This is a genomic window from Marinobacter sp. H13 (assembly GCF_059072335.1).
Window position 1 is genome coordinate 1 of sequence record NZ_JCACRU010000009.1, and the last position, 56718, is coordinate 56718.

The following is a 56718-nucleotide window of genomic DNA, read 5'->3' on the forward strand; positions in this document are numbered from 1 at the left end:
GGGCAACGTGGATCGTGAGGAAGACCTTAACGAGGAGCGCCGAATCCTGTTTGTCGCCATGACCCGGGCCAAGGACTACTTGCACCTGTCATCGGCTCGGCGCCGGCGCCAGGGCAGTCAGATCATCAATACAGATCCGTGCCGGTTCCTGTTTGATGTGAATCTTGTGACGTCCACATCCCGTCTGGACAGCGGTTTGACGGAAAACCCGGCATTCTCCAGGCTGCCGCCTATCAAGATCCAGAATCCGGATGCGGCACCCAAGCAGCGCCCCGGAAAAGGCAAGATTGACCCGGATGCCCTCGAGGCGATGCAGCGAGACCCGAACTTCAACAAGATGGTTCGCAAGTTCAATGCGACGGTTATGATGTGCATGCCAAATAAAGGCGGCCAACCACCAACGCGACGAGGCATTCAGTCATGACTCTGAGAGCAATGGTGGCCGCGCTTGCGGTTCTTTTCGCAGGGACCCAGCAATCACTCGCCAACGAGGATATTCAATCAGCGGCGAATGCTTTGAAATCCGGCAACTATAGCCAGGCCCTTACCTTGGCCCGGCCGTTGGCTGATAACGGCAATGCTGACGCGCAGCTCTTGATGGGGGTCATGTATATTCGGGGCCTTGGTGTCAGCAAAGACGCATCCAAAGCTTACGACATGTACCTCAAAGCAGCTGAGCAAGGCCAGGCGGCTGCCATGCATAATCTCGCCAGCATGCACTACCGAGGCGAAGGAATCCCGATCAATTTCAACGAAGCCCGTGAGTGGAACAGGAAAGCAGCTGAGACCGGACTGACGATTGCCCAGCACGATTACGCCGCAATGCTTGAATCGGGCGTCGGCGGTAGTCGTGATATCAATGGCGCCCTTCGGTTTTATCAGATGGCCGCCCGGGGTGGGTACACGAACGCCTCGTTCAAGCTGGGGCGCATGCTGGCGGACCAGAACCCTCAGGCATCCATGCGATTCCTGTGTCAGGCCGCCTCGAAAAATCACAATGGAGCCAAACAAATGCTTGGCCCCAGAATCCGAAATTGCCGGCGTTAAGCCGTACCCGAGAGGTAAATATGACCAGTTCAGCGAACTTACCCACCAACAGCCCTGAGCAAGCCTGGTTCACCGGCTTATTCTCGGTCGACATGTCCGGAACCCCGGTAGCGATGCGACTTTATTTGTATCCGGGTGCTGGTGGTTCTCAATTCCCCGCGGATATGCGGATGACTTCAGGAGATGGGGATATGGCCGAAACCGTTTTCGAGGGCTTGTGCACCATCGAAAACGACGAGCTTCGTTTTTATGAGAAGTCCAATGTGGATATGCCGGGCAACCCGCCTTCTATCTGCACTCTGGCTGCACGTAGAGCGACTGAGGATCAGTTCATTGGTGGCCCGGAAACACATTCAGGCCTGTTTGAGCCCGGGCTTGCTCTGAAAATTGCCCAGCTTCGGAAAACCGTCAACTCTGGGAACGGCTCTAAAGCTGCGGCATTACAGCTCAACTCCTTAGTACAGCGAGGAACCCCGGTCACCATTCAAATTGAGCAGAATGACTCGAAAGAATCCATGCTTCACTAACGTTCGGCTATTGTTTTGCAAGGAGATTGAAGTGCTTCAGAAACTAAACCGGTACCAAAGAGCCGGTGTTATGAGCATTATCGCGACCCTTCTAGGGCTGTTCACTTTGGCAGCACTTCCTGGCGAATCTGGTGAAGTGATCGGCTCTCTGTTTCTAATCATTGCCACTAGTTGCGCGTGGTTTTTCTGTAAGGGCCGATTCGGTTCAGCGGAAGGTAAAGAATGGGTTGAGCAAAATTTCTAAGGCGAAATGACACTCGGACACTGAATGATTAATCGGAGCCTCTATTGGCGAAAGTGAATCTACATATCACACTCAACGGTGAGCCCTCACTTCAGCAAGCGAGATGTGAGCGCATTCTGAAGCGCTTTAAAAATGATTCACCTGAGAGATTCGTGACTGAACATCACATACTGATACGGTGCGTCGGAATAGATGGGAACAGAGCTGAAAAGCTGTTAAACCTTGTGACGATAGCTAGCGATCTTTCGGAAGAGGATGCGGTCAATCTTTATAATTGCTGACATTGGATGGTTGTGGGCAGCCGAAACACCGGGCTCAAATGGGCTGCTCGCGGAACAACTGCCTCCCCAGTTCTGTTGATACCCAGGAACCGGTACCGTCAACACACGTAAAACCTTTCTTCTCCAGGGCCTTGAGCGTCCTGAGATTACAGGTCACCCCCTGACGATGCGCACCACCGTTAATAGTGGGGTCGCCGCAGAATTCGGAAAAAATCGTACGCTAAGGTTTTCCGCTGCTGCGTAGCGGCCGAAACTGGCCGTCCTCAACCTTCCGGTTTTGCCGCCAGACGTAATCACCAGTCAGATTGATGTGCTCCCAGCCCAATGGCGACAGATATTGCAGCAGTCCGTCATTGATTGGTTTGCCGGTCTCGCGCAGCGCCTGCGTTGCACGGTCGAGATAGACGGTGTTCCATAAAACGATAGCGGCTGTCACCAGATTGAGTCCGCTGGCGCGATAGCGCTGCTGTTCAAAACTGCGGTCGCGAATTTCGCCCAAGCGGTTGAAGAACACGGCCCTGGCCAGCGCGTTCCGCGCTTCGCCCTTGTTCAACCCGGCATGGACACGGCGGCGCAACTCGACATTTTGCAGCCAGTCCAGGATAAACAGCGTGCGCTCGATCCGCCCCAGTTCGCGCAGCGCAACCGCCAAGCCATTCTGGCGCGGGTAGCTGCCAAGTTTTCGCAGCATCAATGAGGCGGTCACCGTGCCCTGCTTGATTGACGCCGCCAGCCGTAAAATCTCATCCCAATGGGCGCGAACATGCTTGATATTCAGCGTGCCGCCGATCATCGTGTTCAGTGCTGGGTAGTCCTGTTCGTTCTTTGGCACATACAGCTTGGTGTCTTTCAGGTCGCGAATGCGCGGCGCAAAACGGAACCCCAGCAGGTGCATCAAGGCGAACACGTGATCGGTGAAGCCGGCCGTGTCGGTGTAGTGCTCCTCGATCCGCAAGTCAGATTCGTGGTACAGCAGGCCATCGAGCACGTAGGTGGAATCACGGACACCAACGTTGACCACCTTGGTGCTGAACGGTGCGTACTGGTCCGAAATATGGGTGTAGAACAGTCTACCCGGCTCGTGGCCGTACTTCGGATTGACGTGGCCGGTGCTCTCGCCTTTACCGCCCGCCCGGAAGCGCTGTCCATCCGAGGATGACGTGGTGCCATCGCCCCAGTTCGCGGCAAAAGTGTGGCGGAACTGGGTATTCACCAGATCGGCCAGCCCGGCTGAGTAGGTTTCGTCACGGACGTGCCAGGCTTGCAGCCAGGCCAGCTTGGCGTAAGTTGCACCGGGGCAGGACTCGGCCATTTTAGTCAGCCCCAAGTTGATGGCATCAGCCAGGATGGCCGATAGCAATAGCGTCCGATCCTTGACCGGTTTTCCATCCTTCAGATGAACGAAATGGCGGGTAAAGCCTGTCCAGTCGTCTACGTCCATCAGCAACTCGGTGATCTTGATGCGCGGCAAGTGCATGCCGGTCTGGTCGATCAGCGTTTGCGCCGCTTCGGGAACAACGGCATCAAGCGGCGTGATCTTCAGGCCGGAGTCGGTGATGATGGCGTCCGGCAGTTCGTTGGCCAGCGCCAAACGATTGACCGTAGCCAGTTGTTCTTCCAGCAGGTGCAAGCGCTCATGCAGGTATTGGTCGCAGTCCGGGTTCACTGCAATCGGCAACGTTTTCGCTTGCTTGAGTGTGACGAACTTCTCGACTGGCAGCAGGTATTCGTCAAAGTCGCGGAACTGGCGGGAGCCTTGCACCCATATATCTCCAGAGCGAAGCGAGTTCTTCAGTTCCGATAGGGCGCAGATTTCATAAAAACGACGGTCGATTTCACCATCGGTGAAGACCAGTGATTTCCAGCGAGGTTTGATGAAGGCAGTCGGCGCGTCCGCCGGCACCTTTCGTGCGCTGTCGGAATTCATGCCGCGCACCACTTCAATGGCGTCCAGCACGGCCCGCGCCGCTGGTGCTGCGCGCAGCTTGAGCACATCCAGGAATTCCGGCGTGTAGCGGCGCAGCGTATTGAATTGTTCACTGACCAGGTGCAGGTGATCGAACGACTCGGCTTGGGCAAGCTGATCGGCATCGGTAATGCTTTGCGTGAAATCATTCCAAGGGATGATCGTCTCGATGGCAGCGTACGGATCGGTGCCGGACTGTTTGGCCTCCAGCAAGGCATGGCCGATCTTGGAGTACAGCCGTACCTTGTCGTTGATCGCCTTGCCCTGTTTTTGGAACTGCTGTTGATGTTTGTTCTTGGCGGTACTGAAGAGCTTGACCAGAATCCTGTCATGTAGATCGACCACCTCATCCGTCACCGTGGCTGTGCCCTCCAAGGCCAGTGCGACCAGGGTGGCATAACGCCGCTCACTCTCGAACTTGGCAAGGTCTTGCGGCGTCATCTGCCCGCCTTCCCGTGCCATTTTCAGAAGGCGATTCTGGTGGATGTGGCGGCCGATACCCTCTGGCAGAGACAGTTCCTGGAATGCCTTCAGACGTTCAATGTGCTCCAGCATGTGTCGGGAGTTCGGCTTGACAGGGGATTGGCGTAGCCAAACCAACTTGGTGATATTGCTCTCCGGTTTTATCTTCAGCAGATCGTCGAGCCGGCGCCGATGCCGTGCCGTCAGCGGTTCGGTTAATGTCCGATAGATGCGCCGGTTGGCACGCGTCACGGCTTCTGCGCTGGCCCGCTCGACAACGGTCAGTGCCGGCAGAATGATTTGCCGCTGCCGTAGTGTTTCCAGCGCTTGAGCGGCGAGCACCAAGCCCTTGTCGGTCTGCATGGCCAGATCGGTTAGACCACGTACCAGAAAGCGGAAGTCAGACAGGCCAAACGGTGATACCCCGAGATAGGCGCGCAGCTCCTGGAGATGTTCGCGCCGTGTTTCATCGCGCTCGCCGTATTTAGCCCACGCGCTGGTCTCAACTCGAACTTGGCGGGCAACCCATTGGATGACAGGTTCCGCTACCACCAAGTCGCTGGCCAGCGCATATCCTGGATAACGCAATAGGCAGAGCTGCACCGCAAAACCGAGCCGGTTCGCATCGCCCCGGCGTTGCCGAATCAGCGCCACATCGGTTTCGTTAAAAGTGTAGTAGCGGATCAAGTCATCTTGGCTTTCAGGTAGAGCCAACAAGCCCGTCCGTTCAGTCGCGGAAAGTATTGAGCGACGCGGCATGGTCAGTCGTCCGTTCTCAGGTATTGATACAAGGTCTCCCGGCTGATGCCAAAGATGTGCGTCTGAATCGCTTTCGACTTCAGCAGGTTAGTGTTTCGAATGTCAGGAATCGTCTGCACGGCCACCACCTCCCAGCTTTTCCCGGATACGCATAATGGACTGGCGGGTTGTGCCATAGTCGCGAGCCAATTGTGCAACCGATACACCCATCGCAAGGCGTTGCATGACTTCGGCTTGCCGCTCCTTGGTCAATGCCGGCGGGCGGCCCATTACTTTGCCTTCGGCGCGTGCACGAGCCATTCCGGCATGCGTTCGCTCAATCAACAAATCTCGTTCGAATTCCGCCACCGCAGTTAATACGCCCATTGTCATTTTTCCGGCAGGGCTCGTCAGATCAACACCGCCGAGCGCCAAGCAATGAACGCGGACACCATCAACAGCGAGCCGCTCGACCGTTGAGCGCACATCCATGGCGTTACGACCCAGCCTATCGAGTTTTGTCACGATGAGTACATCGTCAGGCTCCAATCGATCAATCAAACGGGAGAACTGTGGCCGCTCGCTGGCAGCTACGCTTCCGCTAATACTTTCGGTGACGATACGCCGCTCGTTGACCGAGAAGCCGGCCGCTTCAATTTCATGAATCTGGTTGTCGGCATGTTGCTCACTCGTACTGACTCGAGCATAGATGAATGTGCGAGACATATTCGGTAGCCACCAATGTGTACGGAATGGAAGTACTTATTGTAGATCATGTCCGAAACAATCAATGACTAATTTACGGACCCCCTCTGTGAGATGGGTACTAAACCGATCGTTTCCGTACATAAATGCACATCTATCAGGCAGAAATCGGCCACAACCGGCCGGCCAGCTTCTCTCAACAACGGACATTCGAGCGGCGGCTCCGCTCCGAAATCGGCCAGATACTTACTTCAGGACGTCGGTCATTCCAGTCGTTCGGGTGGCCGAATTTGGCGGGCTGCTATGTATCGCAACCCGCCATTTATCAATCAGCCCAAGGCCAGCCTGACCAGCTCGGCCAGCGAAGTGGTGGGACGGTCGATCAAGGCGCTTAATTGCCGACTGTCGTCGAACAACCCCCCCTTTGATGCACCGACGTCAGATTCGGCCAGTAGCGTCGCCAGGAAATCCGGCAGGCCGGCACCGAGCAAGGCGGTCTTGAATTCGCTTTCCGGCAAATCCTGATAAGCGACGATTTTTCCAGATTGGCCAGCTATTTCGGCAGCCAGTTCGTCCAGCGTGTAAGACTCGTCACCGGCCAGTTCGTAAATACGCCCAGCCTGGTTTTCCTGCGTCAGCACGGTGGCGGCCGCTTCGGCGAAATCGGCCCGTGCCGCCGAAGCAATCCTCCCCTGCTTGGCGCTACCGAGCACCACACCGTATTGCAGCGCGGTGGGAATCCCGGCCGTGTAGTTCTCGGTATACCAGCCGTTGCGCAGAATGACCGCTGGCAGACCTGAAGCGCGGATCAGGCTTTCCGTTTCTTTATGCTCGGCCGCCAGCGGCAAGGGCGAAGTGTCGGCATGCAGGAGGCTGGTGTAGGCCAGCAGACCGACCCCGGCCGCCTTGGCCGCATCGATCACGGCACGATGTTGCGGCACGCGGCGGCCAACCTCGCTGGCCGAAATCAGCAGCAGCTTGTCAGCTCCTTTGAAGGCCGCAATCAGACTGGCCGGCTGATCGTAATCGGCCTGACGGACCTGGACGCCACGTGCGGCCAGATCGGTGACTTTCTCGGGATTCCGCACGGCAGCAACGATTTCACCGGCCGGCAATTTTTTCAGCAGGGCTTCGACAACCAGTCGACCGAGTTGGCCAGATGTTCCAGTAACGACGATCATGATTGAATTTCCTTTATTTCGTTGAGGGGAAGCTGCAGAATAGCAGCAACACTAACGTTTAGTAAGTACGCACTTAAAGGTAAGTACAAAATGCATAACTCCGATGAAACCCCCACACCTACACTCTCCGACCGCATGAGGCACGGCGAACTGTTTTCGGAAAAATGTCCGTCACGCGAGGTCTTGAAACACGTCGCCAGCCGCTGGGGCGTGCTGTTGCTCGTTGCCCTGCTCGGCGGAACCCAGCGCTTCAGCGACCTGCGGCGCAAGGTGAACGGGATCAGCGAAAAAATGCTGGCCCAGACCCTGCAACTGCTGGAAGGCGACGGCTTCGTCGAGCGCATTTCCTATCCGGTGGTACCTCCCCATGTTGAATACCGGCTGACAGCTCTGGGCGGGGAGATCGGTCTGAAGGTGGCGGCATTGGCAGACTGGATCGAGGTGAAACTACCGGAGATTTTAGCGGCGCAGCGGCTAAATGGCAGCGAAAATCAGGGCAATTTGAATTGAGGTGCCATTACTTCTGACAGGTTCTGCTATCTGACCCAGGATGTTTTCGTGGTCGAAAGTAACGAAACTACTCGCTGGCAGCTGACGTCGGTTCTGAATGGCTGCTTCCCTATCCAGCGAATGCGAACTCTCGGCCAGTTGCCGACCTTCTATCTCTCCACATAGCCGCCATTTGGACGACCGCTGCGCTTCTGAATCTGCCGGAAGGCCAATGCAAACTAATCGGCATTGCCGCTGTTCAGTAGTATGTTCGTGGCAGTCAGCAATGCGCCGGATACCTCACGGTCAGTACCAAAACTCGGCGAACGGCAGCTGCGAATGAGCACTCAGTGCCCAATGTTTGCAGCGGTCACTGAAAATGGCTTGCGGGCGCTTTTCGTCGATCAGGCGGGCGGCCAGCCGAGCTAGTTTTGTCCTGAAGGAGGACTCCACCAAGGAGCGAGTTGCGCTTGCAGCCTTGATGCCGGATCAGGGCATCTGGTTTCACGACCACGCAGAAGAGTCACTTCGGCTGATTGCATCGACCCAGTTAAGCAACGCTGCTGCAATGGTTGCCGGGTGTCAGCTACCCGGAGCTGGAGCTGATCGCCAGTCTCAGGCGCTGCCCGTTGAGCTGCGCGATACCTTGGTGCCGGCTTCATTTCGAAGATTTCACCAGCAACCCTGGCACGCAGATCAAGCAGATTGCTCAGATTCACCAACTCCCTGCCGACCGTCGCGGAAGGCTCGCCTGTACGAAGATGGCGACGTGTGCACCTGGTTCGAAAAATATTGGCGTAGCGATAGCGCTGTGCCAAAGCCTACTTCTGCCGCAACCCGCTCAATCGGCATATCCGTTGTCTCCAATAACTGCTGCGCTCTCGCGATACGCTCGAAAGCCAGCCACTTGACCACGGTCGTGCCAGTGGCCTCACGAAATCGCCGGGTAAAGGTTCGCCGACTCATCCGCGCTATATCGGCCAGCACATCCAAAGACAGTGGCTCTGAAAGATGCTCTCGCGCCCACTGAAGCACACCCGGCAGGCGGCTCTCGCTGGGCAGAATCGGCACCGGCTGTTCGATGTACTGCACCTGTCCACCTTGGCGATGCGGCGGCGTCACCAGCAGCCGCGCCACACGATTTGCAACATCGGCCCCGTGGCGCTGGCGCACGAGGTTTAGACAGCAGTCAATCGCGGCCACCGTCCCGGCAGAGGTGATGACATCGCCGTCATCGATATAAAGCACGTCGGGATGGAAGTCGGCCTTGGGAAAGCGCTGGGCGAAAAGCTCCCGGCAAGCCCAATGGGTGGTCGCACGCCGTCCATCGAGCAGGCCCGCATCCCCCAACACGAAAGCGCCCAGACAGAGGCCAACAACCTGAGCACCGCTGGCATTGGCTTGTTGCAATGCATCCGTCAACGCAATGGGGGCGACGTGTTCCGGGTGATTCCAGGCGGGGACGATGACGATATCGGCCTTGGCCATTACCCCCAGGCCATCGGGCACCTCGATCTCTATACCCTGATCGCTGCGTATGCGGCCAGGCGTGGGTGCGCAGTACCGCACTTCGTAAGGCGGCAGGCCGCTGGGCGCAGGTTTGATGCCGAACACCATACCGGGCACCGAGAGATGGAACAGGCTGACGCCTTCGAAGGCGAGGACAGCGACACGGATGGGCTGCATGAAACCTCCAAATACAGAAAAAGCATTTTGGCCCGATTGTATCGAAAATAGTTATTCGGGCCAATGGTGCGTTATTCCTCCTTTCGCGAAAATTCAACCAGCGCATCACCGAAACCATCTCGGCTCACCTTCACCCCCACAAAAATCATCAACTGAAATAAAGAGGCAATCCATGAACAAACGTGCAATCGTCGTCGTAGACCTTCAAAACGAGTACCTTCCCACTGGCAAGCTGCCACTGGTCGGGATCGAACCTGCCCTGTCAAACGCTGCCCGCATCATTTCCTCGGCGCGAGCCAAGAGCGAATTGCTCATCCATGTCCGGCATGAGTTCGCAACACCCGATGCGCCTGTTTTCGTGCCGGGAAGCGATGGCGTGCAGATCATCCCCGCCGTCGCCCCGATCGCCGGTGAACCGGTCGTCCTCAAGAACTACCCCAACTCGTTCCGCAACACGGGTCTGAAGCAGATGTTGGACGAACAGGGCGTCACAGAACTGGTAGTGATTGGTGCGATGAGCCACATGTGCGTGGAAGCCACCACCCGCGCCGCCGCCGACTTCGGCTACCCCGTTACGGTGGTGCACGATGCCTGCGCAACGATGGATCTCCAATTTGGCGCAACGGTAGTGCCTGCAGCCCAGGTGCATGCCACCGCGATGGCGGCGCTGGCATTCGCGTACGGCACGATCACCAGCACAGCCGAGTACCTGGCGCAGATCTGAGTGCGAACCGTTAAACCAAGCAATTTTCTCCGGAGCACAAAAATGAAATCACCCCTATCTTTAAGCACCACATGCAGCCTGATGTGTGCACTGCTGCTCGGCGTCGGCATTGCCGGTACGGTTCAAGCGCATGAAGCCGGTCACACCCACCCTGTCAAAGCGAAAGCTGCTTCCCACAAGGTGGATTTTCAATTGATCCGCAATGCCACGATGAAACTCACCTATGCAGGCACCACCTTCCTGATCGACCCCATGCTGGCTGTCAAAGGTGCCTACAAAGGCTTTGATGGCACGCCGCGAAGCGAATTGCGCAATCCGCTGGTTGATCTACCGGTGCCGATTACCGACGTACTCAAAGCCGACGCGATCATCCTGAGTCATATTCACGAAGACCACTGGGACCCGGCCGCGCGCTATCTGGTGCCGCGTACGATGACCATTTTCACCCAGGATGAAAAGGATGCAGCCAAGGTGCGCGAGGACGGTTTCACCGATGTACGCGTACTTACCGAAGAGGGTCTGGATTTCAAGGGTACCCGCCTGATCAAAACTCTCGGCAAACACGGCAGCAACCACTTCTTTGCCGTACCTCAGTTGGCCGAGCTTCTCGGCGACGTGATGGGCATCGTGTTCCTGCGCCCGAACCATCCCACCGCCTATGTGGCTGGCGACACCATATGGAACAAGAACGTCGAAGATGCTCTCGCCCGCTATCAACCCGATGTTGTGTTCCTCAACACCGGATACGCCCAGGTCAATGGTTTCGATGGATCCATCATCATGGGCAAGGACGATGTGGCGCGCGCCTACCGGTTCTCGCCCAAGGCCAGTATCGTCGGCATTCACATGGAATCAGTTAATCACGCCATGCTCACGCGCCAGGAATTGCGCACCTTTATCGACGCGCAGAAACTGGATAAGCGGCGAGTCTTGGTACCCAACGATGGGCAGAGCTATCGATTCTGAACAGCGCACTGGCGCAATTGTCTTCACCCAATGCTTTAACCAAGGAGTGCACCGTGAGCAATATTGACATCGCAAAAACCTACATCAAGGCCGTACAGACCGGCGACCAAGCCACACTGGGGAGCATCATTTCGCCCGATGTAATTTGGCACCAGCCGGGCAACAACCAGTTTTCCGGTGTGCACCGTGGCATGGCTGTGGTCGGGCCGATGCTGGGCAAGATGATGGAAACGTCGAATGGAACGTTCGCGATCACTCGTGCCGACCACTACATGGCCAATGGTGACTGGGTGGCTATCACCCTGGAGTTCGGTGGCGAGGCAAATGGCATCAAGCTCAAGCAACCCGGTGTGGACCTGATCCGCATCGAAGGGGGCAAAATCGTTGAGGTTCGCCTATTCTCCAGTGACCAAGCTCAAGAAGACGCGTTCTGGGGGCGTTGATCCGTGGCGCATTGCACTGCCCGTGCCGAAGCAATTGGCACGGGCGGGTGTTTAGCGAATCTTCATTGCGCAATGTTCCTTTTAACAACGAGATTGGCCACAAAAATCTGAACGACCTCGCTGAGGTTTTTGAAGGTGCTTATACGAGCCTTGACCATGCCTTGTTCCGGCCTGGATTTAGACGGGCGCACCTCAAGAATCTCGATTTCCAGATAGAGCTCATCATCGGCTCGAACCGGTTGGTACCACTTCAGTTCATCCAAGCCAGCACCGATGATTCCGCCTGCGGGCTTGAATTCACTTTCGAAAAACAGTCGCATGGTTGCGGCGGCGGTATGCCAACCGCTGGCTGCCAGACCTTGAAATAGAGTCGCCTTCGCAGCTTCTTCATCCAAGTGAAAAGGCTGTGGATCAAATTCGGCAGCGAAGCGCTTGATAGCGGTTGCATCCATCAAAAAACGGCCTGAGCCAAAACGTTGCCCTGCCTTAAGGTCATCAAGATAGTGAATTGTGTTCATGTTAGTTACTACCTACGGCAAAGGATTTGAATCCGTTGTTCTCCTCATCGCCCTTCAAAGCAGTTTGCTGCCCGTCATCAATGAGGAGAACGATCATTAGCGAACTTTTGCGCTGTCAGTCCAGACCAGCGAAATTTGGCTTCCGCTTTTCCAGGAATGCCGCGAAAGCCTCCCGGGCGGCAGAACTCTTTGTCCGCATCACAAAAGCTTCAGCTTCCAGTTTGATGCGCTCTAGCACCTCATCGGGATTCTTGAGCAAGGCTTTGGTCCGCAGGATGGCACCTTGTGGCAGTTGTGTCAGACGGATCGCCTGCGCCAACGCGAAATCCAGCACGGGCTGATCTGAAATTACGCGATTGACGAGACCTGTCGCCTGCGCCTCATGGGCGGACAGCGAGTCGCCCAAAAGTAGGATCTCGGATGCCCGTTGGTGACCGACGAGCCGCGCCAAGAGCAGCGTGGATGCCCCTTCGGGGACCAGTCCCAGGGCAACGAATGGAAATGAAAACCGTGCGCTGTCTTGCGCAAAAACCAGGTCGCAGTGAAACAACATCGTGGCACCAATCCCGACCGCAAGTCCATTGACAGCCGCGACCACCGGCTTTTTCACCTGGACGAGTGCATTCAGGAAGCGAAATGGCGGTGCATCCGCATTCTCCGGGGGGAAGTTCAGGAAGTCCTCAAGGTCGTTCCCTGCCGAAAAGGCGTTTCCTGCCCCCGTGAGCAGGATCACACTGACCGACTGATCCGCATCGGCCGCGACCAATGCCTCGCGCAATTGGTGATACATCGCCCCGGTAAAGGCATTTTTCTTATCCGGTCGGCTCAGCTCAATAATCTGAACACCACGCTCATGTGAAATCTTAATCATCTTTTTCTCCTTGTTCGATCAAACAACATTTGAATCCGCAGTGATCAGACGAAGCCCGTCGTCGTAGTTCGCAAGACTTGGAAACGGGAGGGGGATAGCCTCGTCGACCGACCGAATACGACTTCTCCATACATCCAGAACCTGGTGACGCGCCTCGTCGGAGATGTAGGGGACGTGCCAGCCAGTGAATGGAGGTAGCACCTGTAGTCCCGCATAGGCCAGCGTGCCCTGCAAGAGATGTTTCAGCATGTCGTCGATTGGACCGTGGATTCCCTGCGTACCGAACATGTGCTCCTGGCCGCCCAGCGTGAGGCCGACCAGAGCGCGGCGCCCCACCAGTCCGCCACGGTCATAGAAGCGCTTGCCTCCGTAGACCTGGCCCGATACGAACACACGGTCAATCCAGCCCTTGAGGATGGCCGGCGTCGAGTACCAGAAGACCGGAAAGACCAGCACGAGCAGGTCGCACCAAAGGAGTTTGTCGAGCTCGGCGCGGATGTCGGCACTGAGCGTGCCGGTGTTGAGCCCGTGCCGCTGCTCAAGTGCGTATGTGCAGTAATCGGCATCGGCGCGATCGCCAAAGTCGGCCACCGAGGCCACTGGCTGAAAGCCCATGGCATACAGATCCGACACCTGGACCTCGTGGCCCTGCCGTTCGAACTCCTCGACCGCAGCCGACTTCATCGCCGTACAGAACGACTTCGGCTCGGGATGCGCGTGGACAATGAAGACTCGCAAGATTTGATTCCTTTGTTTGATCAATCACGCCCTCGCCGAAGACAGCGCGGGTGATGAACTTCTGATGGCAAGTGCATCGCTCTACCCAAAAGCGAAACGAATACGACGAAGGGCAGTTTAATGACGCCACTTGATGGTGTAGAGTGGCGAAACTGACTATTTCTATGCGATTTCCGCCACACCATGCCTCGCGCTGCAATCCTTACATTCGATGGGTGCTATGTCTCCAGCGCCGGCGGCTTTGCCGATATCCTGCAGATCGCAAACTCGCACCTGCGGCGTCAGCAAGGCGCGGCCGCTGCACAGTTCGAATGGCACTTCGTTTCCTCATCGGGGAATCCCATCGTGGCAAGCAATGGTCTGCAATTGCAGACGCAAAAACTGGAGCCGCGCGAGCGCTACGATCTCGTCTTCATCCCCAGCCTGCACTACGGGGGCCAGCGCCAGTTCGATCAGATCCTCGACCGGTTAGCCGATACCTCCGACTGGCTGGTTGCCCAGTGGTGCGCCGGGGCGTGGATCGCCGCGAACTGCACCGGTACGTTCATCCTGGCGCAGACCGGGCTGCTCGACGGCAGAACGGTGACGACGACCTGGTGGCTGGAACGCCAGTTCCGCGCCAGGTACCCGAAGGTGGATCTGCAAATCCGCTCCGTGATCACCGAATCGGATCGGCTAGTCTGCGCGGGGGCTTCGGCGTCATACCTGCTACAGGCCATCCGTATCATCGAGCGCTTTTCGGGGCCGGCCATCGCTTCGCAGACCGCCAAGAGCTCGCTAATTGACGTGAGCCAGACCAGCCAGGTTCCCTACCTGCCATTGCTGGCAGAGAGAGCGCACTCGGATTCTTTGGTGGAGCGTGCGCAGCATTGGCTCCAGAGCAACATGACCGAGGAACTGCGGATCTCCGAGCTTGCGGAAGCATTAGCAATCAGTGATCGCACACTTATCCGTCGGTTCAAGGCGGCACTGGACCAGACACCGCTGGCATATCTGCAGGATCTTCGGCTCGAGGCTGCCCGAGCGCTACTTGAAACGGGTGACCTGAGTGTGGAAGTCATAAGCGGCGAAGTTGGCTACAACGACACCAGTTCGCTTTCTCGGCTCTTTCGGCAACGCATTGGCATGAGCCCTGGGGCGTATAGGCGCCGGTTCCAGATCAAGTCGGTGCCTTGACTGCATGATAGGTAAACAAGCTCTATTAAAGATTCAGCCGGCGAATCAGGTTCCACGATTAGCTAGCCGCTCCCAAAGGATCGTAGACCGGCCCGCTCTGAAGCTGCCTTGACCCTTGCAATCCGGAACGATCGGAGTGGGTGCCAGCTCACACAATCGGCCAGGAGCGGTCAGTAGATATGCGATATGATTTCCTTGTTACTACACATCAAGGTTATCAATTTTGGCCTTATACAACTCTACGAAGCCAGCCACCTCATTCGATAAAACAAAATTGGGAAAAACGGATGCCCAGCGACTCGGTGAAGCCGGGCTGCTTATCGGGTGTGTTGCTGGACTGGTTCTCACGATGCACTCAATAGCTACTTATCAGCCTCTAAAAGGGATTGAGTATCTGGAGCGATATATTTTTTGGCCTGTGGTGCTGTTTCTCGTGGTAAGTTTCCTTGCTTTAGGTCTTCGAGTGCTGCACCTCGCCATATTCCGTGAATGGCTATCACCCTTGTCAGAAAGCTCCTTTCGAGAAAGAAGCATAGGAGTTCGTAAGCTCTCAAAAAATGCCTACATCTTCGTACTTCTTATCGCAGGTTCGGTAGGAGCGTATTTCGCCACGACAAATTTCCTGATGCTCGTCACAGGTCAAATTTTTGTCGCCTTACAGAATCGTTAATGCCCGCTTTGGGCACTGAATAGACTGTCACATCAGATGACATTGGCCTAGCGTACGATAATTTCCTAATTCTGTGTCTGCCCCATAGTGAAAACCTCACCATGACTGGGCTGGGCGCTCCACTTGTTGGCTAGCCACTTCATCACTTCGCGTTGTTTAGCAGATATCCCGGCCAAAATATTCACCCCTTGTACTCACAAGCAGTTGCATGGTCGTACATTTTATCAAATACGATGTCATCGAGATTCTGAAGAGGAAACGAGCTCTCATACAGAATTTCGTCTTTTAGAAAGCGATTAAAGCTAAGGGTTAACTGTTTGCTGTCCATTAGCTCAGTCAGGAAGACATTGAGCGCCGGCGCAGTTCGGGAAGTGGGTTTGCGCTGAAACCACATTTTTGTCACCAGTCGATCAATTGGCCAATCAGACCAGGAAGCATCCATATATTCCGAATCATAAAACTTCCGGCCACCATCGAAGGAATGTTTACGCACGATCATTCCTTCTTTGTAAAGGTCGACCAGGCCCGGTGTATTTAGAAATTTGTCGGTGCCTTCGTTTTCACCTTTTGGTAGATAATGAGTGACCATCCACAATGCTTTGTTGGAACTATTGCACTGCACTGTGATCACCAGCTCCTCACCGCTTTTGCGTTTAAACTTGGCGATATGAGATGCCGGTGAATACCATTCACCATAGGGACTGGACGCTGTAACCGGAAGAGGTAAGACGATTGCGAATGCTGCGAAAAGAGATAGAAAAATACGGCTCAGGCTCATTATTGGAATGCCTCAAGTCTGGTGGTTTGTTTTGTTGCTGCAGTGAAAGGATTGCGCAGGGGCCTTCTATTAGGTTCCACTGCATCATTCATCGAAAAACTTCGATTTTGGCCTCAGGTATTCCTCAATCGTGGGCTTTTCGGCCGTAGGCAGATCTGACGTTGAGACCAACTTATCGCCGTTGGCATCGCCCTTACCCACTTTTTTGCGACCCTTTTTCTTCGCTCGTTTGGACCCGGCTCTCTTGGTGGGGTGTCCCGCCCGAGCATAACCAGTTCGTTCCTTGTCGTCTTCCTCCAGCTCGGAATACGGGGCAGCAGATCCGGGGCCCTGGTTGATCGCAGGGAACGGCGTAATCGGCCCTTCACCCTCTTCTGCCTGATCCTGATCTTTCCCTGACCTTTTCACTGACAACTTTTCCCGGAAATTCAGAGATTGGTTCCGGGTGGCGACGTACCAGTTCGACAAAATGGACGCCACGGCGCCAACCGTCACAATCAGACCCGAAAACCAGTGCGGTGGCAGGAAGAAGAATACGATGACAAAAAAAGCCGTTGATAGGGCGACCCGTGTCAGGGGAACTCGAAGGACGCCCGCGAGAATGACCAGGTTAAATAAGATGGCGACAATCGCGGAGCAAAAGAAGACCAGCTCAATCATCAGATCAGTCCATACAGGAATGCCATTGTCACGACTGGCAGAATCAACATCAGGCTTAACAAGGGGGTGATGGCCCGAATAGCGGTCTTTTCATCTTCATAGGCCCGGGTAACACGCCCAATGACATTGGCAAAGGCAAAACCGATCAAACCGATGAAGATGAGGATGCCGAACTTCATCAGCGCCTCTGTTTCACCGGAGATAACCATGCCAGCAAAGACGCCAGCCATGACGCTCAAGGCGATCACAGCGAGATATGTCGGGATTACTTTTTTGAGTTGAAACTTCACGGTTACCTCCTCAGATCATGCCGAAATGATAACATTACTTTCATTTCTGGACAAGTTGCAAGGGAGGCTAAAGACGCTTAGATCACGTTAAAGACCTTCGAACCCGAGCTGGTTTTCACTATCGCCAGCAACGCCTTTCTGGGATTTCTGTGCGGCTTGTTTCTGCTTTTCAGTGGACGGCATTGGAGAGGGTTTGGGAGGAGCGACGGCACTTTCTCGGACGCCACTTCCTGCTGCAAAGGCGTTGTATTGCTCCACGGTTTTGAGAATCGCCTGGCCACCCTGGTCATCGGAGACGAAACTGATGTCGATATCCGGGAACGAAATCCGCACTCCAGGCGGTACCGGGGAGGACTGAGCGGTCACAGGCGGTGCAAGTTCATGGGTTTCTTCGTCTAAGACCAGTTGCAGGTGATCGGTGTTATCCGGACCCCAGGCAATACGTCCAATTGGTGATCCGTCGACAAGGAATCGACACCCGCTACCATGCCATTGCTTCATATTGACCTCACAGACGTCATTGCCGGGGCACAGACTCTTATTAGCCCCGAATGCTGACGATTTCCTTTGGAATCACCACCGGTTGTTTTTCTACGACTTGGACTAGCGGGGGCATTTGAACAGAAACTTACGGTTTCACCCTCGCGGATCCTCCTCAAACCGTAAATTCCTGCGCAATCTTCCCCCTGCCCATTTACGGCCGTGGGTTGAGATCGAGCGGATACTTCATTAAATCCAGATAATCCCAGTTATTGCGGCATACCCAATTCATCACAGTCCCCGGTGGATCCGGGTTCTTGGTAAAGGTCTTCACTGCGCTTTCATACTGTTCTAAAGAACAACTGTCCTCACCAAATTGTTCCTGGTTGGTGCGTAGTCCCGCTAGGTCATGGGCCTCAAATTGGGAGCGAAAGGCTGTAACGGTTTGATCCGGATTGATGGCGAAGAAAAAGTAATCCTGGGTATCCAGCATGGTTTCAATCACCGCCTGGATGATTGGATTACCGGCTGGCACCAAGCCGTGATATGTGGCATGGCCATAGAATTCAAACCCAAAGTGAAGCACCTTGTACTGGCTTGTTCCAAGCACTGAATGGCCGAAGTTCATACCTTGCATTGTTACCTGGTTCGGAATTGGTTTCTCTGGCCTTACCGCAATAAAACCGCACTTTTCTTTCCGGTCCTCCACATAACCCAATGCGAAACAAGGCGCTTGCGCGGCCATAAGATCACGGATCAACAATTGATTGACCGTAAGGCGTGGAAGGTAGTTGTGGACTTCGCCCATCTATTTCGTTTCCTCATGTTTGATAAAGTAGGTACCGTTAGGCAATACATGCTTGTACGGCAGTAGGGAAATATGAGCCAGCAGGTTGTCATCCACTGTCTCACCCTGATTTCTGAGTTCATCGACGATGTTGCTGATCCTGGAGGTGTTCCAGTACAGAATGGCGTTGGATACCAGGCTTAAAGCACTTGCCTTATTCATGATCTCCAGGTAATCACCGGTAGTGAATTCACCTTGGTTGGCAAAGAAGATCCAGCGCGGCAGATTGTGCCGGTATTCCCCTTTGTTGAGCTGGAGCTGAACCGTGCGGCGCAAATCCTTGTCCGTAATGTAGCGCAGGATGTATTCAGTTTTGATGATCCTGCCCAGGTTGGTGAAGGCTTTCGCCAGACGGTCAGAGGGAAAGCTGTTGGTCAGCCGCTCCACGATCACATGTGCCGGTGCCGTGCGTTCCTTTAGCGACGTGGCAACATGAATCATTTCATCCCATTGCTCCTCAACAATATCCAGATCCGCCGTCTTGTTCAGTAAAGGCGTGAATATGCCGTAATTGACGTTACGCTCCACCCGGTAGAGCTGTTGATCCTTGAGGTCGCGGATCCGGGGCATGAAGTAGTACCCCAGCAAATAGCACAAGGCGAAGATAATTTCGGTGTAGCCGTGGGTATCGGTGGTGTGCTCCCTGATCTTCAGAATGGTATTGTTTTCCAGTATTCCATCGAGGACATACAGGGCTTCCCTGGGATTACAGGAAATGGCCTTGGTGCTGTATACCGAGTATTGATCGGACACATGGGTGTAGATGCCGATCGCTTTCTCATAGTAGCCGTAGTATCGGGGATAGTACGCCGCCAACAGGCTATCAGCCCGGATCCGGAAGCGCTGCGCATCCGATGATGACACCTGGCCGGATCCGTGCACCTCACTAAACGGCAATTGGTGATGCTGGTTCACAATTTCGGCGCTGGCCGCCGTAATGGTTTCCTCGCGCACGTAGAACTGCAAGACGTGGCGCAGCATATCCACTGAGACATCATCAACGCTTGCACTCATGGCCACGACACCGAGATTGGTGGCCTGGGAAATCAGGGCCGAAATCAGCGTTTTATAGAAATTCTTGGGCCTGGAGTGATGTTGCTGCACCGGGATAAAGTGCCGGGTGAAATTGGTTTCCCTGTCCACCTCCATCAGCAATTCTTCAATGCGAATCGTGGGCATACTGGCATCGATGACCTTCTGGAGTTTCTTCACCGCCTCAGGGATTTCTGCCTTGTCATCGCGCTTCAGTTTAAGGTTGCCATCCTTGATGTCGGCAAAGGTGTCCAGGCCGAAACGCTTGTCCGCTTCCCCCACACTTTGGTGGAATTGCAGAATCAATTGCGCTTTCACCTGGTCTTTGAACGGTTGCTGTAGGTCTTCATAAGCGGCTTCGCGGGTGTCCTCCCAGCGGTGCTGATTCAGCATCAGATCCCAGAAAGACACGTGCTGTTTGCTTTTGGGTACAAACAGATCCCCGGAGCGCAAGGCCTCCTTCATGGCCATAGCCACGCCCAGTTCCCAGGCGTTGCGCTGGATCTTGCCGTTTTTGCCTTTCAAGCAGCGCCGCAGCTCCTTGGGAATGAAATACGTGGGCACGTCATCAGGCAGGTTTTTCAATTCACCGGAATCAAGTTGGCGAATCAGTTGTATGGAGTTCAGAAGGGGTTCGGTACCGGGTTTGGCTTGGAACGGCAGAAGTAGGAATTCCGGGAAATACTTGCGTAAACTGGGATAGCGAGCCAGCAGCAAATCACCATAGCCGCGCTCTTCCAGGCGCTTGAAGATATGTAAATCATCCACGGACTCCAGCAGTTTCTTTTCATCAATGCGTTGCCACAGATCCACCTTGTTCAACGGCCTGTCATCCGGCCAATCCAGAATCAGGTGGGTTGCATCCAGCACCGTATCAATGGCTTTCTTCTGGCGCTTGCGAAATTCGCGGTGCTTTTTCTCGTGAACCTGCTTGCCTTTGCGCAGCATGTCCAGGATGTACTGGTCGTGCATCTTCACCAAATGATCCAGCAGTACCTTGCGCGTTTCCAGCAAGAAACACAGCATCAGTGAATAGCGCTTGTTATCCTTGAACCGTTTGATGTCCTTGGCGTTATAGCGACGTGCCAGTTTGTAGAGGTAATCCATAAAGGCCGGATCCACGATTCGGGATTCAATGGCATCGATGCCAGTACCATCGAGAGACCAGTAACGCTCCAGGTAGCTTTGAATCGACGATATGGTGGCCGAGGGCGGATATTCTTTCAGAAGGTAGAACAGCGATCGCTGATCACCTGGCACAGCGATCAATAGCTCATCGATGGCCTGTCGGATTTCCACTGATAGTTGCCGGTAAAGCGACTCAAACAATCGCTCATGCACCTCGGAGCAAACGCTGATAATCAAGCGTTCCATAACACTTGGCCCCGGCAGGATCACCTTGGCGGCCAGCAGATATTGCTCTGCGCGTAGAAACAGCTCATCCGGTAAGAAGCCTTGCTCCGCCTGTTTGGAGAGCCACTTTTCAAGGCTAGCTTGGGCGGTGTCGTCGTATTTGGAAAAGCCCAGATAAGTCAGGATGTTTTTGCGTTGCTCGGAAAAGGTGGCATCCCGCTCCGGGGTGTTGATGGTCAACGATGGCGGCAATTCGAGTTGGCTGTTCAGGTAACTCACAATGCGTGGCGATAGGTCGTTGACCTCCACCAAGAAACGGCCATACAAGCGCACGGCACAAAGCTGAATGGCGATGAATAAGCGAGAGTTGGTGCGGTAGCGATTAACTTCTTTCTTGTCGGCTTCCGACAGCGTCCAGTCCCTGGCCATTTCCTCATCGGAGAAGTCCTGCGGCAATGTCACTGGCTGGTAACGCTGCCGTTGGGTCAGGAACTTCTCTTTGGCAGTCATGAAGAAAATCCTAGACTAATTCTTGAAGGCGATATTCCAAACCCCTTCAAAACGCTTTCTCAACAAGGGTTCCGGGACGTGAGGTGTAAAAGGTGCGTACTTTTTCACGGCCTCGTAAATCTGCTCTTTCTCCTTACCCTTGATCTCCTTTAACAGGCGTACCGCATCCTGAATATCCTTGTCATGACGTGAGGCATGAACCTTGTGGGCCAGGAGCTCTTCCCAGCTCGCAGCTTTTAAGATCAGGAAGGGATGCTGAAAAATAATAACATTGGAGGTAGTTTCCAGGCCGAAAAAACTCACGCTGTCATTGAACCACAGGGATTTTTCATCTGCGGCCAAGCCCATTTCATCACCAACTTGCTTGATCAATTTAATCAACAACTGCTTGTTGGCCGGGTTCGCCGGGAAAATTGCATCGACATCCTGAGTCATGGCCCGTGAGTGAAAATACATCAGACTGATGATGCCCCCACAACAAGTCAGTTCCAACCGCTTATTTTCTTTCTGGAGCAAGTCACCTAAACGTTTAAGCGCTTTGGTTAAAGTCTGAATGCTGATTTGTTTGCCGGTACTGGAATACTGGTACATGTAAAATCCTTATACAAAGAACATGAAGTCGCGCGGTGCAAAAATATTGCGCTTGCTGAAAATGGGCGATACCAAGTCACCCTCGTAAAAATCCCGATATTCTTCCGGAATAACAGAAAATTCTTTTTGTACTGCCGGAATCCGCTGACACCAATCAGGCGCTTGCGCAGGATGAGATTTCGGTGGCTCCGACCAAACCTCGGCCATGCGTTCCAAAAAGCAGGCCTTCAACGCATATTTCAGGGCATCCTTTTCGTGGGGATCCGGCACCTGGGCTAAATCCCACTCCTTCCGCCAGAAGAGCTGCACATCATCCATAAACGCCACAGTGTCATGTTGAATGGCAGATTCACACATGCGATCCAGAATGCCACCAGGTGTTAGAACATCCCGTTTCGGAAGTGCATCTACCTCCAGGGAAACATTCAGGCCCAGCTTGAGCGCCATGTTGACCAGCGCGTCCACGCGAAATTCTCTGGCCTTACCATTAAACAAGGCACTCACCCGTGGCTGGGAAATGCCAAGCCGCTCAGCGGCTTCAATTTGGGTCAAATGGTTTTGAACCAGGGTGTCGCGCACGGCGCGAGCCAGGGTTGCCCGGATTTTCAGATTTTCTACCTGGATGGCTTCATCATTTACGGCCTGCATTGCAGTACCTCCTGCATGTGCTCAATGCCAATTTCACGCATGATACCACAAGAAATATAAACTATACATTTACTTTAATACTTTAAAGGTAAATAAAACCCTCGTTTTATTAACTGATTAGCGCAGGCCTTGAAAGATGTCATTTTCAGAAGACGACTGCACCAATTGACGGGGCGTAACGCCAGGTGTGCAGTCGGCTCCTGACCACGCAATATCAGAAGTCATCTGCACCAATCTCGACTATGCTCAATACTCGTGTGCACCAAAGCGAGGTGTGAGCATGGCGTCAGACACATCATTGATTGCCGAGCAAGGCGTGGCCACCCTGCCCGATGCGGCTTGGGCGCAGGCCCGGCAACGGGCGGAAATCATCGGGCCGCTGGCAGCGCTTGATGTGGTCGGGCATGAAGCCGCCGATGCCGCTGCTCACGCGCTTGGCCTGTCCAGGCGGCAGGTGTATGTCCTAATCCGCCGTGCCCGGCAAGGTGGGGTTCTAGGGATTTTCCCCTCTAAAGTAACATAAATCGCCATACTCACCATATTTAAAGGCATACAAAGGTGGGTTACTTCTCCAAAGTATGGCAAATTATGAGGTTAACAACCCCTTAAACTTAATTTAATTCCTATGGCTATAAAAAACGAACTATCAATTCTTACCAAAGCTGAGCAGCTTGATCTATATTCTCCGCCGCTATTATCACTTGAACAACAACGATTGTATTTTACGCCAAACGAGATCGAGTTAACAGAGTTGAAAAGTATTCGCCTAAGGAACCACCGATGCTATTTCATTGCGTTATTAGGGTATTTTAAGTCTAAGCCTGTGATTCTTTCACCTAGCTTTAACCTCATCTTTGACGATATGCAGTTTATTTCAACGCAAGTTCAAGGAGGCAAAGGGATCAGGCCTTTCAGCATTAATAAGATGCAGCGTGACCGTATATATCAAAGAATACTGAGGTTATTAAACTATCAGAAATGGGACGAAAGTCTGCACTTTGCGCCGCTGTACGAACATCTTGTTATGGTCGGCAAAGCTTGGCTTGAGCCTCGTTATCTATTCGATGCAGCCGCTGAATATCTAGCAACGCATAGAATTGCCATCCCTAAATATACTGTCTTACAAAAGCTTATCAGTCGTGTTATCCAACAGGTCAAGAAGGCGTTAAATAATAAGCTTCGTATTCATGTTTCATCTGAACTACACGGATTTCTAAATACTATTATCGATGACAAAGATGGGCTCTCCTTAAGCCAGCTTCGAGCCGGTGCAAAAAGCGTTATGGTGACAGAGCTAAAAAAAGAACTGACGGTGTATCATCAGTTACAGCCTTATACAAGACAGATTGATAATGCTGTTAAGGGCTTAGCCTTATCGTCTAAAAACCAACAACACTTCGGTGAAATGGTGGATTATTATGGCAGTAAACTAAAACGCTTTAAGCGTCCACAGCAACACCTATGGTTGCTGTGTTTTCTGACTCAACGCATACGGCAAAGCCTAGAGCGATTGGCTGATGGGTTTATTCATCATATCCGTAAACAACAAGAAGCTGCGCATGCGTTTGCCCAACAGGCAGTGTTTGACTCATGGAGGTCAGCTGCAGACAATGTCACCAAAGCCGCAGAATTACTGCATCTGTTTGTTGATGACAGTATCGACGATAATCAACCATTTGCAACGGTTAGGCAACAAGCATTAAGTGTAATGAATAACCAAGATATAGAAACGCTATGCCTGTACTTAAAAAAGCAAAAACGCACGGTAGAAGAATATCAATGGCAATATTATGATGATCAAAACGGGTTAATTGAGCAGTTATTAAGGCCCGTGTTTCTATGTCTTGAATGCCAAGCAGGTAAAGGCTCAGAAGCATTAGTGACCCAGCTCAAAACCACAAAAACAGAACTATTAGCAGGTAATACATTGCAAACAATGGATAGTACACTTATCCAACAAAAACATCGTCCATGGTTAATTAACAAGGATGTTGTTCATCCACAGCGATACGAATGGTTGCTTTACCGTCAACTGGCTTCTCGGCTTAATGGTCGAATTTACTTATCAAACGTCACTAAATATCGTGCGCTAGAAGACGACTTAATTGCATCGTCAATACAGCCTGATCTATTGGCATCATCAACATTGGAAAAGCTAAAGCAGCCGATTCAGAAGCTACTGCAAGTAAAACAAATACGCTTAACAACATCCCTAGAAGATGTTGCTCGTCACATTGATAATGGTGATAACCGCAATGTGATCATGAAGAGCCGAAGTGGCACACGATGGCGACTGCCAGTTAAAGGCTCCCAATCACTTGTCAACAACCCTTTCTTTAAACAAATGATCCCCGTCAGTATTGCTGATGTGTTGCGTTATGTTGAACAAGAAACCAACTTTATGCAATGCTTCGCACACGTGCTGCCAATACAAAAACAAGTAGGCGCCAATCAGGATGATTTATTGGCTATTCTAATTGCGAATGCGACACATCGCGGCGTATATGGGATGGCACAAATATCTGATCGCAGTTATGAGCATCTAAGCACTATACAAGCTAATTATATTAGGCCTGAAACCTTGCAAGAGGCTAGTGATATCATCAATAACGCAGTAGCGGCACTCCCTATTTTCCGCCACTATCACATCCAAGAAGACGTCCTGCACGCCAGTACCGATGGGCAAAAATTTGAAACTCACCTTGAGACTTTTAAAACTCGCTACTCCTCGAAATACTTCGGCACCAACAAAGGTATTACGGCCATGACGTTAGTTGCCAATCATAGTGCGTTAAATGCCCGTATCATAGGATCTAATGAGCATGAGTCCCATTATATTTACGACTTACTACAATCTAATACTAGTGATCTTAAGCCAGATGTCCTCTCAACCGACACCCATGGTGTTAATCATGTTAATTATGCCTTATTGGATTTATGCGGTTATAGTTTTGCGCCTAGGTATGCTCAGTTCACCAGTGTGATCAATGACCTATTTAACGTAACTGAAAGCGACGACGGAAACACGCATCTGGCGCTGAAAAAGCCGATAAAAATGAATGTGATTGAAGAAGGCTGGCAGGATATTCAGCGTATTGTGTTATCCCTTCAAGAAAAACGCACAACACAGGCATTGCTAGTACGCAAATTATCTGGTTATCCATCTAGACACCCTATATTACAAGCATTAACGGAATATAATAGGCTCATCAAAGCCCAATATTTACTTGATTATATTGATGATGCAAGTCTGCGCCAATATGTTCAACGAGCACTGAACCGAGGCGAAGCCTGGCATTTCCTCAGGCGAGCTATTGCATCGGTCAATCGTGACCAGTTCCGTGGAAAAAACGAATCAGAAATAGTCGTCTGGAACGAGTGTGCCCGTTTGACGGCAAATGCTATTATCTACTTTAACTCGATGATCCTAAGTCATCTATTACTGCACTTTGAAGAAGTTGGTGACGAGGAAAAAGCAGCAATAACTCGACAAGTATCACCCGTTGCATGGCAGAACATTAATCTGAGCGGCACTTATCAGTTCGCTAGTAACCGCAAACTACCTGATTTACAGGAAATAACTAGGCCTATTGTTGAAAATGAAGTCTAAAATGAAAGGTAACCCAGCTCCACAAGCCATTAACTGCGAGGGTTGTGGCGATTTATGTTACTTTAGAGGGGAAAATCCCTAGAACCCCTCAGTGCTGCCGTAAAAATGGACGTGAAAGATGTATTTATCAAGAAGCGTCGCCAATGGGTACGGTTGCATGAAAAAGGCGGCAAGGAGCATGAAATGCCCTGCCATCACACACTTGAACATTACCTCCTGGAATACATGGAAGCCGCTGGTATCAGTAAAGAAAAACCTGGCCCACTTTTCCGTACAATGGATCGTCGTCGTCAGCTGACCGATAATCGATTAAACCGTACAGAGGCCTGGTACATGGTCAAGCGTCGCGCCGCGCAAGCCGGTATCGATACCGCCATCTGCAATCATACATTCAGAGGTACAGGGCTGACGGCGTATCTTGAGAACCCAGAAGCACGGCTTGAGCACGCCCAGCAAATGGCCAATCATGCGGACCCAAAGACCACAAAAATCTATGACCGCCGATCCGATGAAGTATCGCTTGATGAGGTAGAACGGATTGGGATTTAAAGTTTTGTTGGTCTGTCTTCTAACCGGCGTGCGACAACAGTTCTTCTATGAACACCAACTCAGTCTGGTGTTGCCGATAAAGTAACTCCACACCTTTTTTCTGATTGCGCAATTCCACAGGTACGGCTCCTATGACTTCCAGTCGGGCGCGTAGTTCTTCATGTCGCGCCAGGAGGCCGGACTTAACGTCGCTTTCGTCCATTAAATGTAAATAGTTAAGAGCAATTGCACTTGGGACTTCAGGGGGTACGTAAGAGGCGAGCCGTTTTCTTTGCAGATTGTGGAACGCCTTCGAGCCCTCCTCGGTAATATGGAATGTCGTGCCTCCGGGCTCTTTTTTCGCCTGTACCCAGCCCAGTTTGGACATTTCACTCATCAACCTATGGGCATTGGCTTTTGTAATACCTAGCCCGATCCGTGACGTACCCTCCAACTCATTGCTCATCAGGTAAGGACAAAACCCCCCTTCACTTTCCAGCATTCCGAGCAGTAGTAGTTTCTTCTCCATAAATCACGTCCTGTTGGCTAACTGCTTAACGTCGGCCTCCAAAAGCGCGGCATGGCTGGAGGATAACAATGGTTCCTTGCTAAATTCGTCGGTGATGAAGCTTATAAAAGCCTGCGTTCTTGCCGGCAGCGGACGCCGTGCGGGATACACAAGACTAATCGGCATCGGTGCAGCCTCATATCGCTCTAACAAGCGTACGACCTTACCTTCATCGAGCAATTCCGGTATAGACCAGCTTGGCAATATCGCGATTCCGTTACCCTCAAACGCTGTCATCCCGACAACATCAGCAGAGTTGGAGCTAATGCGCCCCGATACTTTGACGCGAATAGTTTCCCCCGACTCATTATCTGCGAACTGCCACACATTCGGTGACGACAGCCCATTGAAAATAATGCAGTTATGAGACTTCAAATCTTCCGGGTGTTGCGGAAAACCGTGCTTTTCAACATAGTCCGGGGTGGCGACAGCCATGCGTCGCATATTACCCACGCGCACAACAATCAGGTTTTCATCTACGACGTGGCCGAGTCGGATGGCGACATCGATGTTTTCTTCCACGATGTCTGTAACCAGGTCGCTAAGCTCGAAATTGACATTCACTTCCGGCCATTTTGCTAGGAATCGCTTCATCCGTGGGATCACCTGAATGCGGGTAAAGGCTGTGGTTCCTGAGACCCGGATAGTGCCAAACGCTTTTCCCTGGGCTGCGGCAACAGAAGCCGTTGCTTGCGCAGCAGCGGCCACCAAGCCGATAGCGTGGTGATAGAAAACACGCCCCTCCTCCGTCAGTTCCAACGACCGGGTTGTCCGGTTTAGGAGCCGCGCACCTACATGTGCTTCAAGCGCTCCGATCTGTCGGCTGACGGTTGGTTGCGTTGATTTCATCTCTTCCGCCACAGCGGTAAAGCTCCCAACCTCAACAGTTCGGACAAAGATATTAACGAGTTCGAGTATTCCTGATTGCATGCGCATAATGTATCAATAGATGGGAATGGCGTCTAATAAATTCAACATCTTCAACGTGAGTATATGGCAAAAATAATGCCCTCTGCGTGAATTATCTCGCTAAAACCAATAAAAATGCTAGTAAAAACAACAAAAATTTAAGCTCTATGCCACAGCGCTATCCCGCACCATTACTAGCATTACATGATACTAATACGCTGAGTGTATGAATGATATACGTGCTCGCTAAGTTATCATCCGGCTTTTTCTCCGTATATTTCACCTAACAAATTTGATTCGCGGCGGTGTGTCCGAAAAGGAACCGGTCGTTAAACAACTAAAACTCAACAGGTGAAAAAGTGAGCAAACTACTCGAAGCTGATGTGTCTACCGAAGCCGGCGCCAAGACGGTGCTGTCGCGTTTCCAACTCTATGCGCTTATCAATCTGATCCTTATTGGCGGTTTTCTGTATCTCGGAATGACCGGTAATTGGTTCGCCGACCAAAGCGTTACGACGACAGCAGACAAGTTTGCATACGTCTTTCAGAACTTCGCTTTTATCGGCCTGGTATTGTGGATCTCGGTTTTCTGGGTCTCAAATGTCAGGCAAGTGCCTAACGAGGAACGTTGGCAGGAAGCACATCGCCCATCACCGGGTAGTGCCCTCGATTTGGCTCAACGAATAACGCTCAACACGTTAGAGCAGGCCGTCATTATCGTACTAGCGCAACTGGCGCTCGCCTCGGTGCTCACACCCGAAACCATCAATGCTACCCGTCTGTTGGCGATTGTCTGGGTCTTGGGACGGCTGTTGTTCACCGTCGGCTACCGTATTCACCCGTTCCACCGATCGTTCGGCATGTCCATGACCTTGTTACCGCCGGTCATAACGTTTGGCTACGCCATCTACCAGATCCTCTTTGCATAGGAGCCGCAAATATGGCCAGGGCAAGAGAATTTTCTGAAGATGACGTATTGGAAGCCAGCATGAACGCATTCTGGCTACGCGGTTATGAGGCTACGTCGATTACCGACCTTGAGAATGCTACGGGCATTGCACGAGGTAGCATATACAAAGCGTTCGGCGATAAACGGCAGCTGTTCCTGCTGTCGTTAAATCGCTACCTCTCTGGCACTAAGAAACAGTTTAAGAAAATACTCGACAGCGACGGCGACACTATAGCCGCTTTGTTAAATTCTTTTGAGGCAGCCCAAGCCGCCGACGCGGCGAGTGGGTCGCGAGGCTGTTTTGCAATGAACAGCGGCATCGAGCTTGCCTGTGAAGACGAAGACGTCGGCAAGCTTCTGCACTTCCACCAAAGTTACCTGCTGCGGCATATGACCGATCGTATCCGGCGCGGTCAGGCCGATGGAGAAGTGCGAACAGATGTCGATCCACAAACGGCGACACTGATGTTGCTGATCTTCCATACCGGCATATCCGCTTCAGCCTGGCAGGCCGTCGATCCGGCTGCCATCAGCGAGACGACGAGCAAACTATTGGCATTGCTATCGCCCTAAAAAAATTTGCCCGATTGGGAAACAACCGTTCCCCAACTGCAATACGGCAGCCCGAAAAACAAGAACACGCGGACATTAATGTCCTGAATTATTTGGAGACTAACAAATGACTACACAAGAAAAGGAGAACCAGTTCGGCGCACGCTTTGGCCGCTTTGTTGTCCAGTGGCGCTGGCCCATTCTTATCCTGACACTATTGCTCGGTATTACTGCCGCTAGCGGCGTCCGCTTCCTGGGGTTTGATCAGGATTACCGCGCGTTTTTCAGCGACGAGAACCCGCAGCTGACAGAGTTCGAGAAGGTGCAGCGCACCTACACAAAATCCGACACCGTCTTATTCGCCATTCTGCCAACCGAAGGCGATACGGTTTTCAGTAAACCGGTCATCGAGGCCGTGAGCGAGCTCACTGAGCAAAGCTGGTTATTGCCATACACATTGCGCGTCGATTCCATGACCAATTTTCAGCACACTGTCGCTGAAGCTGACGACCTGATCGTGGCTAACCTGGTTGAGGACGCAACAAGCCTAACCCCGGCCGACATTGAATATATTCGGGGCGTCGCAGTGAAAGAGCCAAATCTGGTTAACCAGCTGGTCAGCCCAGATGGCGGCGCGGCCGGCGTCCTGGTGACGTTCCACCTTCCCGGGGAATCCATAGATGAAATGCCGACCGTAGCGGAAGCCGCCCGTCAGCTCTCCCAACAAATTCAGCAAAGCTACCCTGTCGATATAAAGATGACCGGCTCTGTCCCGCTTAACAACGCGTTCTTCCAGTCATCCGCACAAGATACCACTACCTTAGTGCCGCTGATGTACCTGATCATCATCGTTGCCACTTTCCTACTGGTGCGCTCGTTTACTGCAACGATAGGCACCGTCATCGTCCTCATTATGTCGGTTGCGGTTGGCGTGGGCATGGGCGGTTGGCTCGGGATTTTGCTTACGCCGCCTTCTGCAGCGACACCAACAATCATCACCACACTGGCGGTCGCAGACTCGGTCCATTTCCTTATGACGATGATGGCCGCCATGCGTTCGGGTATGGAAAAACGTGCTGCCATCGTTGAAAGCCTGCGCGTCAACGTACAGCCTATATTCTTAACAAGCATCACGACCGCTGTCGGCTTCCTGTCAATGAATTTCAGTGATGCCCCACCCTTCCGGGATCTGGGCAACATGACAGCGATCGGCGTGATGGCTGCTTGTCTGTTCTCTCTCGTTTTGCTGCCAGCTTTCTTGGCCATCGTGCCTGTAAAAGCCCGCGCCAGCAAAGATCGCATGACCGCATCATTTGATTGGCTCGCCGATTTTGTCATTCGCCACCGTAAGCCCGTTTTGGGTCTTTCACTGGTGGCGTCTTTTGGGCTGGTTGCTCTAATTCCGCTTAACAATGTCAACGACGACATGGTGGCGTACTTCGACAAATCGTTGGAGTTCAGACAGCACACCGACACTACACTCGATAAACTGACCGGCATCTACCAGCTACAGTTCTCGCTCGAAACTGGTGAGGCGAACGGCGTCAGTGATCCGGCATTCCTTGCTAAGACAGAGAGCTTCACCGATTGGTTGCGCCAACAGCCGGAAGTGATCCACGTTAACTCTATTACGGATACCTTCAAGCGTCTGAATAAGAACCTGCATGGCGATGACCAGGACTGGTACCGCTTACCCGACGAGAGAGACCAGGCCTCGCAATACTTGCTCTTGTATGAGCTGTCTTTGCCTTACGGGCTGGATCTGAACAACCAACTCAACATCGACAAATCCTCTACCCGCATCGTCGCGACCCTGCAGGATATGGATTCGGACGAAATGATTGAAATCACCGAGCGCTCGGAGCAGTGGCTCGAAAGTAATACCGGGATTCAAGCGCTCGGCGTCGGTCCTGCGATTATGTTTGCGCACATCAGCGAACGTAATATTGACAGCATGATCGACGGCACGTTGATCGCCATTCTCATTATTTCACTAATGATTATGGTGGCTTTGCGAAGCCTGAGTATCGGTTTCATCAGCCTTATTCCGAACCTTTTGCCTGCCGGCATCACCTTCGGCATCTGGGGGCTGTTTGTTGGCGAAGTGAATGTTGCCGCATCAATCGTGCTCGGTATGGCAATGGGCATTCTTGTGGATGACTGCGTCCATTTCCTCAGTAAATACCTGCGCGGCCGCCGTGAACACGGGCAGAGCTCGGAAGAAGCAGTACGTTATGCCTTCCATCATGTGGGCGGCGCTATCATCGTGACTTCGGTCATTTTGATTGCAGGTTTCGCACTGCTGTCCTTGTCTTCATTCGCGCTCAACAAATACATGGCTCAGCTCACCGGCATCGCGATTTTCGTCGCAGTGATTGCTGACTTGTTGCTGCTGCCGACGTTGCTGATGACCCTGGACCGCAAAAAACGCGGTGCTGACAAGACGACTTCTACTCCCGTCGCCGTCGCTCAAAAAATCTAAACCACTTACACATCGGAAAGGAAATATTATGAATACGACACCATTAACTAGACGCTCAATCTTGGGCACTACTGCAGCCCTCTTGGCGCTGTCGGCCGGATTTACCGCGCTGCCGGCAGCGGCACAAACTGCTGTAGAGCGTGGGCTTGAGATCGCTGTTGAAGCCGACCGCCGCGACATCGGCTTTGGCGACACCAAAGCCAATATGACCATGACGCTGAAAAGCGCACAGGGTGAAACGGCGACCCGTTCCCTGCGCATACGCACGCTTGAACAAACAGACGACGGCGACAAATCGATGATCATCTTCGATACGCCTGGCGACGTAAAAGGCACGGCTTTTCTCTCGTTTACCCACAAACAAGGTGCAGATGACCAGTGGCTCTACCTGCCATCCCTGAAACGCGTCAAACGCATTTCGCAGTCCAACCAGTCAGGCCCATTCGTGGGCAGTGAGTTTGCCTACGAAGACCTCTCTTCCCAGGAAGTCGAAAAGTACACTTACAAGTATGTACGTGACGAGAGCTTCGACGGCCGGGACCATTTTGTTATCGAGACCGATCCAGTGAACCCAAAGTCCGGTTACAGCCGACAGCTCGTCTATTTTGATAAAGAGCACTACCGCCCCTGGAAAATCGAGTTTTTCGACCGTCGTGGCTCGCATATGAAAACGCTGACGGTCTCAGGTTACAAGCAGTACCTGGGCAAATACTGGCGAGCTGACCGCCAGGACATGGTCAATCACCTCACCGGTAAAAGCACAACGTTGTCGTTCGGCGACTATGTGTTCAATAACGGCTTCAAAGACCGTGATTTCAAGCAAAACGCACTGAAAAAGGCTCGCTGAGCGGGCTGAAAGGACAAGCGTTATGCTGACATCCCACCACAATATTCATCGAAAAGCAGCGCCCTGGCTTCTAGCTGGGGCGCTCACAATGCCAGTAGCAACGCTCGCAACCGCCGGGGAGATTTCAGGCCACGTCGGACTTGAGAGCCGGTACTTTACCAACGACACATCGGACTCCAGGCAAGATCGCTTCGGCCTCTCTGTGTTTGGCCAGTTTGAATACTTTCACGATTGGGACGACGGCAACCAGCGTTTCGTCGCCACGCCGTTCTTGCGCTACGACGAGGACGACAGCGAACGCACCCACTTTGACCTGCGGGAATTTTACTACCGCAAGAGCTTTGAAGATCAGGGTATCGACCTTTATGTCGGTGCTCGAACCGTCTTCTGGGGCGTCACCGAAAGTCTACACCTGGTCGATGTAATCAACCAAACGGATCTCGTCGAGAATCTGGACGGGGAAGACAAGCTTGGTCAACCAATGGTTCAGCTCTCTTGGGAGCAGGACTGGGGCACGCTCGATCTCTTCTATCTGCCCTACTTTCGTGAACGTACCTTCCCGGGCGAAAATGGCAGACTCAGAACCCCTTTCGTCGTGGATACCGACCGCGCTGAGTATGAATCCGGCGCAGAGCAGTGGCAACCCAGCTTTGCCGCTCGGTGGAGCAACAGTATCGGCGACTGGGACATCGGCGTATCGCAATTCTATGGAAACAGCCCCGAGCCGCGTTTCATTCAAGACAACAGTGGCAGCGAGACGGTTTTGGTCCCCCGATACGATCTATTGAATCAGACCAGTATCGATGTCCAATATACCGCCGAAGACTGGCTGTGGAAGCTTGAGGCATTAACGCGTGACAGCTTCGATGGCCGGTCAAACGCTTTCGTTGGCGGCTTTGAATACACCTTGTTTGATATAAAAGAGACCGGCCTGGACATCGGCCTGATCGCCGAATTTCAATATGACGATCGCAGCGGAGAAATTCAGCCCATTGGTGACAACGATATAGCCTTCGGCACTCGCTTTACTCTGAACGACACCAACGATACCGACATCCTGTTTTTAACGGCGATAGACGTTGAAACCGGTTCCCAGTTCTACACGGTCGAAGCGGATCGACGTATTGGCGAAGACTGGGAAGTTGAGCTTCAAGCCAGGTTTTTCGCCAATGCGGACAACGCCAACGATCCGCTGACAATTTTCAACCAAGAAGACTACTTCCAGCTCACGCTGCGGAAGTTCTTCTAGCAGGCTGTTGAAATTCAGAAATAAATCGAAATCACATCACCTCTAATTTAAGTTTTCAGTGTTTTTTTACCTGTTCTTGCCGATTTTTCTTCGTATTGATGACTTTCTCCACATCAACTCTGTTCATCAGACACACTGACCCTGTAAATTACGAATTCGGGTTAAATTCCAGCCAATTATCGTCATCTGGAAAATGGCGTTGACTCGCTCAAGTCCACGTACTTTGACCTGTCGAAACAGACCTACGGTTTTGCCCCAACCGAATGGCTCTTCAACTCGCTTGCGCTTTCTCTGACTCATCTCGTAACCGGGATGACGGGTCGTGCGACCATCTATTGCCGAGCCACCTTTCCGCTGAGTGTTCTGCGCCACATGAGGTGTGATTTTTAGCCCCTTGCAACTGGCGACAAACCCTTTTGTGTCGTAGTTCTTGTCTGCACCGACAGTTTTCCTGTGCGATCCGGGCAACCCTGCCAGCATCGTAATCGCGGTATCTCGCTCTCCATGACCATCGGCCAAACTAACCCTGGCATCCACCACCAAACCGTTACGGTTTTCCATTAACGAGTGACCAAGGTAGGCCAGTTTGGCTTCGCTGTTAGTCGATTTCTTGTAGTTCCTCGATTCCGGATCTGTCTTTGATTCGTGAGTGTCGTTGCTACGTTTCTCACCGTGAAAATTATGCTCGGCATTGCGGCCACCGCTGCTATTTGAGTCTTCATCCTCACCTTTTGGGCGAAAGCTTTTTTGCGAAGCCCAGGCTTGAATTAAGGTGCCATCGACACTGAAATGCTCATCACTGAGTAGATTCTGTTTGCCTGCCAGTTCCACCACCTCTTTAAAAAGTGCGGGAATGACCTGGTGCTCAAGTAAGCGATCACGATTTTTGCTGAAGGTCGAGTGATCCCATACGGTATCGTCGATAGTGAGACCGGTAAACCAGCGAAACAATAAGTTGTATGTCATCTGCTCCATGAGTTGGCGCTCACTACGAATACTGTAAAGTACCTGTAAAAGCTGGGCTCGCAAAAGACGCTCAGGTGGAATTGATTCACGACCGCCTTCGGCATAAGCCGTGTCAAACAGCCAATCGATCCGTTTCATGGCTTGATTAAACAACTCGCGTAATGGCCGAAGCGGATGCTGTTGAGGTACAAACGTTTCGAGATGGACAGTAGAGAAAAGAGCTTCTTGAGTGATATCAGTGCCGCGCATTCTTAAATAGTCTCAAGTCCGTATGACGGCGGAATTTTATCAAAAGCAGTGGCTGCGCGGAAGAATTTCAACAGCCTGCTAGGTACATCCGGACACAGGAACCCATCCATGAAAACGATGCAAATAAACAGTTTTACCAACGATCAGTCAGCTTCTGCACTGATCGATACAACCGCACCTCAATTGGGTGCAAACAGAACACTCATCAAAGCTGGCAGCACTTCGCCAGCTTGTGAGACCTAAACCCTAAACAACCCTCAACAATAGGAAAATCCCATGACTACACAATCAAAAGTTATCTTCATCACTGGCACGTCTCGCGGTATCGGCAAAGCGCTGGCCGATGAACTGAAAAACCAGGGACACATTGTCTATGGTTGCTCGCGTAGCGGTGATGAAAATGACGACCGCCACCTTAAATTTGATGTCACTGATTATGACGATAGCGTGGCAGCGGTCGAGCAGATCGTTAGTAAGGAAGGTCGCCTGGACGCCGTTGTCAACAATGTCGCCTATCATCTGTTGGGCGCATCGGAAGAAACGTCGATTGACGAAATCCGCGCCCAATTCGAGGTGAATTTCTTTGGCGCACTGAATGTCATTAAAGCCGCCACCGGAACGATGGTCGAACAGCGTGCGGGTCACATCGTCAATGTGACATCACTGCCCGCCCGTATCGCCCTGCCCTTCATGTCGGCCTACTGTGCCAGCAAATACGCCCTAGAAGGCTACAGCCGTTCTTTACGAGCCGAAGTGCTGCCTTTTGGTGTGCAAGTGGCCAACATCGTCCCAGCCGGCGTTGACACTGGCACCGCCGATCAGTCGGTCAAAGTCACAGCCACACCGGCGGAACCTTTCGAGCCTCTGCGACGCGACCTGACCAAAGGCATCCAAGCCGGTCAGCACGAAGGGATCACGTCGGTTTCTGATGTGGTGACAGCCATTATCGACACACTGACGGACCCAGCTCCCGCTTTCAGCAATATCGTTGGGGCAACCGCCAAGCAGTTCATCGATGCCGAAAAGAATCTTCCAGAAGCGGACATCGAAGCAATGATCCGTAACTTCACCGGCTTACCTGAGTCTGTCTAACGGCACCTCTAAGGAGCATATTATGCCAGCAGTAACACTTGTCCATGATATGGACGCCAACCAGGAAACCGTGTGGAATGCATGGGCGGATTTCGGCAACATTGCCGAATTCCACCCAGGCTTAAAAGGTTCACGCATCATCCGAGGCCCGGAGACGGGCCAAGGTGCGACGCGCGTCTGCGAACAGCAGGACGGCACAGAAATCAATGAGCGCATCACCGTTTTTGAACCACACAGCAAGATCGGTTGGGTGCTGGAGAACCCGCCGAAACCACTCAAGGAAGGTGTCGTCACCGTCAAAATGGATAACCAGGGGCCGGGCAAAACCCGCGTCACGATGGAATTTGAAGTCAAGATGGGCATGGGGCCGCTCGGGCCAATCATTTACAACCTTGTGGCCAAAAACATGATCACAAAAAACCTCACCAAAGTGCTTAGCGCTTTGAACAAACATCTAACCGAAAAGGAGACTGCACGATGACCTTACCACTCATACCCGTATTTATTGTCCTGTATATCGGCTCGTTTTTCTTGCTGAACTGGGCAATTAAAAAGGAGGATGGCTAACATGTTCATGGGACATTTTGCTACGGCACTCGTGCCGTATGAAAAGCTCGCGGCAAAGGACGCCGTCGAGCCATCAAAAAAGGCTGCTCCGTTCTGGATCTTCCTGGTCGGCGCTCAGCTACTGGATTTTGCGATGTTGCTGTTCGTCTCGCTTGGGGTAGAGAGTTTCCTGCCGCATGATTATCATCCGATCGATACGAAGTTCTACAACATGCAGACCGACATGTGGCTCACCCATGACCTGATACCAGTGTCATTCTGGGCTGTCGGATTTGCAGTGGTTGCGTTCCTGCTCACAAGAAGGTTGTCCGTGGCACTATGGTCTTTTGCCCTGGTGGTGTTTCACGAAGTTCTCGACCTTCTGGTAGGGTTCAAACACTACGTGAACGGAGAAACTTCAACAGAGGTTGGCTTGGCTCTTTATACCCAAGCACCGTTTATAGGATTGTGTATTGAAGTGGCTCTGTGCGCTCTCATCGTCTGGTGGTTTACGTCATCCCGTGCCGCTCGTGGCAAACCGGTTTCTAACCGACTGAAGTGGATTCTGTATGGAACGCTAGTCGGGGGCACCCTGTCTACCCTGCCGATGGCAATATGACCAGAACAGTACAAAACACAGCAATCCCATTGAGCCAGGTTATTTCGACTGGCTCAATACTCTCTCAAGACACAGGCTCCAACCTTATTTAAGGCTTCCCATACGGTCGTGCTCTGTTGCTGCGCAATGGAGCCTGTGGTCTCTGCCATCAGGTAACGATCACTAAGCCTGTCGGAACGATCCGAAGCACGGTCGGCCTACCTGAAAGGGCCCTGAATACGAGGAATAAACAATGGCAAAAACCACGTTATTTGTGTTCGCTAAAATCTCCCCAAAGGCTGAATACTTTGGAGACGCGAAAGAAGCGATAACCAGTATTGTTCAGCTGACAAGGGAAGAAGCTGGCTGTCTCCAGTTCGAGCTTTACGTAGATTTATCCGATGAAAAACTTTACTTATATGAGGAATGGGAAAGCGAACAAGACCTAGAACAACATTATCAGCAACCCTACACTGCGGCTGTATTTGAAAGCTACAAGAACTGGCTTTCCGACCCAGTAGAGATAACTAAGATGAGGAAACCCCTTCTTCAGATGAGCCCCACTTAGGAACAATTTCCTTAGATCAAGAGTGCGGCCTGAGCTTGGCCCACCGGTCGTGCTCTATAGATATTACTATCTAATAAACCCCCGCAAATACACCTTTCTAGCCAAGCGCCCGTTGTTCCCAGCGGTCAGCGATGACGAAATGCGTGCTATCCAAAATCTTCTGTCTGCCGAAATCGAAACTTAGCCAACATCATAGTCGAACAACTAAGCAAAATTCATCTGCAAATATGTCATGGATCATAGGCTTTCCCGTTGGGTCGTGCTCTATGGCTGCGCCACGGAGCCTGTAGTCTCCGCCATCCGGTAACGATCACTAAGCCCATTGGGACGCTGGCGAGCGTCCCCTGGTAAAGACCCAAGGCGAGTCGCCCGGTCGGTCTCCCCATCCTTCTCTTCACTGCGTTCCGTTGCAGGACGCTTTCGCGCCCGCAGGCAAGCTGCGCGTGGGTGATTCCCCTCCGACCGTTCGAGGTCTTGACCATTCCCCTTTCCGCTTATTGGCGCGGGCCTAGTCCCGGTTGCATGCGCAACCGGCCAATGGCCTAAAAAAGAGGAAAAAAAGATGAGTAAGACCACAGAGAACGACCAAGAAAACAGACCTTTAAACGCTTATGAGGCGAAGCAGGAAGCACGAAGGGAACGCTACGAACAGCGGGCAGAGAATGCCGCGAGGCGTTCAGACAGTCGCCACGATGCAGCGCGGGCGCAAGTAGCCGGTATCCCCTTTGGGCAACCGATTTTGGTTGGCCATCATTCCGAAAAACGACACCGCCGAGACTTGGCCAAGCATGACAACCACATGCGAGCGGCCATCGATGAAAGCAAGAAAGCCGATTATTACGCGAGTAAAGCGGCGAGCGTCGGAACGGGTGGCATCAGTGCCGACGATCCCGATGCAGTGACCAAGCTGGACACCAAACTGGCGAAATGTGTCGAGCGTCAGGAATTTTACAAGCGGGTGAATGCCGCATGGCGCAAACACCAGAAGAACCCCGAAGCCCCCGCCACTTTGAAAGCGTTAGCCGCATTGAGCGAGCAGGAACGCGAGCTAGTGACAACCTACGAGGCGCAATATTCGTGGGAAAAAGGCCCAGCTCAGGACTATCAGCTTAAAAATAACAACGCTGAAATCCGCCGCCTGAAAAAACGCATTGAGAGCCTGAAAGCTGCCGCCGAACGGGTCGCCGCCGAGCCAATCAAGGGCGAAGGTTATGAGATTGTCGAGAACACCGAGGAAAACAGGGTTCAGGTCATTTTTGACGGTAAACCCGCCAAGGACGTGCGCGACAGCCTCAAGTCAAACGGCTTTCGCTGGGCACCCAGCAGCAAAGCATGGCAACGCCAATTGAATAACGCAGGTATCTACGCCGCCAAGTGTGTGCAGCGATACCTCGAAGAAAACCAGACCCCCAACACCTAACGAAATTACCCTGCGGCTCGCCGTGGTGGCGGGTCGCTTTTCATCAAAGCAAGAGGACTAAAACCATGACTACTCAAACTCAAAATACAGCAACAGCACCCCTAACAAACACCGTAATGGTGCCATTTAACAAACTGGTCGAAGACCCTGAAAACGTCCGTACCACCCGTTCAACCGATGGTATTGAAGCCCTAGCCGACAATATCCAAGCCGAGGGCTTGCTGCAAAATCTTGTAGTGCGCAAAACAAAAGGCGGGAAATTTGCCGTATCAGGTGGGGAACGCCGCCGCCGTGCGCTAGGCGTTTTGATCAGCCGTAAACAGATGAAGGCCACCGACGAAGTGCCGTGCAAATTGATCAGTGACGCGGCCACCAGTGCCAGCCTGTCAGAAAATATTCACCGCGAAGCCATGCACCCCGCCGACCAGTTCGCCGCATGGGCAAAAATGCAGGACGAGGGCTTGAGCGTGTCGGAAATCGCAACCCGTCATGGCGCAACAACCAAACTGGTTGAACAGCGTTTGAAATTAGGGCGTTTGTCCCCTGCCCTGCTGGACGCTCTGAGAGCCGACGAGATCGACGTAGAGGCCGCGTGTGCCTTTACCATTACCGACGATGCGGAACGCCAAGAGGCAGTCTTTGAGGCGTTAAAATCTCACTGGCAAGGTATCACGGCGCGAGGCGTGAAAGCTGCCCTGACAGAAGACGAGATTGCCGACAGTAACAAGCTGGCGCGGTTGATTGGTCGGGAAGCTTACGAGGCCGATGGCGGCGAGGTGCGTACCGATCTATTCGGCGATACGGTCTATTTCAAAGACGCGGAGCGGTTGACCCGACTGGCAACGGCGCAGCTGGAAGCCGAAGCGGAACGCCTACAGGGAGAGGGTTGGGCATGGATCGAAATTGCCTTTGATGAAAATTATTATGCAGGCGACAAAATGCGCCGCATTCATCCGAAGAAAATCGACCTGTCAGACACAGACCAAGCCGAGAAAACCAAACTTGAAGCGCGTTATGCCGAGCTTGAGGAAGCGGCAGAAAATGACGATGAAAAAGCCATTGCCGAGTGCGACGACATCGAGGCGAAGCTGGCAGTATTGGAAGAAAAGGCGAAAGCCTATAAACCCAAAGAACAGGCGATTGCTGGCGGGTTTTTGTCCCTTGCCCATGATGGCACGGTGCAAGTGAAACTTGGTTTTATCCGTGCAGAAGACGACCCCAAAGCCATTGCTGCGAAGAAGAAAGCCGCCAAGGAACGCGCCGAACAGCCGAGCCAGTTTAGCAAGAGCTTGCGCGACGATCTGGCGGCGATCCGCTTGGAGGTGTTGCAAGCCGAGTTATTGGCAAATCCGATTGTTGCCCGTGATTTGCTGGCATTCCATACAATCCGTGATGCGCTTTCTATCGGTTACACAGATAGCCCGTTTGAACTGTCAGCGCAGCAAGCCCGTAGTGCTCGCGTTGTCTCGAAGGTGGGCGACATGGGGCGCTATGAAGGCCGCGAGAAAGTCGAAAAACTGGTGGCTGGTTTGTCGCTTGACTGGTTCGAGGTTGAGGACGAAACCGAGAGCTTTGAAGCGTTCCGCGCTTTGTCAGAAGCCGACAAAATCGCCCTACAGGCCTATGCGGCGGTGTATATGTTGAAACCTCAGTTGAACGACGAAGGCCAAACAGACCCCACCTTGGAACGTGCCGCGCAGATTATCGGCGTTGACGTTGCGAGCTACTGGACACCAGACGCCGAGTTTTTTGGTCGCATTACCAAAGGTCAAATGGAAGAGATTGCCACAGAGGTGATTGATCCTGAATTTGCCCAACGGCACCAGAAGGACAAGAAAGGCGTGTATGCCGAGGCAATGGGTAATGTGTTTAACCCAGAGGTGAAAACCATCGGCATCAAAGCCCCTACCCGCAAGCGGTTGGCGGCATGGGTTCCTGAGTGCATGACGGTGCAGCCCGTAGCCACACCAGCAAAGAAAGATAAAGCGGCCTAAGTCGAATGGCGTAGCCACATGATTGCAATACATCGTGTGGCTACGTTCTTATCAATTATGCCCAGATATTTTTGCCGCCTGATCGGCGGCGGGCTTTTTCCCGTTTTCCAGTCGCGCTTTGTGCGCGACCAAGCAGCCTGAAGGGATTGAACGCGCCCCTAAATAGCGCTGTAGAGAAATCCCGTAAGGCTGTGGTAAACGGAAAAAAGCGGCGGCTTTGCCGCTATTTATTGTGGTTTTTCAAACCACTGATATAATTCGTGTCGGCTGGACCGCCCGCGCGAGCCTATCGCGTAAAGGACACCATTCAACGCCTAACAGCATCATGCGCTGAGGTTGTGAAAATAATAGGCCGACCTCGGAGATCGCAAGATGACTGATTATTCAATGCTGCTGAAGCAGCACGCCAAGGCTATTCGCCTGGCTAAACCTGACCTTCAAATTTCACATGGTCAAGCCGTCGAGCTGACGGTTGCCCTGATCACGGATGCAGAGTCGTGGAACCACTTCTCTGCCAATCCGTCACCCCTCACGATACCCGAGACCCTTGAAGATTTTTTCAGCGCCATTGGCCGAGGCCAAAGACGCTTGTTTCAACTGAAAAATGGGGAACCGGCATTGGACAGTCGCGGCAGACGGTCGTGGGAAATCATGGATGCGATTGCCATTCCGATTATTGGCGAAGACTATGGCTTGAAAGCCATGTGGTCGCTATTGGAGCGCCAAGGTGCCGGTGCGATCCATACCGTGATAGACGGCGAAGTTAGGGCAGCCACTTTTGAAGACGATGCAAGTTTTGCATTGGCGCGTCTTGGAAGCTGGTTTTTCCAGCGAGAGACATACACCTATGGGCAATACCCTTGGGATCACACCGAAAAGCTGGCGCTGACAAAGGGGTTCACCCCTTCACAGGCCAGCCTCATCCGGTCGCTGCAACGTGAAGCCCCCAATCATTCGTGGCCGCTTGAGTTTTGGTTTGATGTGGGTGTGCTCGATGGTGATCAAGACAGCTTCTTGAATGAACTGAAGGCGGAAACCTCGTGGGAGGAATATTTCCAGGAGCTGTATAGCACAGACGGTAATCCCTCGAATTAACGAAGGATCGAGATTCATAGCCCGCGAAACCTAATCTTTGAGATTATCGCAGCCGGTTTGAATAGCCCGTTCCTGGATCAAGGTGGCGGTTTGGCGAACATCATCTACCAAAGCATCAAGACTAATCTTATCTTGGGAGCTGATCGATCCGGCATGCTTCGATTCTTCGGTGCTCCTCGACAAGAGTTGTATCCACGTTCCGAGGGAATCAAAGTCGTACTTGATAAATTCGATCCGATCACAAGACCATTTGCCGCTCTGTTCTCTGCGACGATTCAAATCGTCGATTTTATCTCGAATCGATTGATACTTTGTTTTTGGGCCTTCTTTGAAGTCAGCACAGCAGTTTATGCGTAGAACTAAACTCTCATAGGATGCCTCTTGTTGGTTGATTTTTGTAACCACACCATCAAAAAAGCCAGATAACGTTGATGGTTGCCCACTTCCCGATCGCTGCGTCCCAGTACTTGGGGAGGGTGTCTGACTTCCCTGGATAAACATCTTGCGTGTTTCTTCGGGGTAAAGCTTTTTCAAATAGCTGCCAGCAATCTCGGAGCCGCCACGGTAGGCAATCGTGAACATCTGAAGCGGTTGACCCGTACCATATGGGTTACGGGCATGGTTCACTCTGCCATTTTGAAATGCCAGACGTGGGTTGTTCTGGTTCAGGCCGAAGGCACGCAAGCAATAAACATAAGCGGCATCATGGGCTACGTCCGCATCGGAGGCGACGCCTGGAACACTTTCTGGTTTCATCGGGTCATCAGGGTGCGATGCATATCTATCACATCCGGCAATAGCCTCTTCCGACGTCAGGGACTGATAGTCAGGTACAGAAGGGTCTTGTGCTAAAGCAGGCATAGAAATGGATAACGCCGCAAGCGCAATCAGCTTTATTCCGGATGATAAAATTCCGATGACTATTACTCCTCGATTTGTGTTTCGTTCAATGGTCTTTCGCGGCTATGTCACCGAGAGCTTCGCAACGTGGTATAAACAGCCAGCCCATAAAACCCCGCCGTACCAAGGCCAGCATACAATCGTGTCGTATCCGGCATTGCGAGCTGCAGAAAATCAAAGCTCGCCCACGTCCATGTTGCCCCGAAATAAGCTGGCACCCCGAAGGCGAGCGCTAGGGCTACTAATCCAAAAGGTATGCGCCAAAGGCTACCCCGCGCTTTGAGGTTTTTCCCACTGAAAAAGACCCAACGGGGGGTTCTAGGGATTTTCCCCTCTAAAGTAACATAAATCGCCATACTCACCATATTTAAAGGCATACAAAGGTGGGTTACTTCTCCAAAGTATGGCAAATTATGAGGTTAACAACCCCTTAAACTTAATTTAATTCCTATGGCTATAAAAAACGAACTATCAATTCTTACCAAAGCTGAGCAGCTTGATCTATATTCTCCGCCGCTATTATCACTTGAACAACAACGATTGTATTTTACGCCAAACGAGATCGAGTTAACAGAGTTGAAAAGTATTCGCCTAAGGAACCACCGATGCTATTTCATTGCGTTATTAGGGTATTTTAAGTCTAAGCCTGTGATTCTTTCACCTAGCTTTAACCTCATCTTTGACGATATGCAGTTTATTTCAACGCAAGTTCAAGGAGGCAAAGGGATCAGGCCTTTCAGCATTAATAAGATGCAGCGTGACCGTATATATCAAAGAATACTGAGGTTATTAAACTATCAGAAATGGGACGAAAGTCTGCACTTTGCGCCGCTGTACGAACATCTTGTTATGGTCGGCAAAGCTTGGCTTGAGCCTCGTTATCTATTCGATGCAGCCGCTGAATATCTAGCAACGCATAGAATTGCCATCCCTAAATATACTGTCTTACAAAAGCTTATCAGTCGTGTTATCCAACAGGTCAAGAAGGCGTTAAATAATAAGCTTCGTATTCATGTTTCATCTGAACTACACGGATTTCTAAATACTATTATCGATGACAAAGATGGGCTCTCCTTAAGCCAGCTTCGAGCCGGTGCAAAAAGCGTTATGGTGACAGAGCTAAAAAAAGAACTGACGGTGTATCATCAGTTACAGCCTTATACAAGACAGATTGATAATGCTGTTAAGGGCTTAGCCTTATCGTCTAAAAACCAACAACACTTCGGTGAAATGGTGGATTATTATGGCAGTAAACTAAAACGCTTTAAGCGTCCACAGCAACACCTATGGTTGCTGTGTTTTCTGACTCAACGCATACGGCAAAGCCTAGAGCGATTGGCTGATGGGTTTATTCATCATATCCGTAAACAACAAGAAGCTGCGCATGCGTTTGCCCAACAGGCAGTGTTTGACTCATGGAGGTCAGCTGCAGACAATGTCACCAAAGCCGCAGAATTACTGCATCTGTTTGTTGATGACAGTATCGACGATAATCAACCATTTGCAACGGTTAGGCAACAAGCATTAAGTGTAATGAATAACCAAGATATAGAAACGCTATGCCTGTACTTAAAAAAGCAAAAACGCACGGTAGAAGAATATCAATGGCAATATTATGATGATCAAAACGGGTTAATTGAGCAGTTATTAAGGCCCGTGTTTCTATGTCTTGAATGCCAAGCAGGTAAAGGCTCAGAAGCATTAGTGACCCAGCTCAAAACCACAAAAACAGAACTATTAGCAGGTAATACATTGCAAACAATGGATAGTACACTTATCCAACAAAAACATCGTCCATGGTTAATTAACAAGGATGTTGTTCATCCACAGCGATACGAATGGTTGCTTTACCGTCAACTGGCTTCTCGGCTTAATGGTCGAATTTACTTATCAAACGTCACTAAATATCGTGCGCTAGAAGACGACTTAATTGCATCGTCAATACAGCCTGATCTATTGGCATCATCAACATTGGAAAAGCTAAAGCAGCCGATTCAGAAGCTACTGCAAGTAAAACAAATACGCTTAACAACATCCCTAGAAGATGTTGCTCGTCACATTGATAATGGTGATAACCGCAATGTGATCATGAAGAGCCGAAGTGGCACACGATGGCGACTGCCAGTTAAAGGCTCCCAATCACTTGTCAACAACCCTTTCTTTAAACAAATGATCCCCGTCAGTATTGCTGATGTGTTGCGTTATGTTGAACAAGAAACCAACTTTATGCAATGCTTCGCACACGTGCTGCCAATACAAAAACAAGTAGGCGCCAATCAGGATGATTTATTGGCTATTCTAATTGCGAATGCGACACATCGCGGCGTATATGGGATGGCACAAATATCTGATCGCAGTTATGAGCATCTAAGCACTATACAAGCTAATTATATTAGGCCTGAAACCTTGCAAGAGGCTAGTGATATCATCAATAACGCAGTAGCGGCACTCCCTATTTTCCGCCACTATCACATCCAAGAAGACGTCCTGCACGCCAGTACCGATGGGCAAAAATTTGAAACTCACCTTGAGACTTTTAAAACTCGCTACTCCTCGAAATACTTCGGCACCAACAAAGGTATTACGGCCATGACGTTAGTTGCCAATCATAGTGCGTTAAATGCCCGTATCATAGGATCTAATGAGCATGAGTCCCATTATATTTACGACTTACTACAATCTAATACTAGTGATCTTAAGCCAGATGTCCTCTCAACCGACACCCATGGTGTTAATCATGTTAATTATGCCTTATTGGATTTATGCGGTTATAGTTTTGCGCCTAGGTATGCTCAGTTCACCAGTGTGATCAATGACCTATTTAACGTAACTGAAAGCGACGACGGAAACACGCATCTGGCGCTGAAAAAGCCGATAAAAATGAATGTGATTGAAGAAGGCTGGCAGGATATTCAGCGTATTGTGTTATCCCTTCAAGAAAAACGCACAACACAGGCATTGCTAGTACGCAAATTATCTGGTTATCCATCTAGACACCCTATATTACAAGCATTAACGGAATATAATAGGCTCATCAAAGCCCAATATTTACTTGATTATATTGATGATGCAAGTCTGCGCCAATATGTTCAACGAGCACTGAACCGAGGCGAAGCCTGGCATTTCCTCAGGCGAGCTATTGCATCGGTCAATCGTGACCAGTTCCGTGGAAAAAACGAATCAGAAATAGTCGTCTGGAACGAGTGTGCCCGTTTGACGGCAAATGCTATTATCTACTTTAACTCGATGATCCTAAGTCATCTATTACTGCACTTTGAAGAAGTTGGTGACGAGGAAAAAGCAGCAATAACTCGACAAGTATCACCCGTTGCATGGCAGAACATTAATCTGAGCGGCACTTATCAGTTCGCTAGTAACCGCAAACTACCTGATTTACAGGAAATAACTAGGCCTATTGTTGAAAATGAAGTCTAAAATGAAAGGTAACCCAGCTCCACAAGCCATTAACTGCGAGGGTTGTGGCGATTTATGTTACTTTAGAGGGGAAAATCCCTAGAACCCCATGATCGGCCAGATGCGCGAAATCGTGTCCACCGCGCAGAAAGCTACGCGCAAGGCGCGGCGCGACGCGGATCGACGCCAGCATCTCAAGGCAACGGCAGTTCTTTTCAAAACCACGCCACCACCGGACGCGGACATGGCTGACCCGCAGGCAGACAACCAGCCACCTGCCAAACCGTTCGACCAGATTGAGGAGTGGTAGCCGTGGAAGAATATCCCATCATCGACTTGTCCCACCTGATGCCGGTGGCCCAGGGCTTGGCCCGTCTTCCGGCGGACGAACGCATCCATCGCCTTCGCGCTGACCGCTGGATCGGCTATCCGCGAGCAGTCGAGGCGCTGAATCGGCTGGAAGCCCTGTATGCGTGGCCGAACAAACAACGCATGCCCAACCTGCTGTTGGTCGGTCCAACCAACAACGGCAAGTCGATGATCGTCGAGAAATTCCGCCGCACCCACCCGGCCAGCTCCGACGCCGACCAGGAGCACATTCCGGTACTGGTCGTGCAGATGCCATCCGAACCGTCGGTAATCCGCTTCTACGTCGCGCTACTTGCCGCGATGGGCGCGCCATTGCGCCCGCGCCCACGGCTGCCGGAAATGGAGCAATTGGCGCTGGCACTGCTACGCAAGGTCGGCGTGCGCATGCTGGTGATCGACGAATTGCACAACGTCCTGGCCGGCAACAGCGTCAACCGCCGGGAATTCCTCAACCTGCTGCGTTTCCTCGGCAACGAGCTGCGCATCCCGCTGGTCGGGGTCGGCACACGCGATGCCTACTTGGCGATCCGCTCGGACGACCAGTTGGAAAACCGCTTCGAGCCGATGATGCTGCCGGTGTGGGAGGCCAACGACGATTGCTGCTCACTGCTGGCCAGCTTCGCGGCTTCGCTCCCGCTGCGGCGACCCTCGTCGATTGCCACGCTGGATATGGCCCGCTACCTGCTCACGCGCAGCGAGGGCACCATCGGCGAGCTGGCGCACCTGTTGATGGCGGCGGCCGTCGCTGCCGTGGAGAGCGGTGAGGAAGCGATCAACCATCGCACGCTCAGCATGGCCGATTACACCGGTCCCAGCGAGCGGCGGCGGCAATTCGAGCGGGAACTGATGTGAAGCCAGCGCCACACTGGCCACTGCATCCGGCTCCCAGGGAAGGCGAAGCCTTGTCTTCGTGGCTCAACCGCGTGGCCCTTTGCTATCACATGGAGGTGTCCGAGCTGCTGGAGCACGATCTTGGTCACGGCCAGGTTGATGACCTGGACACCGCGCCACCACTGGCGCTGCTGGCGATGCTCTCCCAGCGGAGCGGCATCGAGCCGGACCGGCTGCGTTGCATGAGTTTCGCCGGCTGGGTGCCTTGGCTACTGGACAGCCTTGATGATCAGATTCCAGATGCATTGGAAACCTATGCGTTCCAGCTCTCGGTGCTGCTGCCGAAACTCCGCCGTAGGACGCGATCCATCACGAGCTGGCGTGCCTGGCTGCCCAGCCAGCCGATACATCGCGCCTGCCCGCTCTGTCTGAACGATCCGGAGAACCAAGCCGTACTGCTCGCGTGGAAGCTGCCCCTGATGCTGAGCTGCCCACTGCATGGCTGCTGGCTGGAATCCTATTGGGGCGTGCCAGGGCGGTTTCTCGGCTGGGAGAACGCCGACGCCGAACCGCGCACTGCCAGCGACGCGATTGCGGCGATGGACCAGCGTACCTGGCAGGCACTGACGACCGGCCACGTGGAGTTGCCGCGCCGACGCATCCACGCCGGATTGTGGTTTAGGCTGCTACGCACGCTGCTCGATGAGCTGAACACCCCGCTTTCGACGTGCGGCACCTACGCGGGGTATCTCCGCCAAATCTGGGAATGCTGCGGGCATCCGCTGCGTGCTGGGCAAAGTCTGTGGCGACCGTATGAAACCCTGAACCCGGCAGTACGGTTGCAGATGCTGGAGGCGGCGGCAACGGCAATCAGCTTGATTGAGGTGAGGGATATAAGCCCGCCAGGCGAGCACGCAAAGCTATTCTGGTCCGAGCCCCAAACCGGGTTCACCAGTGGCCTGCCGGCGAAAGCGCCGAAGCCCGAACCCGTCGATCACTGGCAGCGTGCAATCCAGGCCATTGATGAGGCCATCATTGAAGCACGACACAACCCCGAGACGGCACGCTCGCTGTTCGCGTTGGCTTCCTATGGTCGGCGCGACCCCGCTTCCTTGGAACAGTTGCGCGCCACCTTCGCGAAGGAAGGCATCCCCCCGGAATTTCTGTCACATTATGAGCCTAGCCTACCCTTTGCATGCCTTAGACAGAATGACGGGTTAAGTGACAAATTTTGACGTGCAGAGCTTCCCGATGCAAACTGTCACATAATCGAACGTATATGTGACAGGTACAAGATGCTGATTGGCTACATGCGAGTATCGAAGGCGGATGGCTCCCAGGCGACGGACTTGCAGCGCGATGCGCTGGTCGCGGCCGGTGTTGATCCGGCGCATCTCTATGAAGACCAAGCGTCCGGAAAACGCGAGGATCGTCCCGGTCTGGCGAGCTGTCTGAAGGCACTACGGCCAGGCGACACGTTGGTCGTTTGGAAACTGGATCGGCTCGGGCGCGACCTGCGCCATCTGATCAATACCGTCCATGACCTGACCGGACGCGGCATCGGCCTCAAGGTGCTGACCGGGCACGGCGCGGCCATTGACACCACGACCGCCGCCGGCAAGCTGGTCTTCGGTATCTTCGCCGCGCTGGCCGAGTTCGAGCGCGAGTTGATCGCCGAGCGCACCGTGGCGGGCCTGGCCTCAGCACGGGCACGCGGCCGGAAAGGCGGCCGGCCGTTCAAGATGACCGCCGCCAAGCTGCGGCTGGCGATGGCGGCAATGGGGCAGTCAGAGACCAAGGTCGGCGACCTGTGCCAGGAACTTGGCATCACGCGGCAGACCCTGTATCGGCATATTTCACCCAAGGGCGAGCTACGTCCAGATGGCGAGAAGCTACTCAGCCGAATTTGATGCCGACATGAGGCGACGTAGCGAAAGCGTGGTTTGTCTCAATTTGACGGCGGCGAACCGCAAGCGTTCGGTTCGCCGCTCGTTTCGGTCGCAGTGCTGGCCCGCGCCTGGAAACGTTGATAACACTCCAGCCCGCAGAAGTGCTCGACGTACTCCGCGCCTTCCGGTGTGAAGGCGGCATCGAGCGGAATTTCCTTGCAGCACACGCAGCAACTGGTGGCGGTCGGATCATTTGCATTCATGGTGGCACCCCTCCATTGACTGACGAAGACGGCGAATGCCGCCGCCGGCATCGGCTTTGCGAACAGAAAGCCTTGCCCGCGCTCGAACGCTTGGGCCCTCCGCCGTAGTCCATCCATCCGGCCGGGAAGCGCTCATGATCTTTCCCTGAATGCCCGCAACGCCCGCGCCAGTGACAGAAGAAACAGGCCGGTCAAACCGAGCGCCGTGATGACCCAATACTCGACAAGGAATGCACCGGCGGTTGTGCCGGCCAGCACGGCAGCGAGGATGGACAGGTGGCAGGGGCAAGTCAGCACGGCCAGCGTGCCCCACAGGTAGCCGGTGAACGGTTTGTGCGTCTCGGCCGGCATGCGCTCGGGGCTGTTCATGGCAAACTCTCCGCATGCTGTGCCGGCGCGGTCGGCATGGCGGCCAACTGCACTTCCAGATTGGCCAACGCTTCGCGCCGGCGTTCGACGAACTGACGCAGCACAGCAAGCTGCGCGGCAGTTTCATCGCAGTTCGCCGCATCCAGCGCCCGGCACAGCCGCGCCAATGCGCCGAGGCCGATGCCCGCCTCGAAGGCGGCCCGCACGAAGCACAGTCGCTGCAAGGCGGCGTCATCGAACAGGCCGTAGCCACCCGTGGTGCAGGCGACTGGCCGCAGCAATCCGCGCAGCAGGTAGTCGCGCACGATATGCACGCTCACCCCGGCATCAAGGGCCAGCCGGGACACCGTGTAGGCGTTCATCGAACACCTCCTTTTGGTCGGTTCACGGCAATGCATATACCGTTTCGCCGAGTTCAATCCGCGCGCTGCGAATCCGATGCCGGTGCCGTAGAACATTGGGTCGATATCCGATCACGGTGTCCTAGATGACATGGTCTGCAACAGATGTCGATTAAACTCCTGGCCCAAGCCGAAAGCCTCGTGGACACTGACGATCGCCAATCCTTCCAATCCTTGATGCTTGGAGGCCCAGTCTTCCGCCGTCGGGACAGATGCAAAGAAATGTACATGGCAACAGAAGGACTGACGAACGTCGGCTGCTTCCTGCGGCAATACCAAGGACACCGCCATGCCGGCAGGTTCGACAGCCTGTATCTCGCTGGGTGAAACCGTGAGTGAAACGGGTGCTCCGGTTGCAGCGCAATGCGATGAGACGCGAGCTGTACGGCCGATCAGCGCCGGAAATATCAAGGTGTCCAGCGCGCACCAGGCATACAGACGGCGGTCGTCAATTTCAAAGACATACGAAGTCTCGCGCAAGGTGAGGCCGTAGCCGATGATGTTCCCATCTTTGTCATATTCGGTACTGGTGGCCTGTTCGAGTACGGCGGCCACTCGCTCAGCGGGCCAGTCGAGAATCCCGGCAAGTGTCGTTCGTGAAACCGGACGCCCCTTGGCGAGTTCCCGCAGTAGCGGGACCAAGAGATCCGCAGTACCATTGGTACGATTGACCGAAGTGAGACGTTCTAAAATATATGGGGCGAGCTTCATGGTTCCATCTCCTTTCATCCTGCGCAGCAGGACAATTGTTTGACATCCTTGGTGAAGGTCTGCGCCGCGAGCTTCAGCCCCTCGACCATCGTCAGGTAGGGGAACAACTGGTCAGCCAGTTCCTGTACGGTCATGCGGTTACGGATCGCGAGCACCGCCGTCTGGATCAGCTCGCCCGCTTCCGGGGCCACTGCCTGTACCCCAATGAGTCGTCCGCTACCTTCCTCGGCTTGTCCTTTCGAATTTGAATTGGATAGCGTAACCTTACTTCCGTACTCATGTACGGAGTCAAGCGGTATGGAAAATAATTTGGAGAACCTGACCATTGGCGTTTTTGCCAAGGCAGCCGGCGTCAACGTGGAGACCATCCGGTTCTATCAGCGCAAGGGCTTGTTGCCCGAGCCGGACAAGCCCTATGGCAGCATTCGCCGCTATGGCGCGGCGGACGTGACACGGGTGCGATTCGTGAAATCGGCCCAGCGGTTGGGCTTCAGCCTGGATGAAATCGCCGAGTTGCTGCGGCTCGACGATGGCACCCACTGCGAGGAGGCCAGCAGCCTGGCCGAGCACAAGCTCCAAGACGTGCGCGAGAAGATGGCCGATTTGGCGCGCATGGAGGCTGTGCTGTCTGACCTGGTGTGCGCCTGCCATTCGCGGCAGGGGAATGTTTCGTGTCCGCTGATTGCGTCGTTGCAAGGTGGAACGAGCTTGGCAGGGGCTTCCACAGCTTAGCGTGCTTTATTTTCCGTTTTCTGAGACGACCACAGATCAGAAAAGACTGTGCAGCCGACTCTTGATATTCCGTGCAGTCACCTTCTGAAAATGACAAAAGACAACGGATTTGCAGTATATCCCAAGTTAATATACTCGGTTAATATTTCAATGTTAATATACAGCCTAGAATTACGAGTAAATTAACTTTTTTCGAGCGATGACCGGGTAGCTGCGATAACCGCCAACTTTTTTGGCCCGGCGGAAGAACCCCCAAATCTGTAAAGTTTGCCTGGAGAGTGAAAAGCACATGCTGGTTGGTTATGCACGAGTATCGACTGACGATCAAAACCTCAACCTGCAACGAGACGCCCTCGATCAGGCTGGGTGTGAGCAAATCTTCGAGGATCAACTCAGCGGTGCCAAAGCGGAACGCCCAGGGCTACACCAAGCTTTGCAGTACGCTAGAGCGGGTGACACCATAGTGGTCTGGCGACTGGACCGCCTGAGCCGGTCACTCAAAGACCTGATTGAGATGGTGACATTGCTTGAATCCAAGGGAATCGGCTTGAAGAGCCTCCAAGAAGCCATCGACACCTCATCCAGCTCCGGAAAGCTAATTTTCCATATATTCGGAGCGCTGGCCGAATTTGAACGGAACCTGATCCGTGAGCGCACACAGGCGGGACTCCAGGCAGCGCGAGCGCGAGGACGAAAAGGCGGTAGACCTAAGTCGCTCAACAAAGATAAGCAGGCCTTGGCCGTGAAGCTTTACGATGAAAAGAAACACACCGTGGATCAGATCTGCGAAATGATGGGGATTTCAAAGCCCACACTCTACAAATACATCGAAGCTGCTAAAAGTTGATGGTGGAAGAACCCTCGAAAGTGACGAGTAATCAATATGTGGATTAATTGCAAAGAAGAAATGCCGGAGGATATGGAGGTTGTCATTGCCTTGTATCTGGGGCACTGGCCAGGACGTGGTAACAGCGGCATTGCGGATGTTTACGCTGCGGATGGCGAATGGTTCAACATTCCTGAGGGTGTTGCCATCATTGGGTGGATGCCGGTACCGGACACTGGGCATTTACCTATTGCTGAGCACTATGCTGGCTCAACAGTCGCGTCCAGGCCAGGCAATCTCCTTGGAAGTATCGAAACCGAAGTTCCTTCGATTTTCGAATGCATATTTGAAGGGGATTATTCAGAGGTAAAACGACCAGAGTGATTTTGCACAGGAATTTACGGTTTGAGGTGGATCCGCGAGGGCGAAACCGTAAGTTTCTGTTCAAATGCCCCCGCTAGTCCGACTTGCCAGCCATCGTTATGCCGGCGGAATTCGAGCGTTCCCGTTTTTTGGATAACGTCGCCTTTGCTGAATTTGCCAAAGGACCGGCGAGCCCAGTATGCGTTCTCCCCTTCTTCCCCTTCCTTGGTGAACACATATTCCCCGTAGTCCATGGTGAACTCCAGGGTGCCATACAGTTCGACAACATAGAGATCCTGACTTTTCAGACTGCCCTTCCCGGCTCGCCATTGAACAGTCTTCAAGAAGCTTTGCTCAGATACTTCCTCGCCGGGCTTCCAGCGAAGTACTTCCAACGCAGATGGGGCGTTCACCTGCAGAGCCTGGCTGATGAATTCTTCACTGGGTTGCTTGGATTGACTGTCAAGACAACCGGTTAAGAGGAGACCTGCAATCATAAGCAGGACATACCGTATTTTCATGGGTCTTTCTCTCGCTGTCTTGTGGGGGTGTGATTTTAGATTGGTGCGGGTGGGGCTGCCACCCGCTGCAGCATCACTTCGAACTCAGACGTGCATTCAGAGTCTTGCTGGCGTTGACTCTTTTCATCTTGTGAACCGCTACTGCCTGCTCAACCAGTTCCTTCGTTGTGTTGGATCCTTCGAATACCGCTAACTGGTACTCGTTGAAGCCTTGGGGAATGAACCGGACAATGACCGTCCACGGAACCCGCTTGTCATTGTTCATTTCCGAGTAGCGCAAACCTCTGAGGATCTTGTCGTAACTGCCCTGATCGATCTCAAATTCAGTCTCCTGCCCAGGCATAACAACCCCTTGTGACCGCAAATCGATCGTAGCTTCCCGATAGCCCAGCTTAACGGTCATGGACTGCAGTGCGGCGGGGAGTTCACTGTGGTTGTGAATCACCCAGGGGTTCAGGTTGGTCGGGTCGTGTTTCAGGGTCAGGCCAAGGCCGATTTTCTTCTCGATTACCGGGAACGTGCTTTCTGGCACCCTGGCGCCCATGACGAAGAAATCCACGGTGACTTCATCCAAATGAGCCGGTATGTCGCTTGGGCAATTGAAATCCATCCGCAAGATACTGTTGGTGAAGTCGCATTCGGCGCTGTAGGTAAAGATGGCTTCGCCCGGGGACGGCAAGCGATCGTGCAGCTGCTTGAGTGACTGGAATTCGCCGAGATTCCCCAGTACGGCCGTCGCCGGTTTGGCTTTGACGGTCACTTCCGGAAAGCTGCTGACGTAGACGTCGCTCAGGGCATCGAGCAGGCTTTCGCCATTGTTGAGCCGCGGCATCTGGTCAATCGCATTAAGCTTCACTTTGGGCATTGGCTGCGCCTGGTAATCCTTGAACGCCTGAGACTCTGAGACGTTCAGTTTCTGCTGGATCTGGCGCATGGTCGCATCGAAATTCGGAATCTTGCCCTTGGCATCGTCCACGGCATCCTGAAAATCACCTTCCTGGAAGGTCGGCTCCATCGGCAACCCGCCGAGCAGCGACAGGCCCATGGTCAGGGTGGCAACGGCGGCCGTGCCGCCCAGAGCGCTGCCATCAACTTCCGCTTCCATGAACAGGGCCGGATTGTCCTGCTCACACCAGCTGGGACGCATCGTGGCGGATTCGCCGCAGGACTCAGGTGCGTTGGTGTTCCACATCGGATCAAAGTCATTGAGCCTTACCCACGGTAGGTCAGATCGGATATCGTCGCGATCCAGAGTGAAGCGGGTGAACTCGTAGCCTTGGCCGGCCTGTGTCAGGTACCCGTAGATGGGTGCCTGGTCATGGTCGGCAAGGCCAGTGGTGCCGGTGGCAGTCGGTGTGCTTGAGCACCCGGCGAGAGCTAGCGAGCCGAGACACAAAGCGGCGGTCAGTCGTGTTTTCTTCATCATGTAGCGATTCCTTGTCATGCGATTCGTTCGTAAATCCGGGTGGCCGTTCAGGGGTTAAGGGTGTGCGGACGGCCCTTTTTCATTCAGGGCCTGCGAGCTCGGTGAATCCGGAATCGGCATGGCATCGGCGATCGCGCCGATGAATGCGAACACGATCAGCACGTAGCCATCGGAAAACCCCAGCAGCGCACCCAGCACGCCGGCGCCGGCCAATGTGAGCCACAAAATCCGCAGTGATCTGACCATGTTCATCCTCCCCGGCCGCGCCGGTCCAATACCAAAAGGTCGACTCAATACCAGTTCCCGGCCCCGGTTTTCACCGTGAAAATGACCACCTCACTACCGGCCGACCGCCATATCTATGAGAACAATTAGAACACACGGTCAAGCATCAAGCAATAATTTACCCCCCAACCAGAGCGAACGCCGATCTCACGCCAGCCTGCCAGTTGAGAGTCCAAACCGATAACCAGGAGGGGTCCTTTCGTCCTGAGAAATTTGGTGGCAACTTACCTTCGTTTTCTCTGGTGATTCGAACCTGCCTACAACATCGGCACCGTATGTTAGTCAACACTAAATTATTTTTGCGCGGCGCGGCGCGGGCCCTGCCCCACTTTCGGTAAGGCAACGGCTTCGCCGGCTGGGGAACGGGGCGCACCGGTGCTGGTTGGGGGGTAAATTATAAGGGGAGAGTGCGGCTCGACCGTGGTGGGCGGCGCGGGGCGCCAGGTCAGTTGTATTGGTGTGAGGTTGGCGATAAGATAACTTTAACTTCAAGACAACAGGAGCGGCTGGTGCAAACACCGGTGCAATTGGAACCTTTTCCCAAAAATGGAACCCCGAGACTGCTGGCCCGGCCG

At 52.9% G+C, this 56718-nt stretch carries 59 protein-coding genes and 2 pseudogenes (1 of these 61 only partly in view); 34 read left to right on the forward strand and 27 right to left on the reverse strand.

Features of this window, described 5'->3' with window-relative positions:
* The 4 genes from AC5JQH_RS21425 to AC5JQH_RS21440 form a co-directional block, all read left to right on the forward strand.
* Window positions 1–424 (forward strand): 3'-5' exonuclease (locus AC5JQH_RS21425; RefSeq protein WP_493805995.1); only part of this gene is annotated, 424 nt, incomplete at its 5' end.
* Window positions 421–1047 carry a tetratricopeptide repeat protein gene (locus tag AC5JQH_RS21430; protein WP_136630742.1) on the forward strand — a complete coding sequence of 209 codons (627 nt, stop codon included), beginning with the start codon at window positions 421–423 and terminating at the stop codon, window positions 1045–1047. The genes AC5JQH_RS21425 and AC5JQH_RS21430, both read left to right, overlap by 4 nt.
* Window positions 1048–1067: 20 nt before the next feature.
* On the forward strand, window positions 1068–1574 hold the full coding sequence (locus AC5JQH_RS21435) for a hypothetical protein (protein WP_493805996.1): 507 nt from the start codon (window positions 1068–1070) through the stop codon (window positions 1572–1574).
* 70 nt (window positions 1575–1644) lie between these two features.
* Complete coding sequence (locus AC5JQH_RS21440; RefSeq protein ID WP_482902024.1) at window positions 1645–1818, forward strand: hypothetical protein; 174 nt, start codon at window positions 1645–1647, stop codon at window positions 1816–1818.
* A gap of 501 nt (window positions 1819–2319) precedes the next feature.
* On the opposite strand, the gene AC5JQH_RS21445 is transcribed toward AC5JQH_RS21440, so the two are convergent.
* The 3 genes from AC5JQH_RS21445 to AC5JQH_RS21455 all read right to left on the reverse strand — a co-directional run bounded on the left by AC5JQH_RS21445 (window position 2320) and on the right by AC5JQH_RS21455 (window position 7151).
* Window positions 2320–5286, reverse strand: coding sequence for a Tn3 family transposase (locus AC5JQH_RS21445; protein ID WP_484020953.1), 2967 nt, complete (start codon window positions 5284–5286; stop codon window positions 2320–2322).
* Between the two features lie 102 nt (window positions 5287–5388).
* Entirely contained in the window at window positions 5389–5991 is a 603-nt protein-coding gene (locus tag AC5JQH_RS21450) for a recombinase family protein (protein WP_484020952.1), read from the reverse strand.
* Window positions 5992–6299: 308 nt separating this feature from the next.
* The gene (locus AC5JQH_RS21455; RefSeq protein WP_484020950.1) at window positions 6300–7151 is read right to left on the reverse strand and encodes an SDR family oxidoreductase; all 852 of its coding nucleotides are present in this window, start codon (window positions 7149–7151) and stop codon (window positions 6300–6302) included.
* Between the two features lie 90 nt (window positions 7152–7241).
* On the opposite strand from AC5JQH_RS21455, the gene AC5JQH_RS21460 reads away from it, so the two are divergent.
* Complete coding sequence (locus AC5JQH_RS21460; RefSeq protein ID WP_484020948.1) at window positions 7242–7661, forward strand: winged helix-turn-helix transcriptional regulator; 420 nt, start codon at window positions 7242–7244, stop codon at window positions 7659–7661.
* 675 nt (window positions 7662–8336) lie between these two features.
* On the opposite strand, the gene AC5JQH_RS21465 is transcribed toward AC5JQH_RS21460, so the two are convergent.
* A complete protein-coding gene (locus tag AC5JQH_RS21465; protein WP_484020944.1) occupies window positions 8337–9326 on the reverse strand; it encodes a GlxA family transcriptional regulator in 990 nt (329 codons plus the stop codon).
* Window positions 9327–9498: 172 nt separating this feature from the next.
* Between AC5JQH_RS21465 and AC5JQH_RS21470 the strand changes: the two genes are divergently transcribed.
* The 3 genes from AC5JQH_RS21470 to AC5JQH_RS21480 are packed head-to-tail and all read left to right on the forward strand — an operon-like array spanning window position 9499 to window position 11459.
* Window positions 9499–10050 carry a cysteine hydrolase family protein gene (locus AC5JQH_RS21470; protein ID WP_484020943.1) on the forward strand — a complete coding sequence of 184 codons (552 nt, stop codon included), beginning with the start codon at window positions 9499–9501 and terminating at the stop codon, window positions 10048–10050.
* A gap of 42 nt (window positions 10051–10092) precedes the next feature.
* Window positions 10093–11016, forward strand: a complete 924-nt coding sequence (locus tag AC5JQH_RS21475) for an MBL fold metallo-hydrolase (RefSeq protein WP_484020941.1) — start codon at window positions 10093–10095, stop codon at window positions 11014–11016.
* A gap of 53 nt (window positions 11017–11069) precedes the next feature.
* Window positions 11070–11459: a nuclear transport factor 2 family protein gene (locus AC5JQH_RS21480; RefSeq protein ID WP_484020939.1), complete on the forward strand. Its 390-nt coding sequence runs from the start codon at window positions 11070–11072 to the stop codon at window positions 11457–11459.
* Between the two features lie 62 nt (window positions 11460–11521).
* Here AC5JQH_RS21480 and AC5JQH_RS21485 read toward each other — a convergent pair whose 3' ends face one another.
* From AC5JQH_RS21485 to AC5JQH_RS21495, 3 genes are all read right to left on the reverse strand, one after another.
* Window positions 11522–11977, reverse strand: a complete 456-nt coding sequence (locus tag AC5JQH_RS21485) for a MaoC family dehydratase (protein WP_484020937.1) — start codon at window positions 11975–11977, stop codon at window positions 11522–11524.
* A gap of 115 nt (window positions 11978–12092) precedes the next feature.
* Complete coding sequence (locus AC5JQH_RS21490) at window positions 12093–12848, reverse strand: enoyl-CoA hydratase (protein WP_484020936.1); 756 nt, start codon at window positions 12846–12848, stop codon at window positions 12093–12095.
* 18 nt (window positions 12849–12866) lie between these two features.
* Window positions 12867–13586 carry an NAD(P)H-dependent oxidoreductase gene (locus AC5JQH_RS21495; protein WP_493805997.1) on the reverse strand — a complete coding sequence of 240 codons (720 nt, stop codon included), beginning with the start codon at window positions 13584–13586 and terminating at the stop codon, window positions 12867–12869.
* 183 nt (window positions 13587–13769) lie between these two features.
* Between AC5JQH_RS21495 and AC5JQH_RS21500 the strand changes: the two genes are divergently transcribed.
* Both AC5JQH_RS21500 and AC5JQH_RS21505 read left to right on the forward strand, forming a co-directional pair.
* On the forward strand, window positions 13770–14762 hold the full coding sequence (locus tag AC5JQH_RS21500; protein WP_484020932.1) for a GlxA family transcriptional regulator: 993 nt from the start codon (window positions 13770–13772) through the stop codon (window positions 14760–14762).
* Window positions 14763–14985: 223 nt separating this feature from the next.
* A complete protein-coding gene (locus tag AC5JQH_RS21505; protein WP_484020930.1) occupies window positions 14986–15432 on the forward strand; it encodes a hypothetical protein in 447 nt (148 codons plus the stop codon).
* Window positions 15433–15613: 181 nt separating this feature from the next.
* Here the strand turns inward: AC5JQH_RS21505 and AC5JQH_RS21510 are convergent, their stop codons facing one another.
* From AC5JQH_RS21510 to AC5JQH_RS21545, 8 genes are all read right to left on the reverse strand, one after another.
* Window positions 15614–16210 (reverse strand): hypothetical protein, encoded by a 597-nt coding sequence (locus tag AC5JQH_RS21510; RefSeq protein WP_493805998.1) that lies wholly within the window; start codon window positions 16208–16210, stop codon window positions 15614–15616.
* 84 nt (window positions 16211–16294) lie between these two features.
* On the reverse strand, window positions 16295–16870 hold the full coding sequence (locus AC5JQH_RS21515) for a hypothetical protein (protein ID WP_482902027.1): 576 nt from the start codon (window positions 16868–16870) through the stop codon (window positions 16295–16297).
* Entirely contained in the window at window positions 16870–17160 is a 291-nt protein-coding gene (locus tag AC5JQH_RS21520; protein ID WP_482902028.1) for a hypothetical protein, read from the reverse strand. Before AC5JQH_RS21520 ends, AC5JQH_RS21515 begins: the two co-directional genes overlap by 1 nt.
* A gap of 87 nt (window positions 17161–17247) precedes the next feature.
* The gene (locus AC5JQH_RS21525; RefSeq protein ID WP_493805999.1) at window positions 17248–17661 is read right to left on the reverse strand and encodes a hypothetical protein; all 414 of its coding nucleotides are present in this window, start codon (window positions 17659–17661) and stop codon (window positions 17248–17250) included.
* 193 nt (window positions 17662–17854) lie between these two features.
* Window positions 17855–18448: a hypothetical protein gene (locus AC5JQH_RS21530; protein ID WP_405417538.1), complete on the reverse strand. Its 594-nt coding sequence runs from the start codon at window positions 18446–18448 to the stop codon at window positions 17855–17857.
* On the reverse strand, window positions 18449–21382 hold the full coding sequence (locus AC5JQH_RS21535; RefSeq protein WP_405417541.1) for a Tn3 family transposase: 2934 nt from the start codon (window positions 21380–21382) through the stop codon (window positions 18449–18451).
* 15 nt (window positions 21383–21397) lie between these two features.
* Window positions 21398–21973, reverse strand: coding sequence for a hypothetical protein (locus AC5JQH_RS21540; protein WP_405417544.1), 576 nt, complete (start codon window positions 21971–21973; stop codon window positions 21398–21400).
* Between the two features lie 9 nt (window positions 21974–21982).
* Window positions 21983–22621, reverse strand: coding sequence for a helix-turn-helix domain-containing protein (locus tag AC5JQH_RS21545; RefSeq protein ID WP_405417546.1), 639 nt, complete (start codon window positions 22619–22621; stop codon window positions 21983–21985).
* A 280-nt stretch (window positions 22622–22901) separates the two neighbouring features.
* Between AC5JQH_RS21545 and AC5JQH_RS21550 the strand changes: the two genes are divergently transcribed.
* The 3 genes and pseudogenes from AC5JQH_RS21550 to AC5JQH_RS21560 all read left to right on the forward strand — a co-directional run.
* Window positions 22902–23144, forward strand: a complete 243-nt coding sequence (locus AC5JQH_RS21550; protein WP_445773607.1) for a helix-turn-helix domain-containing protein — start codon at window positions 22902–22904, stop codon at window positions 23142–23144.
* 102 nt (window positions 23145–23246) lie between these two features.
* On the forward strand, window positions 23247–26231 hold the full coding sequence (locus tag AC5JQH_RS21555; RefSeq protein ID WP_008126957.1) for a Tn3-like element ISKox2 family transposase: 2985 nt from the start codon (window positions 23247–23249) through the stop codon (window positions 26229–26231).
* A gap of 102 nt (window positions 26232–26333) precedes the next feature.
* Window positions 26334–26780, forward strand: a pseudogene (locus AC5JQH_RS21560) (tyrosine-type recombinase/integrase); the annotation flags it as partial.
* 19 nt (window positions 26781–26799) lie between these two features.
* Here the strand turns inward: AC5JQH_RS21560 and AC5JQH_RS21565 are convergent.
* Both AC5JQH_RS21565 and AC5JQH_RS21570 read right to left on the reverse strand, forming a co-directional pair.
* Window positions 26800–27288, reverse strand: coding sequence for a hypothetical protein (locus tag AC5JQH_RS21565; protein WP_493806000.1), 489 nt, complete (start codon window positions 27286–27288; stop codon window positions 26800–26802).
* 3 nt (window positions 27289–27291) lie between these two features.
* Complete coding sequence (locus tag AC5JQH_RS21570) at window positions 27292–28263, reverse strand: LysR family transcriptional regulator (protein WP_493806001.1); 972 nt, start codon at window positions 28261–28263, stop codon at window positions 27292–27294.
* 332 nt (window positions 28264–28595) lie between these two features.
* Between AC5JQH_RS21570 and AC5JQH_RS21575 the strand changes: the two genes are divergently transcribed.
* From AC5JQH_RS21575 to AC5JQH_RS21595, 5 genes are all read left to right on the forward strand, one after another.
* A complete protein-coding gene (locus AC5JQH_RS21575) occupies window positions 28596–29165 on the forward strand; it encodes an MAPEG family protein (RefSeq protein WP_493806002.1) in 570 nt (189 codons plus the stop codon).
* Between the two features lie 11 nt (window positions 29166–29176).
* A complete protein-coding gene (locus tag AC5JQH_RS21580) occupies window positions 29177–29758 on the forward strand; it encodes a TetR/AcrR family transcriptional regulator (RefSeq protein WP_493806003.1) in 582 nt (193 codons plus the stop codon).
* A 106-nt stretch (window positions 29759–29864) separates the two neighbouring features.
* The gene (locus AC5JQH_RS21585) at window positions 29865–32219 is read left to right on the forward strand and encodes an efflux RND transporter permease subunit (protein ID WP_493806004.1); all 2355 of its coding nucleotides are present in this window, start codon (window positions 29865–29867) and stop codon (window positions 32217–32219) included.
* A 61-nt stretch (window positions 32220–32280) separates the two neighbouring features.
* Window positions 32281–33066, forward strand: coding sequence for an outer membrane lipoprotein-sorting protein (locus tag AC5JQH_RS21590; protein ID WP_493806005.1), 786 nt, complete (start codon window positions 32281–32283; stop codon window positions 33064–33066).
* Between the two features lie 22 nt (window positions 33067–33088).
* Window positions 33089–34315: a hypothetical protein gene (locus AC5JQH_RS21595; protein WP_493806006.1), complete on the forward strand. Its 1227-nt coding sequence runs from the start codon at window positions 33089–33091 to the stop codon at window positions 34313–34315.
* A 126-nt stretch (window positions 34316–34441) separates the two neighbouring features.
* Here AC5JQH_RS21595 and AC5JQH_RS21600 read toward each other — a convergent pair whose 3' ends face one another.
* Complete coding sequence (locus AC5JQH_RS21600; protein WP_493806007.1) at window positions 34442–35530, reverse strand: IS5 family transposase; 1089 nt, start codon at window positions 35528–35530, stop codon at window positions 34442–34444.
* 276 nt (window positions 35531–35806) lie between these two features.
* Between AC5JQH_RS21600 and AC5JQH_RS21605 the strand changes: the two genes are divergently transcribed.
* From AC5JQH_RS21605 to AC5JQH_RS21635, 7 genes are all read left to right on the forward strand, one after another.
* Window positions 35807–36622: an SDR family oxidoreductase gene (locus AC5JQH_RS21605; RefSeq protein WP_493806008.1), complete on the forward strand. Its 816-nt coding sequence runs from the start codon at window positions 35807–35809 to the stop codon at window positions 36620–36622.
* 22 nt (window positions 36623–36644) lie between these two features.
* Window positions 36645–37103, forward strand: coding sequence for an SRPBCC family protein (locus tag AC5JQH_RS21610; RefSeq protein WP_493806009.1), 459 nt, complete (start codon window positions 36645–36647; stop codon window positions 37101–37103).
* Window positions 37104–37190: 87 nt separating this feature from the next.
* On the forward strand, window positions 37191–37787 hold the full coding sequence (locus AC5JQH_RS21615) for a hypothetical protein (RefSeq protein ID WP_493806010.1): 597 nt from the start codon (window positions 37191–37193) through the stop codon (window positions 37785–37787).
* Between the two features lie 232 nt (window positions 37788–38019).
* Window positions 38020–38334, forward strand: a complete 315-nt coding sequence (locus tag AC5JQH_RS21620; RefSeq protein WP_493806011.1) for a putative quinol monooxygenase — start codon at window positions 38020–38022, stop codon at window positions 38332–38334.
* A gap of 562 nt (window positions 38335–38896) precedes the next feature.
* Entirely contained in the window at window positions 38897–39754 is an 858-nt protein-coding gene (locus AC5JQH_RS21625; protein ID WP_493806012.1) for a DUF3560 domain-containing protein, read from the forward strand.
* Between the two features lie 65 nt (window positions 39755–39819).
* Window positions 39820–41748: a ParB/RepB/Spo0J family partition protein gene (locus AC5JQH_RS21630; RefSeq protein WP_493806013.1), complete on the forward strand. Its 1929-nt coding sequence runs from the start codon at window positions 39820–39822 to the stop codon at window positions 41746–41748.
* 372 nt (window positions 41749–42120) lie between these two features.
* Window positions 42121–42843 carry a hypothetical protein gene (locus tag AC5JQH_RS21635; protein ID WP_493806014.1) on the forward strand — a complete coding sequence of 241 codons (723 nt, stop codon included), beginning with the start codon at window positions 42121–42123 and terminating at the stop codon, window positions 42841–42843.
* Window positions 42844–42873: 30 nt separating this feature from the next.
* On the opposite strand, the gene AC5JQH_RS21640 is transcribed toward AC5JQH_RS21635, so the two are convergent.
* Window positions 42874–43704, reverse strand: a complete 831-nt coding sequence (locus AC5JQH_RS21640) for a hypothetical protein (protein ID WP_493806015.1) — start codon at window positions 43702–43704, stop codon at window positions 42874–42876.
* Between the two features lie 489 nt (window positions 43705–44193).
* Between AC5JQH_RS21640 and AC5JQH_RS21645 the strand changes: the two genes are divergently transcribed.
* The 5 genes from AC5JQH_RS21645 (at window position 44194) to AC5JQH_RS21665 (ending at window position 50267) form a co-directional block, all read left to right on the forward strand.
* Entirely contained in the window at window positions 44194–47178 is a 2985-nt protein-coding gene (locus AC5JQH_RS21645) for a Tn3-like element ISKox2 family transposase (protein WP_008126957.1), read from the forward strand.
* A gap of 88 nt (window positions 47179–47266) precedes the next feature.
* Window positions 47267–47467 carry a hypothetical protein gene (locus AC5JQH_RS21650; RefSeq protein ID WP_434219517.1) on the forward strand — a complete coding sequence of 67 codons (201 nt, stop codon included), beginning with the start codon at window positions 47267–47269 and terminating at the stop codon, window positions 47465–47467.
* Between the two features lie 2 nt (window positions 47468–47469).
* Window positions 47470–48378, forward strand: a complete 909-nt coding sequence (locus AC5JQH_RS21655; protein WP_000393453.1) for a TniB family NTP-binding protein — start codon at window positions 47470–47472, stop codon at window positions 48376–48378.
* 20 nt (window positions 48379–48398) lie between these two features.
* On the forward strand, window positions 48399–49592 hold the full coding sequence (locus AC5JQH_RS21660) for a TniQ family protein (protein WP_156867124.1): 1194 nt from the start codon (window positions 48399–48401) through the stop codon (window positions 49590–49592).
* Window positions 49593–49652: 60 nt separating this feature from the next.
* A complete protein-coding gene (locus AC5JQH_RS21665; RefSeq protein ID WP_010981357.1) occupies window positions 49653–50267 on the forward strand; it encodes a recombinase family protein in 615 nt (204 codons plus the stop codon).
* A gap of 38 nt (window positions 50268–50305) precedes the next feature.
* Here the strand turns inward: AC5JQH_RS21665 and AC5JQH_RS21670 are convergent, their stop codons facing one another.
* The 5 genes and pseudogenes from AC5JQH_RS21670 to AC5JQH_RS21690 all read right to left on the reverse strand — a co-directional run.
* Window positions 50306–50509 carry a DUF3330 domain-containing protein gene (locus AC5JQH_RS21670; protein WP_005413391.1) on the reverse strand — a complete coding sequence of 68 codons (204 nt, stop codon included), beginning with the start codon at window positions 50507–50509 and terminating at the stop codon, window positions 50306–50308.
* 132 nt (window positions 50510–50641) lie between these two features.
* The gene (gene merE / locus AC5JQH_RS21675) at window positions 50642–50878 is read right to left on the reverse strand and encodes a broad-spectrum mercury transporter MerE (RefSeq protein WP_005413392.1); all 237 of its coding nucleotides are present in this window, start codon (window positions 50876–50878) and stop codon (window positions 50642–50644) included.
* A complete protein-coding gene (gene merD, locus AC5JQH_RS21680; RefSeq protein ID WP_000995361.1) occupies window positions 50875–51240 on the reverse strand; it encodes a mercury resistance co-regulator MerD in 366 nt (121 codons plus the stop codon). The genes merE and merD overlap by 4 nt, the downstream gene beginning before the upstream one ends.
* 111 nt (window positions 51241–51351) lie before the next feature.
* A complete protein-coding gene (gene merB, locus AC5JQH_RS21685; protein WP_000761850.1) occupies window positions 51352–51990 on the reverse strand; it encodes an organomercurial lyase MerB in 639 nt (212 codons plus the stop codon).
* A 14-nt stretch (window positions 51991–52004) separates the two neighbouring features.
* Window positions 52005–52220, reverse strand: a pseudogene (locus AC5JQH_RS21690) (oxidoreductase dimerization domain-containing protein); the annotation flags it as partial.
* A 67-nt stretch (window positions 52221–52287) separates the two neighbouring features.
* Between AC5JQH_RS21690 and merR the strand changes: the two are divergent.
* The 3 genes from merR (at window position 52288) to AC5JQH_RS21705 (ending at window position 53932) form a co-directional block, all read left to right on the forward strand.
* Window positions 52288–52722, forward strand: coding sequence for a mercury resistance transcriptional regulator MerR (gene merR, locus AC5JQH_RS21695; RefSeq protein ID WP_010981353.1), 435 nt, complete (start codon window positions 52288–52290; stop codon window positions 52720–52722).
* Window positions 52723–53011: 289 nt separating this feature from the next.
* Window positions 53012–53569: a recombinase family protein gene (locus AC5JQH_RS21700; RefSeq protein ID WP_405417566.1), complete on the forward strand. Its 558-nt coding sequence runs from the start codon at window positions 53012–53014 to the stop codon at window positions 53567–53569.
* Window positions 53570–53605: 36 nt separating this feature from the next.
* The gene (locus AC5JQH_RS21705; RefSeq protein WP_405417569.1) at window positions 53606–53932 is read left to right on the forward strand and encodes a DUF551 domain-containing protein; all 327 of its coding nucleotides are present in this window, start codon (window positions 53606–53608) and stop codon (window positions 53930–53932) included.
* 14 nt (window positions 53933–53946) lie between these two features.
* Here the strand turns inward: AC5JQH_RS21705 and AC5JQH_RS21710 are convergent, their stop codons facing one another.
* From AC5JQH_RS21710 to AC5JQH_RS21720, 3 genes are all read right to left on the reverse strand, one after another.
* The gene (locus AC5JQH_RS21710; protein ID WP_493806016.1) at window positions 53947–54408 is read right to left on the reverse strand and encodes a hypothetical protein; all 462 of its coding nucleotides are present in this window, start codon (window positions 54406–54408) and stop codon (window positions 53947–53949) included.
* Between the two features lie 97 nt (window positions 54409–54505).
* A complete protein-coding gene (locus AC5JQH_RS21715; protein WP_482901632.1) occupies window positions 54506–55858 on the reverse strand; it encodes a hypothetical protein in 1353 nt (450 codons plus the stop codon).
* Window positions 55859–55912: 54 nt separating this feature from the next.
* On the reverse strand, window positions 55913–56104 hold the full coding sequence (locus AC5JQH_RS21720) for a hypothetical protein (protein ID WP_136631003.1): 192 nt from the start codon (window positions 56102–56104) through the stop codon (window positions 55913–55915).
* 548 nt (window positions 56105–56652) lie between these two features.
* Here AC5JQH_RS21720 and AC5JQH_RS21725 point away from each other — a divergent pair.
* A protein-coding gene (locus AC5JQH_RS21725; protein WP_493806017.1) for a hypothetical protein crosses the window boundary here: on the forward strand, window positions 56653–56718 show its start. It continues 453 nt past the right edge of the window; 66 of the gene's 519 nt are visible here — the first part of the coding sequence; it begins with the start codon at window positions 56653–56655; its stop codon lies off the right edge, out of view.

What these genes read in the sequence shown, in the direction of transcription:
- AC5JQH_RS21670 (WP_005413391.1), bottom strand. Translation starts at nt 50,509, where the DNA reads ATGAATGCAAATGATCCGACCGCCACCAGTTGCTGCGTGTGCTGCAAG.
- AC5JQH_RS21700 (WP_405417566.1), top strand. Translation starts at nt 53,012, where the DNA reads ATGCTGGTTGGTTATGCACGAGTATCGACTGACGATCAAAACCTCAAC.
- merE (WP_005413392.1), bottom strand. Translation starts at nt 50,878, where the DNA reads ATGAACAGCCCCGAGCGCATGCCGGCCGAGACGCACAAACCGTTCACC.
- AC5JQH_RS21705 (WP_405417569.1), top strand. Translation starts at nt 53,606, where the DNA reads ATGTGGATTAATTGCAAAGAAGAAATGCCGGAGGATATGGAGGTTGTC.
- AC5JQH_RS21525 (WP_493805999.1), bottom strand. Translation starts at nt 17,661, where the DNA reads ATGAAGCAATGGCATGGTAGCGGGTGTCGATTCCTTGTCGACGGATCA.
- AC5JQH_RS21485 (WP_484020937.1), bottom strand. Translation starts at nt 11,977, where the DNA reads ATGAACACAATTCACTATCTTGATGACCTTAAGGCAGGGCAACGTTTT.
- AC5JQH_RS21540 (WP_405417544.1), bottom strand. Translation starts at nt 21,973, where the DNA reads ATGTACCAGTATTCCAGTACCGGCAAACAAATCAGCATTCAGACTTTA.
- AC5JQH_RS21620 (WP_493806011.1), top strand. Translation starts at nt 38,020, where the DNA reads ATGGCAAAAACCACGTTATTTGTGTTCGCTAAAATCTCCCCAAAGGCT.
- AC5JQH_RS21645 (WP_008126957.1), top strand. Translation starts at nt 44,194, where the DNA reads ATGGCTATAAAAAACGAACTATCAATTCTTACCAAAGCTGAGCAGCTT.
- AC5JQH_RS21475 (WP_484020941.1), top strand. Translation starts at nt 10,093, where the DNA reads ATGAAATCACCCCTATCTTTAAGCACCACATGCAGCCTGATGTGTGCA.
- AC5JQH_RS21490 (WP_484020936.1), bottom strand. Translation starts at nt 12,848, where the DNA reads ATGATTAAGATTTCACATGAGCGTGGTGTTCAGATTATTGAGCTGAGC.
- AC5JQH_RS21545 (WP_405417546.1), bottom strand. Translation starts at nt 22,621, where the DNA reads ATGCAGGCCGTAAATGATGAAGCCATCCAGGTAGAAAATCTGAAAATC.
- AC5JQH_RS21585 (WP_493806004.1), top strand. Translation starts at nt 29,865, where the DNA reads ATGACTACACAAGAAAAGGAGAACCAGTTCGGCGCACGCTTTGGCCGC.
- merR (WP_010981353.1), top strand. Translation starts at nt 52,288, where the DNA reads ATGGAAAATAATTTGGAGAACCTGACCATTGGCGTTTTTGCCAAGGCA.
- AC5JQH_RS21605 (WP_493806008.1), top strand. Translation starts at nt 35,807, where the DNA reads ATGACTACACAATCAAAAGTTATCTTCATCACTGGCACGTCTCGCGGT.
- AC5JQH_RS21565 (WP_493806000.1), bottom strand. Translation starts at nt 27,288, where the DNA reads ATGGAGAAGAAACTACTACTGCTCGGAATGCTGGAAAGTGAAGGGGGG.
- AC5JQH_RS21625 (WP_493806012.1), top strand. Translation starts at nt 38,897, where the DNA reads ATGAGTAAGACCACAGAGAACGACCAAGAAAACAGACCTTTAAACGCT.
- AC5JQH_RS21535 (WP_405417541.1), bottom strand. Translation starts at nt 21,382, where the DNA reads ATGACTGCCAAAGAGAAGTTCCTGACCCAACGGCAGCGTTACCAGCCA.
- AC5JQH_RS21510 (WP_493805998.1), bottom strand. Translation starts at nt 16,210, where the DNA reads ATGAGCCTGAGCCGTATTTTTCTATCTCTTTTCGCAGCATTCGCAATC.
- AC5JQH_RS21440 (WP_482902024.1), top strand. Translation starts at nt 1,645, where the DNA reads ATGAGCATTATCGCGACCCTTCTAGGGCTGTTCACTTTGGCAGCACTT.
- merD (WP_000995361.1), bottom strand. Translation starts at nt 51,240, where the DNA reads ATGAACGCCTACACGGTGTCCCGGCTGGCCCTTGATGCCGGGGTGAGC.
- AC5JQH_RS21710 (WP_493806016.1), bottom strand. Translation starts at nt 54,408, where the DNA reads ATGATTGCAGGTCTCCTCTTAACCGGTTGTCTTGACAGTCAATCCAAG.
- AC5JQH_RS21435 (WP_493805996.1), top strand. Translation starts at nt 1,068, where the DNA reads ATGACCAGTTCAGCGAACTTACCCACCAACAGCCCTGAGCAAGCCTGG.
- AC5JQH_RS21515 (WP_482902027.1), bottom strand. Translation starts at nt 16,870, where the DNA reads ATGATTGAGCTGGTCTTCTTTTGCTCCGCGATTGTCGCCATCTTATTT.
- AC5JQH_RS21500 (WP_484020932.1), top strand. Translation starts at nt 13,770, where the DNA reads ATGCCTCGCGCTGCAATCCTTACATTCGATGGGTGCTATGTCTCCAGC.
- AC5JQH_RS21665 (WP_010981357.1), top strand. Translation starts at nt 49,653, where the DNA reads ATGCTGATTGGCTACATGCGAGTATCGAAGGCGGATGGCTCCCAGGCG.
- AC5JQH_RS21715 (WP_482901632.1), bottom strand. Translation starts at nt 55,858, where the DNA reads ATGATGAAGAAAACACGACTGACCGCCGCTTTGTGTCTCGGCTCGCTA.
- AC5JQH_RS21635 (WP_493806014.1), top strand. Translation starts at nt 42,121, where the DNA reads ATGACTGATTATTCAATGCTGCTGAAGCAGCACGCCAAGGCTATTCGC.
- merB (WP_000761850.1), bottom strand. Translation starts at nt 51,990, where the DNA reads ATGAAGCTCGCCCCATATATTTTAGAACGTCTCACTTCGGTCAATCGT.
- AC5JQH_RS21455 (WP_484020950.1), bottom strand. Translation starts at nt 7,151, where the DNA reads ATGATCGTCGTTACTGGAACATCTGGCCAACTCGGTCGACTGGTTGTC.
- AC5JQH_RS21470 (WP_484020943.1), top strand. Translation starts at nt 9,499, where the DNA reads ATGAACAAACGTGCAATCGTCGTCGTAGACCTTCAAAACGAGTACCTT.
- AC5JQH_RS21530 (WP_405417538.1), bottom strand. Translation starts at nt 18,448, where the DNA reads ATGGGCGAAGTCCACAACTACCTTCCACGCCTTACGGTCAATCAATTG.
- AC5JQH_RS21465 (WP_484020944.1), bottom strand. Translation starts at nt 9,326, where the DNA reads ATGCAGCCCATCCGTGTCGCTGTCCTCGCCTTCGAAGGCGTCAGCCTG.
- AC5JQH_RS21600 (WP_493806007.1), bottom strand. Translation starts at nt 35,530, where the DNA reads ATGCGCGGCACTGATATCACTCAAGAAGCTCTTTTCTCTACTGTCCAT.
- AC5JQH_RS21460 (WP_484020948.1), top strand. Translation starts at nt 7,242, where the DNA reads ATGCATAACTCCGATGAAACCCCCACACCTACACTCTCCGACCGCATG.
- AC5JQH_RS21550 (WP_445773607.1), top strand. Translation starts at nt 22,902, where the DNA reads ATGGCGTCAGACACATCATTGATTGCCGAGCAAGGCGTGGCCACCCTG.
- AC5JQH_RS21610 (WP_493806009.1), top strand. Translation starts at nt 36,645, where the DNA reads ATGCCAGCAGTAACACTTGTCCATGATATGGACGCCAACCAGGAAACC.
- AC5JQH_RS21555 (WP_008126957.1), top strand. Translation starts at nt 23,247, where the DNA reads ATGGCTATAAAAAACGAACTATCAATTCTTACCAAAGCTGAGCAGCTT.
- AC5JQH_RS21450 (WP_484020952.1), bottom strand. Translation starts at nt 5,991, where the DNA reads ATGTCTCGCACATTCATCTATGCTCGAGTCAGTACGAGTGAGCAACAT.
- AC5JQH_RS21640 (WP_493806015.1), bottom strand. Translation starts at nt 43,704, where the DNA reads ATGCCTGCTTTAGCACAAGACCCTTCTGTACCTGACTATCAGTCCCTG.
- AC5JQH_RS21630 (WP_493806013.1), top strand. Translation starts at nt 39,820, where the DNA reads ATGACTACTCAAACTCAAAATACAGCAACAGCACCCCTAACAAACACC.
- AC5JQH_RS21430 (WP_136630742.1), top strand. Translation starts at nt 421, where the DNA reads ATGACTCTGAGAGCAATGGTGGCCGCGCTTGCGGTTCTTTTCGCAGGG.
- AC5JQH_RS21570 (WP_493806001.1), bottom strand. Translation starts at nt 28,263, where the DNA reads ATGCGCATGCAATCAGGAATACTCGAACTCGTTAATATCTTTGTCCGA.
- AC5JQH_RS21720 (WP_136631003.1), bottom strand. Translation starts at nt 56,104, where the DNA reads ATGGTCAGATCACTGCGGATTTTGTGGCTCACATTGGCCGGCGCCGGC.
- AC5JQH_RS21445 (WP_484020953.1), bottom strand. Translation starts at nt 5,286, where the DNA reads ATGCCGCGTCGCTCAATACTTTCCGCGACTGAACGGACGGGCTTGTTG.
- AC5JQH_RS21650 (WP_434219517.1), top strand. Translation starts at nt 47,267, where the DNA reads ATGATCGGCCAGATGCGCGAAATCGTGTCCACCGCGCAGAAAGCTACG.
- AC5JQH_RS21580 (WP_493806003.1), top strand. Translation starts at nt 29,177, where the DNA reads ATGGCCAGGGCAAGAGAATTTTCTGAAGATGACGTATTGGAAGCCAGC.
- AC5JQH_RS21595 (WP_493806006.1), top strand. Translation starts at nt 33,089, where the DNA reads ATGCTGACATCCCACCACAATATTCATCGAAAAGCAGCGCCCTGGCTT.
- AC5JQH_RS21615 (WP_493806010.1), top strand. Translation starts at nt 37,191, where the DNA reads ATGTTCATGGGACATTTTGCTACGGCACTCGTGCCGTATGAAAAGCTC.